Consider the following 57,671-nt stretch of genomic DNA (forward strand, 5'->3'; position numbering starts at 1 on the left):
CTGAAATGCCCAGCAAGTAGACTTTGTTTGGATCCACATTCCATTCGAGAATGGCGTGTTTGATCATGCGGTCAAAAACATCCACATTCAGGTCATGGTACCAACGTCCGAGGCGGTCGTCTGCCATTCTGGGCACAAAGAAGACACCGTGTTTTGGGTAGCGACCTGCAGCCAATGAAATTTGAGTCTGCCACTCGCGGGTGTTTACAGGCCATGCATGAGGGCCCTCAGCTTTGCCGAATTGCCCACCACCGTGGAGGCAGATATAGAGTGGAGATTTCTTGCCCTCTTCAGGAGTTTTATTGAGCACTACAAATGGCATGGTGTGCTCGCCAGTTTTGATCCCTTTAGCCACCAGTTTGAAGTTCTTGTCCGGCTTAGCGGGTAAGGCTGGAGGTAGTTCGCCAAAGGCCTTGTAGTCTGCGGATGACTTATAGTCTTCTGCATATTTCTTCCACAGGGACTCCAGGGTGGTGGCGGCCTCTTGTGTGCTGAGAGATGCTGCCTCCTGCTCCGCAGAGTGAGCCAATGGTGTACTCAGCGATAGAATGAGGGCGCTGGATAAAAGAGAGCGAATCATGGCAATTAGGCAGGCGGCAGTGTGGGGTCGATCAGATCGCGGTAGGCATCAATTCCGCCCTTCACGTTTGTGGTATTATTGATTCCCACCGTGGAGAGGAATTGGCAGGCCTTGGCGGAACGTCCACCCACTTTGCAATGAACGTAGATAGTCTTGTTTGTCGGGATTTCTTGATAGCGCTCGGGAAGTTCCTGCAGTGGAATGTGGTGAGTCACACCAGGGATTTTGGCTGCCGCGTATTCTTCGGGGGTGCGGACATCCAGCAGGATGCCATCCAGGCCAGCATCAAGTTTCGTCTTCAGTTCGGTAATGGTGATTTCGTTCATCGTGTTTGTAGGTGCTAGACCGCAGAATCCCTCATAGTCTATGAGGTCGGTTACGGTCGGGTTGTCGCCGCATAGTGGGCACTGTGGATCTTTTCGGATGTTGAATGATCTGAAACTCGTGCTCAAGGCGTCGTAGTGCACGAGCTTGCCCAATGGTGGGGAGCCAATGCCCAGAATGAGTTTGATCGCTTCCATCGCTTGGAGTGACCCGATGATTCCAGGGAGTACTCCCAGTACGCCTGCTTCGGCGCATGAGGGAACCGAGCCGGGATCGGGAGGCTCCGGTAGCATGCAGCGATAGCAGGGGCCGCCAAGGTGTGGGGCAAACACTGAAATCTGACCTTCAAAGCGGAAGATGGAGCCGTATATGTTTGGCTTATTCAGGAAAAATGCCAGGTCGTTGGAAAGGTAGCGGGTGGGGAAGTTGTCTGTGCCATCAATGATGATATCGTAGCTCTCAGCGATTTGACGGGCATTCTGAGCCGTAAAACGCGCCTCATGGAGCTCGATCTCGATATGGGGATTGGTTTCGTGGAGTCTATGCGCGGCTGACTCCAACTTAGGTTTTCCAATCCAAGATTCCCCGTGCAGGATCTGGCGCTGCAGATTGGAGGATTCCACATGATCAGAATCTACCAGGCCGATGCGCCCCACACCTGCGGCTGCAAGATAGAGAGCTGCGGGGGATCCCAGGCCGCCAGTTCCAATACAGAGTACGGAGGATTGCTTGAGCTTCAATTGACCTTCCTCGCCAACTTCGGGAAGTGTGAAGTGGCGGGCGTAACGTTGTTTCTCGGCTGAAGTAAGTTCTGGCATGGGTGTGCAGAACTCTTAGATCAAGAACTTGTCGATTTCACGGACTAAATCATCAGGGGAATCCAGAAGCATTAGGTTTTTCTGTTCAGGGAGACCACATGCTTTCGTGGCAATGACTTGAATGCCCAGGGATAATGCCCTGAGTAGAGGGCGGGGAGAGTGCTCTACATGAGCTGGAAGTATGACGAGATCGCAGTCTGCCATGTCAGATATGGAGGCTTTTCTCCAGTTGAACTTCCCAAGAGGGCAAGATGATCCCTCATCAGCGTTTCCTAAGATCAGTAGTTCGATGTCTTTATCCTTGAGAGCCTCCACTAGCTCATAGATGCCTTTTCTGCCGAGGGCTGAGGCTGGGAAGAAGATCTTTTTACGTGAGTTGGTTCTCACGGTGACAGGTTGGGGGGCGGGTGCGATCCAATCGAGTTGTTGATGGTTTTCAAATTGTCCACATATGTAGGAATGAGGGGAAATGATACGGTTGGCGTGAAGTAAAGCTTCTTGCTCAAGCTTCAGATACTTCTCGACTGCTCGGAAGTCGGTGAGCGTAGTACTCTGTGGGTGCAAGAGATGAGCTTGATTCAGCTGCTCTTGGATTTTAGAGATTGGAGAGCGGTGTGCGAGTACGTCAAAGGTGCGTCCGCCTAGGACTCCTGCTTCCCAAAGATGTGGGAGTAGATTGATAGAGATGATGAGGTGGCTTACAGAGTAGTCTAGTTTCTTAGCATAGGATTCGGCTAACAGTCGGTCGTATCTGAGCAAGGTTTCTTGTAAGGCTTTACCTTGTTTGGGGATGCGCCTTAGTTGGATAGCTTTTTTTATTGCGGTTAGTGGGCACTGTTTGACCGCGACGTTCTTGGGCGCACTCCACAGATACGAAGGAAAGAATCGAGTTGAAATCGGACTGAGTAGATGATCACCTTGGTTGAGCCGTTGCATTATATACTTCTTGAATTCAGGCGTTACCGCGTCGACCAATGCAGCGGTTTTTCCAAAGCGAATTGCATCCGGAGTTTGTGGAGCATTACGGAAGCATGAGGTAACATTACATGAATAGCAGTTTCCTATCGGTATTTGAGGTGATTCTTGTTTTTCCGGTTTAGATTCTTTGAGCGGTCCCGGAGGAGTGCCGCGGAATGTAATGATGAGTTGATCCTTCGTCAGTTTAGCTTCTATGAGAAGATCGAAGGATGTGGTGAAGCGTAGATCGACGTAATTCCAATAGACCGTGGCATCCCGGTTGAGTTCAGAAAGTGATCCAGGAATTACCTGTGAATGTGCATGTCTCTCAATGATTCGTGAACCAGTTTTCAAGGCTGCGTCATAGAGAGCATTACTGAGTTGGCAGAGGCCTCCTCCTAAAGTGGGGATAATGCAGCCTTCACGTAGTTCTCTCCCCGTTACATAACCCTTGGTCTTGGTGGTGCGGCCAATTTGCTTCCAAAAGCTAAATGTTTCTCCCGCTGGTATATAAGTGAGGTTTAGTGCCCGGCATGCAATACGCAGATTTTGTACCTTGCCAGCCGTTAGCGTGGTTTCGGCAGGATTGTCGTGTGACCATAGCGCACTATGTGAGTGGGAGACAATAGGCAGTTCAAGCGAACTCTGTATACGCTTGTGTCGCTTTAACTGGCTCGAACTCAAATCAACCACTGCCCGCCGCGCTTTGAGTAGGGTGGTTTTGCACGAAAAGATAACGGCACTGAGCCGCGTCGGTTCGGTATGAGTTAACGACATCTGAAAAGCTGGTTTTCCAGCTTTTAGATACTGCGCTTTGAGTGTGGATATTTCGAGAAAAATCTTAGTCCCTGCGAGTGAGCTCGACAAAGACGTCCTCCAGTGTGGCCTGGTGGCGGTGCAAGGTGCGGATAGGCCAGCCGTATTGGGAAGCCATTTCGGCAATACGCTCGCGGGTGTCGGTGCCTGACTCACAAAGGATCGAAAAATGGATCCAGCCATCGTCTGATGGTTCGGTGATCACTTTCTTCACGTGCTCCAGGCGCTCAAGTGCAGCTTGGATAGTATCCCGGTCACCACGGATCTCCAGGCTGACCTTGCCGGCAGCGCGCATGTTCTTGATCAGGTTGACGGGGGTGTCTGAGGCTTTGATCTGACCAGAGTCAATGATGACGACGTGGTCGGCCACCATTTCAACCTCGCTCAGGATGTGAGTAGATACCAGAACGGTGTGTTTTTCCCCGAGGCGCTTGATCAATTTACGGATCGAGCGGATCTGGTTCGGGTCGAGGCCGTTGGTAGGCTCGTCGAGAATGAGAAGTTCAGGTTGGTTAATCAATGCGTCAGCCAGTCCAACACGCTGGCGGTAACCCTTGGAGAGGGTCTTGATCATGCGGCGGCGCATGTGCTGCAGACCGCACATTTCGAGCGCTTCACCTACGTGGTTGCGGACGTCGCGGCCTCGCAGGCCTTTGATTTGGGCCCTGAATCTGAGATACTCGCGCACGCGCATGTCATCATAGAGAGGGACGTTTTCTGGCATGTAGCCGATATTGCGGCGAGCCTTGATGGAATCTTTGAAAATATCGTGACCAGCGATGGTGGCTGTCCCGGAAGTCGGGGGGAGGTAGCCAGTCAGCATGCGCAGGGTCGTTGTTTTTCCCGCACCGTTAGGGCCTAGAAAGCCCACGACCTGGCCTTTTCCAACGTGGAAAGAGAGATCTTTTACGGCTGTGAAGCGGCCGTAGCGTTTTGTCAAATTATGAAGATCTATCATGGTGTTGTGCGGAATTAATAGAATGTATGAACGAGATTGGCAAATAGGGCGAAAATGTCAGATGCGCGATTGACTCTTGCCCGTCGGACTTCTAAGTAAAGTCATCTCTCACATTGACCAAGCAATAAATGAGGTCATTGAGAAAGTTTCAAGCCCACGACATCACAATGAAATCTTCTGTATCTGCCCGCTTAAACGCGGATCTTCTGGATCAAAAATACGAACAATGGTGCGATGATCCTCAATCCGTAGAGCCAACTTGGTCTGCATTCTTCGAGGGATTTGAACTCGGTGCTGCACAAGTCAAGAGCAAGGACGGCAAAGCAGCAGCTGGCGAAGGAGCAAGTTCTGTGCCAGCAGAAGCTCCAGCGGCGAGTGACCACAACCTGAATTTCAGAGGCCGTTGTGTCAGTCTGGTCTATAATTACCGTACACTTGGCCACACTCAGGCCCAGATCAACCCACTTCATGACGCAGCGGTACGTAACCCTCGTCTCGAGCTCAGCCAGTTCGGCCTTTCAGATGCTGACCTGGATCGTGATGCAACCACTCAGTTCTTCCGTGGCGGAAAGCAGATGACTCTGCGCGAGATGCTTGCAGCACTTGAGGAGTCCTACTCCGGCAAGATTGGTTTCGAGTTCATGCACATCCATAATACTGAGGTGCGTAACTGGATCCGTTCCAAAATTGAGCACAGATACAAACTGGATCTCAACAAAGAGACTAAGACCAAGGTTTTGAATTGGGTGCTTGAAGCTGAGCTTTTCGAAGAGTTTCTTGGTAAGAAGTTCCTCGGTGAGAAGCGTTTCTCCCTTGAAGGTGGTGAAGGCCTGATGGTGCTTCTGAATACCATCCTGGAAAATTCTCCACAGAGTGATGTGAAGGAAATCGAACTGGGGATGGCTCACCGTGGCCGTCTGAACGTTCTCCGCAACTTCCTCCACAAGTCACTGACCACCATTCTCTATGAGTTCACTCCAGACTATGTCCCGGCGATCGTGGCTGGTGATGGCGACGTGAAGTACCACCTCGGCTACGAAAAAGTACGTGAAATCAATGGTGGCGAAGTCCGTCTGAGTCTTGCAGCGAACCCGTCTCACCTCGAGGCAGTGAACGCAGTGACTGAAGGTAAGGCCCGTGCACGCCAGCGCATTCTTGGGGATGATGGTGTGAAGACAGACCGTAAGCAGGTTCTCCCGATTCTCATCCACGGTGATGCCGCATTCGCGGGTCAGGGCTCCGTGGCTGAGGTGCTCAACCTTTCTCAGCTTCCAGGTTACCGTACAGGTGGTACGATTCATTTGATCGTCAACAACCAGATCGGTTTCACTACGATGCCTGAAGATGCTCGTTCATCCGCCTACGCCACAGACGTAGCGAAGATGATCGAAGCTCCTATCTTGCACGTCAACGGCGAAGATCCTCAAGAGCTGCTCTGGGCTGCCGAGTTTGCGCTCGAGTTCAGACAGAAGTTTGGCCGCGATGTCGTGATCGACATGTACTGCTACCGTCGTCAGGGACACAACGAGACTGATCAGGCTGCATTCACTGCTCCACACATCTACCGCAAGATCAATAGCCGCAAGCCATTCGGCCAGAGCTACAAGCTTCAGCTTGTTGAAAACGGTTCACTGACCAAGCAGGAAGCAGATGCTGTCCAGGACAACATCTGGAACGAGCTGGAAGACGGATACAAGACCATGCGTGAGCTGGAAGAGCAGGGTGATCGCTCCAAATTCAGTGGTTCTACTGCTGAGCCTCAGCCTCCATACACTCATGCGCCAGCCCAGACTGGAATTTCTCGTGAGAAGTTCGACCACATCGGTAATGTTCTCACCACTGTCCCAGAAGGCTTTAATCTTCACCCGACACTAGCCAAGCGTTTCGTGCCGCGCCGTAAGGAAGCGATCGAAAAAGGTGAGGGGATTGACTGGGCTCTTGCTGAAGCTCTCGCATTTGGCTCTCTCGTGATGGAAGGAAATCCTGTGCGTCTCTCTGGTCAGGACTGCCGCCGCGGTACCTTCTCACATCGTCATGCTGTATTCTATGATGGTGAGACTCGTGAGCGCTACATCCCACTGCAGAACCTCTCTGGTGACCAAGCCAAGTTCTGTGTATACAACTCGCTCCTCTCCGAGGCAGCAGTTCTCGGATTTGACTATGGTTACTCACTTGGGTGCCCGAACATGCTCGTTATGTGGGAAGCTCAGTTCGGTGACTTCTCTAACGGTGCTCAGGTAATCATTGACCAGTTCATTTCCTCCGCTGAATCCAAGTGGCAGACACCGAGTTCCTTGGTCATGCTTCTTCCTCATGGTTACGAGGGTATGGGGCCTGAGCACTCCAGTGCGCGCCTTGAGCGTTTCCTCCAGCTCTGTGCTGAGAAGAACATACAGGTAGGTAACTTTACGACACCAGCTCAGTACTTCCACGCACTTCGCCGCCAGAAGCGCCGTGATTTCCGTAAGCCACTTGTATTGATGACTCCTAAGAGTCTTCTTTCTCGCGCTGAAGCAGTTTCCAAGGTTGAGGACTTCATGGAAGGTTCCTGCTTCCAGGAGATTCTCCCAGACGACAAGGTGTTTGAAAACCCAGAGAAGGTAGATCGTATCATCTTCTGTACTGGTAAGGTTTACTACGATCTCACCGAGCATCGTGATAAAGCGGGCATCGATGATACCGCTATCCTCCGTGTCGAGCAGCTCTATCCATATCATGAGGACATGGTGAAAGCTCTTGTGAGCAACTTCCCGAACGCAGGCAAAATGGTCTGGTGTCAGGAAGAGCCTCAGAACATGGGCGCATGGAGCTATATCGCCCCACGATTGATGCAGACACTGCAGACTAACATCCGTTACTCTGGCCGCCGTGCAGCATCCAGCCCAGCCACAGGTTCCAAGGCGGTTCACAAGCGCGAGCAAAAATCTCTCGTAGAATCAGCATTCAACGTATAACGAATCACTCTATCACATCCATTTCTTACATAACCCAGCATTATGTCCTTTGAAGTAATCATTCCAAACGCAGGGGAGTCTGTTACCTCTGCAAACGTAGCCCAATGGCACAAGTCTAACGGAGACACTGTGGCTAAAGGCGATGTTCTCCTTACTATTGAGACCGACAAGGTTTCTCAAGAGCTTGAGGCCGAAGAAGCCGGTGTGCTTGAAATCCTCGTTCCTGAGGGTGAAGAGGTAGCTATCGGTACTGTGGTGGCTAAGCTTAATGAGGGAGGTGCTGCTCCAGCTCCAGCACCCGCTGAGGAGAAGAAAGAAGAAGCTCCTGCTTCTGCACCTGCAGAAGAAAGCTCTGCCACTGGTGAGGTTATCGACGTGGTCGTTCCTGCTGCTGGTGAGTCCGTGACTTCCGCTAACGTAGCTAACTGGCAGTTCGCTTCCGGTGACAAGGTTGCTAAAGGAGATACTCTCGTAACTCTTGAGACTGACAAAGTAGCTAGCGAACTCGAAGCTGAAGTAAGCGGTACGATTGAAATCATCGTTCCTGAAGGCGAGGAAGTGGACATCGGCACCGTGATTGCTCGTATCACAGAAGGTGATGCTCCAGCCAAGCCTGCTGCAACTCCTGAGAAAAAGGAAGAACCTGCTAAGCCAGCTGAAAAGCCTGCGACACCAGCACCTGCTGCTTCCACTCCTGCACCAGCTCAGAAGCCTGATCTCTCAGTCGTTGCTAACAGCGAGGACCGTGGCGTCAAGGCTGAGCCTAAGACTGAAGGCCGCACCACTCGCAAGAAGATGACTATGCTGCGCCGCAAGATCGCGACTCACCTCGTGAATGCACAGCAGACAGCAGCGATTCTGACTACCTTCAATGAGGTAGACATGTCCGCCATCATGCAGCTCCGTAAGGACGTGCAGGAAGACTTCGTGAAGAAGCACGGCTGCAAGCTTGGTTTCATGTCTCTCTTCGTGAAGGCAGTGGTTCAGGCACTCAAGGACGTACCATCCATCAACGCTCGTATTGACGGCACTGACATCGTTGAGAATAACTTCTACGACATCGGTGTAGCGGTAGGTACCGAAAAAGGTCTCGTGGTTCCAGTGCTTCGCGATTGTGAGCAGAAAGGCTTTGCCCAGATCGAACAGGATCTGATCGGCTACGCTAACAAGGCTCGTGAAGGTAAGATCGAAATGGCTGACCTTCAAGGTGGTGTCTTCACCATCTCTAACGGCGGCGTCTACGGCTCACTACTCAGTACCCCGATCCTCAACCCACCTCAGAGTGGTATCCTCGGCATGCACACCATCCAGCAGCGCCCTGTTGCTGTAAATGGTAAGGTCGAGATCCGTCCAATGATGTATCTTGCCCTCAGCTACGATCACCGTCTTGTGGACGGTAAGGAAGCGGTGACATTCCTGATCCGCATCAAGGAATGCCTTGAGAATCCTACTCGTCTGATGCTGGAAATGTAATCGACTTGTCGATGAATCAAATCTGTTAATGATCACAGCGTGACCTCACCGGTCGCGCTGTTCTTTTTCCCCAAGTCCAATGAATCTGATAGGAGTATTCTTCAAAGGTGCAGCCATGGGTGCTGCGAATGTTGTCCCCGGTGTCTCTGGAGGAACCATCGCGTTTATCACAGGTATCTATGAGAGGTTGATTAACGCTCTGAAGAGCTTTGATGTCCAAGCGGTGAAGCTGCTATTCGGCTTCAAGATCAGAGAGTTCATCAAGCATGTGGATTTCTGGTTTTTGTTTGTTCTGGGTTTAGGGGTGCTAACGAGTGTGGCTACGCTGGCAAAGTTGCTAGAAATCGGCTTTGAGCATTATCCGGTCTATGTGGCCTCACTCTTTTTTGGACTGATTGCCGCTTCAATCTGGTCGGTGGCTAAAATGGTCAAACAGTGGGGTATGGGGCCAGTCATTGGCGTGCTGATCGGGTGTGCGGTTGCAGTGGCATTGGCCTTTGCTCCAGAAGCAAACGAGAATAAGAACATTATGTATCTGTTGCTCTGTGGTGTAGTCGCCACTTGCAGCATGATTATCCCAGGTGTGTCAGGTTCTTTCGTACTTCTTATGATGGGGAACTATCAGCTCATCATGATTAGTTCCGTCAATAATGTGACGGATAGAAAGTTTGGCGAGGCTATATCTGTTCTTATACCGGTAGGTATAGGTGCAGTAGTCGGATTAATTGCACTATCCCATTTCCTGAGCTGGCTGTTTAGGAAGTTTCATGATCTGGCAGTAGGGGTGATCACAGGTTTTGTGGCCGGATCGTTGGTGATTATATGGCCATGGAAGCTGGCTGATCCGGAGAGTATAATTATCAAGAATGGAGAGGAGAAGGTAATGGCGTACGTGCGATACTTCCCGAATATGGATGCCGAATTCTTCATTGCGGTTCCAATCATGCTAGTCGGTGTAGCAATCATGGTTCTTACCGAAAAATTAGGAGCTACCCGTTCCGAGTAGCTCCGTGATGCAGCTTAGAGTATTATTGCGCTTTCTCTAGCTTTGTGCTGATGAGAACGCGAAAACCAGAGTTGCTTCTGGTCTGCTTGGTGACGGATTCATCAGTGATGACCAAGTTTGTTCCTGTAGTAATTACTGTCGACAGTTTCTGCTGAAAGGCTGGATTCAAGTCGAACCAAGCAGTTAGTGGTTTGGAGTGATGGGACTTAGATGAACTGATTGCTGACCAGGTGGATATAGGAGGAGACTCCTTGGATTCCTTGGACCATCCTGAGCAGACAAAAGCGATTGTGCCACGCTCGTGATCCTTAAAAAAGTTTGTTGCCACTCCTGATTCTCCGATGACTTTGCCATTACGTAAGACAAAGAGCATTTTGTCTTTTTCCGAGAAAATGAGAGAGACGGGGCCTTCTTTTGCTTTTTCAGGCTCCCAGACGAAGGGGATATTTGTTTTCTTGTTGCTAGAGCGGACTAGTACTTTGTGGCCGGAAGAATGGTGGATTCCAGGTTTGCTATTGGTAATGACGACAGTGGTCCCTTTGTGAGTGATTCCGAAAAGCTTTTTAGAAAACTCATAGGGCAGGTGGATACAGCCATGTGAGGAAGGGTAGCCGGGTAAGGCCCCTGCATGTAGAGCTACTCCGTCCCATGTGAGTCTCTCGGAAAAAGGCATGCTGGCGTTATTGTAAGTCTTAGAGTGGTGATCCTTGTCTTTGTTCAGTATGTGAAAGACACCAGTAGGGGTTTCGTGTCCTTTCTTGCCGGTACTGACTTCACATCGGCCGATTTCAATCCCGTTGCGGTAAACCGCAGCGGATTGCTCTTGTAGACAGACAGCCACGACGACAGGTCCCTTAGGCGAAAGTTCCGGCTTCCAGGTGAATGTACTAGGGTCGTATTGCTTGTCTTCGGCTGCTGCGCCCATAGGCATGAAGCATGACGCTGCAGCTAGGCAGGCAGCCCTGAGTTTAAGTGGGGATTTTAAGGTGAACATACAAATCAGCACCTTAAGTCAAACTTAAGGTGCTGGATAGAAGAAAAGTGTGATTTTTATTGGTGGATTACCTTACATGTAGTTCACGTACAATGAGCCAGGTGTTTTTCTGTGTCTCTGTCACCAGGAGGCGAATGGCTTTGACCGACTTGCCTTCAGGTAGTTTGTACTCAGCCTTACCAAAGACGATCTCGGCGGCTTTAGTGAAGTTCTTGCCGTCTTCTGAGATCTGAAGTTCACCGGCTACGAGTTGGTCGTGGCCATCGGTCTTGCCTGTCTCTACGGAAACAGTCCCAGTCTGTGGATCTGTGTAAGTGACTGTGATTTGATCGCCAGCCTTCGGCTCGCGGTCCAGCCAGAACCAGGTGCTGTCCTTGTAGTCGGCAGCAAGAGCCGGCTTGTGGTCTTTGTAGGCGGACATGTTGGTGCTGACCGTTCTCTCTGGGCGGATTGGCTCGAAGCTCATAATGACCTCACCGTGGGAATCTGTTCCTCCAGAACCTTGGCACTCCACGCGAAGGACGGATTGCTTGAATTCCGTGATATTTTTAGCGGTAAGAGTGTAGCTGTGGTTGGTGAGCTTGGTGCCTGCGAAACCTTTGTGAGTATCGGTAGCAATAGTCTTGCCGTTCACTAGCAGTGAGACGGATTTGATATCGAGCGCATTTTTACCTTTCTGGTAGATGAAGGAAAAGGTGTAGGTGCCTACTTTGTTAACGACCTTGGAGACATCGAAGTCAACGGTGGTGAAGTTCCTCGGAGTTTGCTTGGGAGACCATTTGGCCACAGGGGGTACACTGTATCCCTCGATGATGCGACTGAGTCTGCCCGTTTCTGTAAATGTCACCATCTTGAGCGGAGTGCCTTGCTCTAGAGTGAAAGGTTGTTCGTAGAGAGGGGACTCGGTGGTTGGCTTGCTGCCATCGGTCGTGTAGCGAACTTGGGCTCCTTCATATGGTGTGGTGATGGTGAGTAGACCTTCGCTGCTCAGTGAGGCGGACGGGAGAGGAATGCGGTAGTGGACGTTTTGTGCATCTAGCTTGGGAAGGTTGAAAACGAAAGCTCTCTTGGAAAAGTCTTCCCACTGTCGCTGGTCCTGAGGTGTCCATGCAATCTCTGAGAGGGCAAACATACGCGGCCATGACATGTAGTCAGCAACTTCTTGCGAGATGAGAGTCTCGCCCCAGAGGCAACCGTTTACGCCGAGAATGTGCTTGTGGGCAAACTCTGGAATGCCGCCAAGCGGGTTGTAGGAGTAGGAGTCTTTCGTGTCGGTAACACCTGCCCAGACAAGGCCTGTTTCTTGAGGGTGTCTGACATGCTTCAAGTCGTAATAGATGTACTGAGCTGGAGCCATAATGGCGTCTCGGCCGGCCTTGGCTGCTTCGATACCAGCCTTCTGGCTTCTCCAGGAAAGGATAGCGGAGTCGTCTCTTTTCAGTTTGTCGCCATGGAGAATTTCCTCCCAGCCCAGGAGCTTGCGGTCATACTTGGCGAGGATCTTTTCCAGACGTTGGAAGAAGTAGCCTTGTACCTCATCGGTGTTCTTGAGGTTTTCTTTCTTCATCAGCTCTTTGACTGATGGGGATTTCTCCCAAGCCCCGTGGGGGCGCTCGTCACCACCGACGTGGATGTAGCTTGCCGGGAATAGCTCGGCGATTTCAGCAAAAACGTTGTCCAGAAATTCGTAGGAGGACTCTAGCCCTGCATCGATGGTGTTGTTTGGTGTGCCTTGAACGGAACGGTACTGGGATTTGTCTTCAGGATGTTGAAGGAGTTCGGGGTAGGCTACGATGGCTGCTTTAGCGTGACCTGGTACATCGATTTCCGGGATGACCGTAATGGAGCGTTCAGCGGCGTAGGCGACAACTTCCTTGATCTCTTCCTGAGTGTAGAAGCCTTCCTGAGGCTTTGATTTATCAGGGACACTGATAGCAGGAAGAATGTTGTACGGGAGTTTTGTGCCGGGTCCTCGCTTGGAGCCTATCTCGGTGAGGAGAGGGTATTTTTTGATTTCCACACGCCAGCCTTCGTCATCAGTAAGGTGCCAGTGGAAGACGTTTAGCTTGTACTGAGCCATGCGGTCGATGAAGAGTTTGACGTACTCTTTCGGGAAGAACTGGCGGGAGCAATCCAGCATCATGCCGCGCCAAGCGAAGCGTGGATAGTCCATGATGGAGCAGCATGGCACAGGGAAGGTGGTGAGCTCTTCTTTATTGAGTGTCTCTCTGGACCAGACCTCGGTTGGCATCAGCTGTAGCAGGGTGATAGCGCCGTAAAAGAAGCCAGACTGGTCAGCTGCCTCGATGGTGACGGATTGGTCTGTAACGGATAGCTTGTAGGTGCCACTGACAGCCTTGCCATTGAGCTGAGCTGCCTTAAATGTGATGGAGTTTGGAGCATTGTCTGCATTTTCCAGATCGATGCCCGCGACTGTCTTCAGTCTTTCAGATAAATAGTTTGCGGCTGATTTAGCCTCCTTTGCCTCGACTTTGAGAGCGGTGTTTTTAGTCAGTGTAAAAGAGCCCTCGGCTGCTTGATAGCTGACTGGTTTAGGGATGAGTGATTCCTGTGCGGTCAGGAATGGACTCAAGAGTAAGCTGAGTGATAGGATAAGGTGCTTAAGCATGAAGTAATACTAGTTCTCTAAGGAGAAACCTAGCAAGGTGATTTGGCGGCATGCACTTACCAAAATCAGCTTATTCACTAGCATTTTGCTTACGGCGCTTGACCCACAGCAAGAAGGCAACGGTGGTCACAAACATGAAGACCAGCAGACCGAAGACCCAGAATGCGCGGTTGGTTTCATAAGTCACGTCTTCTGGCAGGGCGTCTGGCTGTTTGATGTCCGGATCGGAAATGATGACCATTTTCCCAGGCTGGAGTTCCACTTTGGAAAGCTTGTGGAAGACGTCAGCGAGCTTTTCGTCATTGCGGTATTCTGTGAATAGGAAGGTAGGAAATTCTTTGGTGAATTTGGGTGGGACTGGGTTTCCTGTGTCTGGTTTAACCTCGGTGACAATCGGGAAAATAGAGCCCTGGGCGATGACTGGATCCATTTTCATGGTTCCATTCAGGTAGCGAATGCCGTCGAAGCCAGCACGTACAGGGAAGGAGATGTCTGCAACGATAGCTTCGCTGGTGATTTCTTTGATGTGGAGCTCCTTGCGGAAGTTTTCAAGTTTCGGGTAGTGGGCGATCGCTAGGTTGATCTCATCCACTGAAAAGGAGACCTCTGCCTTTTTGTCGTCCTTAACGGCAGCGGCGAATGTATCCATCTTTTTGACGAGGGCGTCGATCTCCTGAGGTTTGTCCGTAGGACTGACTTGGATTTCCTTCTGAGTCTTCTGAGAAATATTGATGATCTCCGCCTTGTACTGTTTGTACTGGTAGGTCGCAAAAATTGCGAGGAAGGCCACCATGCCGAGAATCACGAGAAATATCGTGCAGCCAGCAGCAGGCGTCGGCTTTCCAGTGGCTTCTAGATTGGCGGAATTCTCGGACATGCGGGGGTTGTAGAATTGGTGAGCAAACTTGCAAGTTTCAAGTTTGAGCATGTGGGGTTTGCAAGTTCGGAAAATGTACACTAAGCGTTGGGCATGGCGAAGATTTTAGTAGGTCTCTCCGGAGGAGTGGATTCGAGCGTGGCTGCTGCACTGATGGTGGAGCAAGGCCACGAGGTGGTGGGTGCCTACATGAAAAACTGGATCAATACAGATAACATCCCAGGTGATTGCCCATGGGAGAGCGATGTTGACGATGCTCATGCCGTAGCCAAAAAGCTTGGGATTGAATTCCGCGTCGTCGATTTGATCGACCAGTACCAAGAAAGAATCGTGGATTACCTGCTCGAAGGGTACAGAAGTGGCATTACGCCCAATCCGGATGTCTTCTGCAACCGCGAGATGAAATTCGGTGTGTTTCTCGACTATGCCTTGAGCCAGGGCTTCGAGTATGTGGCGACTGGTCACTATGCCCGTAGACGCGAGCGAGAAGATGGCACTGTCGATATCCTACGAGGAGCTGATACCAATAAAGACCAGAGCTATTTCTTGGCACTCATGGAGCAGCATCAGGCAAAGCATGCTCTTTTCCCATGTGGAGAGATGCTGAAGCCGCAAGTGCGTGAAGTGGCCGAACGTTTCGATCTTCCTACCGCCAAGAAAAAAGACAGCCAAGGCATCTGCTTTATAGGTAACGTGAAGATGAGTGACTTCCTGCGTCACTACGTACCGGACCGCCCCGGAAATATTGTCGATACCAACGGCAAGCGTATGGGGCGCCATAAAGGTCTACACCTGTATACGCTGGGCCAGCGTAAGGGGCACGGTGTGGCTTCACCGCGTGAGGGAATGGCCTATGTGGTCGTGGGCAAGAACATCGAAAAGAATGAACTGGTGGTAGGCTACGATGAGCCGGATACCCGTGGGCTCTACACGCAGCAGTGCGTGGTGGGAACTGTCTCTTGGGTGAATAAGCCGGTCACAAGCAAGCGTAAGATCGAGGCTCAGCCGCGGTACCGTGCCAAGGGAGAGCCGATCTGGGCAACTCCTCGTGAGGATGGAAAGCTGGACGTGAAATTCGTCAGACCTCAGCGCGCCATTACCCCAGGCCAAATCTGCGCCTTCTACGAGAACGGAGTTCTCCTGGGCGGGGGAATCTTTGAGTCGATCGAACATTAAAAAAACACCCTGAGTCCACGAGGATCAGGGTGTTCACTAGATGTTCAAAAGATTTACCTAGACGATCTCATTGATCGCGTTGATCTCCTCGACTGAGAACTCGAGAGTTTTGAGGCACTCCAGGTTTTCCTTTAGCTGTCTCACGCTACTGGCCCCGATGAGGGCTGATGTCACGATAGGGTGGCTGATGACCCATGAGAGAGCCATTTGGGCGAGCGACTGGCCGCGAGCATCAGCAATCACGGCGAGCTTGCGCACTTTCTCGATGTTCTCCTGTACTTGCTCAGTTTTGAGGAAACCATGTTCCTTACCAGCTCTGGAGTCAGAGGGGATGCCTTCGAGGTAACGGTTCGTCAGCTGACCTTGTGCCAGCGGTGAGAAGGCGATGCAGCCGACTCCGTATTCTTCGAGCGTGTGTGTTAGTCCGTCCTCAATCCAGCGGTCTAGCATTGAGTAGCGTGGCTGGTGAATCAGGCACGGGGTGCCCATTTCCTTCAAGATCTTGAATGCCTCTGCAGCTTTATCAGCTGGGTAGTTGGAGATGCCTGCATATAGGGCTTTTCCTTGGCGCACCGCGGTATCCAAAGCTCCCATGGACTCTTCCAGTGGGGTATTAGGGTCAGGGCGATGGTGGTAGAAAATGTCCACGTAATCCAACTGCATGCGCTTCAAAGATTGGTCCAGTGAGTTGAGTAGGTATTTTCTGGATCCCCATTCGCCGTACGGGCCATCCCACATCAGATAACCTGCCTTGGTGGAGATGACGATTTCATGTCTCAGATTTTGGAATGACTCGCGGAAAATTTTGCCAAAGTTGATCTCAGCAGTTCCTGGAGGCGGGCCGTAGTTGTTGGCCAAATCGAAGTGCGTGATTCCACTGTCAAATGCGTGGTGGAGTACTTCACGTGCTGTGATCTGATCATCTACGTCACCGAAGTTGTGCCAGAGTCCTAGGGAGATGGCTGGTAGGAGCAGGCCGCTGTTGCCGCAGCGCTTATAAGGCATGCGGCCATCGTATCTGTTTGAGTCTGGAGTGTAGTGAAGTGACATAGTATAAATCTAATTGAAGTGTGACTTTAGTGATATTCTCCAATCCTGCAACCTCAGTCTAGGTGCGTATATTTTGCAACATAGCAGCAAAGTGTGAAAATTATAGTTGTGAACGAGATCTTGCTATGATAGTGATGAACTAAGAACAAAAACAAGGGCTGACCAAATAGCCCTAGTGAGAAATTAATACGAAACAAGGAGGATTCAGGAAACGAATATGGGACTAAATAAAATGACAATCAAGTTGCAGGAAGCCTTACAGGCTGCGCAGCAAACGGCTTCTCGCTCGGCTCATCCGGAGCTAAAGAGTGCTCATGTCCTGTTGGAATTGTTGCAACAGGATGGAGGCATTGTGGTGCCAATTCTGGAGAAGGCAGGAATCGATGTGACCCAGCTCAAAGCTGGTGTGGCTGCGGCCCTTGCCAAAGAGCCCAGAGTCCAGGGAGCTAGTGGGCAACCCCAGATCAGCTATGGACTCAGAGCCGCTCTGGATGAGGCTGACAAAGAGCGTGAGAAGCTAGGGGATGAGTATCTTAGTGTGGAGCATTTCTTGCTGGGTGCACTGAAATCAGATTCACCGGCAGGCAAGTTGCTCAAAGATGTTGGTTTAGATGAAGCCAAGCTTAACGAGGCTTTGAAGTCGGTGCGCGGTAGCCAAAAGGTGACAGATGAAGACCCCGAGGGTAAATACCAGGCCCTAGAAAAGTATGGAACGGATCTCACCGCTAGAGCCCGTGCCGGTAAGATTGACCCTGTGATTGGGCGAGATGAAGAAATTCGCCGCGTCATGCAGGTTCTGAGCCGCCGCACCAAAAACAATCCGGTTCTCATTGGTGAACCCGGCGTTGGTAAAACGGCCATTGTCGAGGGTCTGGCTCTCCGGATCATTAGTGGTGATGTGCCTGATTCCATGAAAGGGAAGAGGCTGATTGCCATGGACATCGGTGGGATGGTTGCCGGAGCAAAGTACCGCGGTGAGTTCGAGGACCGCTTGAAGGCATTCTTGAAGGAAGTCAGTGAGTCTGAAGGGGAGATTATCCTCTTCATCGATGAGCTGCACACCATCGTGGGGGCTGGTGCCAGCGAGGGGGCTGTGGATGCCTCAAACCTGCTGAAACCTCAGCTTGCCAGAGGTGAGCTGCGTACCATCGGTGCCACGACACTTGATGAGTACCGCAAGTACATCGAGAAGGACGCGGCTCTGGAGCGTCGTTTCCAGCCAGTCAAGGTAGGTGAACCCAGTGTGGAAGACACGATCGCCATCCTCCGTGGCCTCAAAGAGCGCTACGAGGTACACCATGGGGTGCGCATTCAGGATACGGCCATCGTGGCGGCAGCCTCCCTGAGTGACCGATATATCTCTGACCGATTTCTGCCAGACAAGGCGGTCGACTTGGTCGATGAAGCTGCGTCACGACTGAAGATCGAATTGGATTCCATGCCGACTGAAATTGACCAGATTGAACGTCAGGTAATGCAGCTCGAAATGGAGCGCCAGGCTCTGGAGAAGGAGACGGATCCAGCCAGTGCCAAACGCCTTGAAAAGGTGAATGAAGAGATGGCGAACCTCAAAGAGAAGTCCTCTGGCCTCATGGCTCAATGGCGTAATGAGAAGGAGGTCATTGATATCGTGAATAATGCCCAGCAGAAGATCGAAGATCTGAAGACGGAGGCTGAGCAGGCCAAGCGTATTGGCGACCTTAGCAGGGCATCTGAGATTACCTACGGTCAGATTCCTGGAGCAGAAAATGAGCTGAAGGAGGCGCAAGCCAAGCTCGAGGATCTCCAGAAGTCCGGGCGTATTCTTAACGAGGAAGTGACGGAGGAAGACATTGCTCGCGTTGTAGCCAGCTGGACGGGTATTCCTGTGAGCAGGCTGCAAGAAGGCGAACGCTCAAAACTCGTCCACATGGAGGAGCGTATCGGAGAGCGTGTGATTGGACAGCGCAAGGCAATTGATGCTGTTTCCAATGCGGTACGCCGAGCCAGAGCAGGTTTGCAGGATGAGAACAGACCCATTGGTTCCTTCCTTTTCTTGGGGCCCACTGGTGTGGGTAAGACCGAGCTTTCCAAGGCACTGGCTGAGTTCCTCTTCGACGATGAGGGGGCCATGGTGCGAATCGACATGTCTGAATACATGGAGAAGCACAGCGTGGCTCGTCTGATTGGTGCACCTCCCGGCTACGTAGGTTATGACGAGGGTGGCCAGCTCAGTGAGCACGTCAGAAGGAAACCATATAGTGTGGTGCTTTTTGACGAAATCGAAAAAGCGCACCCCGATGTCTTTAACGTCTTGCTGCAAGTGCTCGATGATGGCCGGATTACTGATGGTCAGGGAAGAACGGTGGACTTCAGGAATACCGTGCTCATCATGACTTCTAACATTGGTAGCCAATTCATCATGGATGAGGCCAATGCAGAACAGCGTGAAGCCAAAGTGAATGAAGCTTTGAGAGCACACTTCCGTCCGGAGTTCCTTAACAGGATAGATGAAACCATCATTTTCGATCGTCTTGATAAAGATGAACTGACGAAGATCATCGGTCTGCAACTCGAGAGAGTGCGTCAACGCTTGGCTAAGCAGGGCCTTGGCCTAGCCTTGAGCGAAGAGGTGAAAACCTTCATCGCTGACCATGGTTATGATCCCACCTATGGAGCACGACCTCTAAAGCGGGCTATTCAAAAGTATCTGCTAGATCCTCTCAGTATGGATGTCTTGGATGGCAAGTTCGTAGACGGCGATGTGATCCAAGCGGCGCTGAAGGATGGAAAGGTGACTTTCCGCAAATAGAATTCATGATGTAAAGCGGGAGGCTTAGCCTCCCGCTTTTTGGTGTTTGTTGGTGTAAACAATAAAAGCGCATCTGGAAACAGATGCGCTTTTTAAATAGATAGAAAAGGGAAGGAGAATTACTTCTTCACTTTGAAACCGGATTTCTCAATAGCAGCGACGATGGTTTCACGCTTCACTTTGCTTTCGTCGTACTTGACGATTGCATTGCCAGACTTGTGGCAGACTTTTTTCACCTCAACACCTTCGATCTTGGCGAGCTCAGTGGATACTTTCTTGGTGCAGCCTCCGCATGTCATGCCTGTGACGACGAATTTTACGCCTTCGGTGTCGCAAGCTTCTTTGTCACATTTCTCTTTGTCACACTCAGTTTTGGAAACTTTGGTGGTGTCGCATTTCTTCTTCTTGCAGCTGCCATCCTTGCAGTCAGCAAAAGAGAATCCTGTAAGAGCCATAAAGCCCGTAGCGGCAAGTAGGGTAGTTTTGTAGTTCATCATAGTTCTTAATAAATTGATTTAAAATGTGTGTAGCACACACTCATTATGAGATCAGTACACTAGAATTTATTCCGATAGAATTCAAATATCATTTGAATTGATGAAATGATGTGGAAATTCGATTTCGCACACGGATAATGAGGGTGTAGAGATCATGTCAATGAGTTCACATAACAGTCACAGCAAGCGTTCAAAGAAAGTACTCAGAAAATTGGGAGTACTCAGGCCTCCTATGCCCTGGCACAGGCCGCGTGTTCGGCGCGGCGGTGATGAGACAGTCATTCTGCTACACGGCTTATGGCGCAGTGTGTGGGCGATGGAACCAATGGCTCAATACTTGAACGGGTGTGGTTATCAGACAATCAACTGTCCCTATGCCTCCTTTAAACTCTCGTTGTCCGAGATGGTTGAGCAGTTTTCTCACTTCGTTAGAGAGCAATGCAAGGAGGCGAAGAAAGTACACTTTGTGACTCATTCTTTGGGAGGGGTGGTCGTTCGTCAGCTCTTGCAGCAGTTAGAGAGTGATAAAATAGGTCACGTGGTCATGCTGGCACCGCCTCATCAAGGCAGTGAAATCGTAGACTGGCTGCAATCCTACAATCTACACCGGGTACTAGGACCCGCAGGTAATTTCTTGTCTACAAGTTCTATGGAGGCTCTGGATACAAAGTTGCCGGATGCCATACCTGTCGCTGTGATCATGGGGAAGCAAAGTCTGCTGCCATTTTTCCGCAGTATGCTGGATCAGCAAAATGATGGCATAGTTTCCGTGGAGAGGGGGCAAGTAGCCGGTACCAACCAATTTGAAATCATCGAGGCAGACCACACCTACATCAGCTCAAATGAGGACGCCATGTCGATGACTGAGCATTTCCTGAGAACAGGAAGCTTGCATTAAAAAGATCCGGAAGAGTCCTTTTTCTTGTATTGCTCGTCACGGAGCCGTTTCAGATACTTCATGTACTCTATCTTGGCGATGCGGTCACGGTCCATGCTGGCATTCACAAAGGGGTTGTTGTTGCCAACTTTAGCCCATGGGCCTTGCGGGACGTGCTCGAAATCGACAAATCTCCAGTGTACTTTGCTGCCTGATTGCAGGCGGAGATAGTCGCGGACTGCCGGGGAAACATCGATTCCAGCCCCATTGTTTTCTTTGTTCTTCGGGCGCTGGTTGCCAAAAACATACTGCCAGTCGTCGGTGGTGAATGGGCCACAGTCCTCCCATTGGGCATAGCAAATCCGGCGTCCGTGAATGATCTGGATCCAGCGGCCTTTGCAGACAGATTTTCCAGGTTTAGGGTTGTACTTGCGGAACCATGGAATGACGCGACTCGCCTCAGGTTTGTGCATTCTGTAATTCACACAGTCATTGTAGGGGAGAGCTACATAGAATGGGTTTTGCTTTGGAACAAATGCTCTGGGGTGGTAGCCAGATCTGGCATTGCGGTCAGGATCGTCAAAGCCTCCGTAGCTTTTCTCCCATTTGCTGTCCCAAGAGCTGGCGTGATTGGGGGTGGGATTTTTGGCTGTAGGCTCTTCGCCGATCCAGAAGATGGTGGCCGTGATGTTCTTTTTCCAGGGGTAATAGGTAGGCTTGAAAGGGTCTCTGTGGCCGGTGGGTGTTGAGACCTTGGGACCCTGAGCCTGTAGTGCCATTGAGCACAAGACGAAGAATGTCATCAGAATGACATAAGGTTTTGAGGTCGTTCGAGTCATAACGGAATGGTGATCTTAACTTGCTGAGGCAGAATCATCAAGAAGATATTGGTTCTTCCTGGCTGGTAGACTAGGCGATTCTGTGGCCATCATGCTGAAGATACCAGATTTCAGACCAGCCATAGTCGCTACCATTTGGTTTCGGACGTAAGGAATACTATTTGCCAGCGGAAATGCAAGATCTCGAATGAGTCCCAGAGCTTTCATGTCAGATTGGAAAAAGGGCGTGGTCCATCGTGTAGCGCGTTGATAAAAAGCCAGATGGGCTTTTCTGGTTCTGGAATAGGCCGAGAGTGCTTCATTCAAGGGGAATCGCTCGATGGATTCGACAAGGGTAGCTGCATCCAGCAAGGCTAGGTTGACGCCTTGCCCGAGCTGAGGGCTCAGGGCATGAGCCGCATCTCCCAGAATGACGGTGCGTCCGTCATGCCAGTAGGGCATCACGACATCGTAGTAGGACGCAACTTTGAGGTCGCGGTGATCGTGGATCTGCTTCAGATAATCTTCTGCCTGGGGAGCCATGTAGCACACTTGCTCCTTCCATTGGTTGAGATCTGAAGAAAACCACTTGTCGACACGATCCATCCGGATCGACCAGAACAAACTCAGCAGGTCGTCTCGCGTGCCAGTGGGCAGGAATCCGTTTAGTAGATTGGTCGATTCTACGGCTTGCCATAGGGTGTCTGTCGCAAATCCCTCAGTACGTTGCCCGATGAACCAGAGAGCTCCCCATGGGTACTGCTTGCACTTGGTGGGGATACTGGTCTGTTTACGTAACTCTGACCTCGCACCATCGCCAATGAGGAGAAGGTCGAAATCCTTGTGCGTAGTACCATTCTCCTCGGTGAGGGCGACCTTCTGGGTGGATTGAGTGAATGATGCGATGGGGTGTCCCCAGTGAAGATGGACACCAGAGGTAATCGCATGCTTTTCAAGTAGGGTGAGGAAAGTGCCCCTGTGAGTACCTGCACCGAATAATGATTGGGCGAGGTCATTGTAGTGAAGGTCGAGCATGACCTGATCTCTCGTATTGCGGCAGAACAGTTTCTCGACCCGGGCCGTCTCTGGTAGCAACTCATCGAGGATGCCCATGTCTCTGAGTACTTTCATACCCGATGGCTGAAGGAGAAAGCCAGCTCCTACAGGTTCGTTTTGAGGGGCACGCTCAAATAGATGAACCTCATGACCGCGTGCCGCCAGCATGATTCCGGCACTGGCGCCAGCACTGCCAAAGCCTACGATGGCGATGCGGTATCGAGGTGTGGACGACATACAGGCGTCTTATCCCAGATGACTCAGACTAACCAGCGTTATCACCAAGTTCAGCGAGTAATTTACGCAGGGCCGGGTACTCGATTTTTGCGTTGTGACGCTTGTCCACCGGGATGGTGTCCATCGGAAAGATTAGGTCGATATTCCACTGCGCCTGGAGGGAAGACAGAGACGGGTCACTGGCCTTGCCTTGTATCGCCAGTAATCTTTTTCCCTCGTGATCGACGAGTGCAGCTCTCTCTACACCGGGTAGGTACATGGCCTGGGCTTCCACGCCGAAAGGATAGATCGGAGAGGTTTCACCTGCTTTTGGTGCAAGCTTGGCAGAGCAGCGCCCGAGTAGCCAGATGCGACCATCCTCGTCGAGATAGCCCGCATCTCCAGTGCGGTGCCAGACTGTGTCTTCCACGTGGATTTTGGTTTCATCATCACCGAGACCATTGAGGTAGCCTTTCAGGACATGATCCCCGGTCACCACAATTTCTCCAGGGGATCCTGTGGCTAAGGTGATGGCTTCAAAGCCCTCTGGAGATAGCTTTGGGAGTGGCTTACCGTTGTGATCTTTGATGATGGCAATCTTAGTGTAGGCATTGGGCTTACCCACGAGCAGGCCATGACCGTTTTTCATTGCCTCCAAGTCTTCATCGCGACAATGAGACCAATTGCAATGACTAATCGGCTCAGCCTCGGTTGAACCATAGACCGTCACGAGCTGGGTGCTGGGGTGTTGCTGACTAATGCGCTCCAGCATGGAGGGAAAGACCGGAGCCCCGCCCGTGTAGACAGTCCTAAAATCAGGAAACGCATTCTGATCTAACATAGCTCTAAAGAAAGCAGGTGATGCCGCGCAGCGGGTGATAGGGTAGCGTTGCATCTGCTGCTGGATGCGTGTGGCATTCACACTGGCAGGGGCGGAGAGGTCAGAGTCTGCGATGACCGAGGTCATGCCGGATGCGAGATTGGCGAGGGCGAAAATCGGAAGGGTAGTCAGGTCGACCTGCGTTTCTTGCATGTCCAGCTCTTCGGAGAGTGCTTGATGCTGGGCTGTTAGGAAGCCGTGCGTGCGGCAAGCGGCTTTGGGTTTCCCGGTGCTGCCACTGGTGAAAGTGATCAGCGCCGGAGTGTCTGGTGAGAGTTGAGCAGGAGAGTGGACGGCTGCTCGGTATTTGGGCCAAGCCGTGGTGAAGGGGGCCCATTTGCTGGAAAAATGGCGAGGAATCTTCCTTAAGGAAGCCGAGTGAAAACGTAGTAGATGTGCTTTAGGTGAAGCGAAATAAGCTTGGGCTGGATGAAGATGGAGACTGTGATCGATGAGGTGGTCTCCTGCAGCTAGATCCACAAACATGGCTGTCATTCCCGCGTGGAAAGTGGCCAGAAGAGCCGCATAAAGCTGAATGTTGATGTGATGGAGGAAGAGGATGGTATCGCCTTGTTTCAGCCCAGCTTTGCGGAAACTCTCAGCACCAGCGCACACCTCCTCATAGAGTTTGTCATAGGTGATGCTCACAGATTTGCTACCTTGCTCCTGGATGAAAGCGAGACGCTCGGGGTGGGCTTGGGCAAGTTCGGCCAGACGGTCTACTAGGTTCATGGACGTGCAGCATAGAGGGTGTAACGGCGAAAGACTGTGGGTTTGAATCGTTCGCTTAATCTTTGAGATTTGTTAGATTCGTGCTGGAGGGCGTGGTAGGCCTGCAGGATGCCTTTCCGGCTGGCCGCTTCATGCACGCGGTTCACGAGCAGAGATCCTAGTCCAGAGTATTTACGGTCGAGTTTAGTGGCCAGAGTCTTCATGATGACGGCTGGAGGATCGCCTGATTTAAGGGCAATCGGATCAGGGAAGGCGAACATAAAGCCTACGGTTTCCTCGCCATCGATGGCTAGCTGGACAAGATCGGGGTTGACCATTTGCTTGGCTTCCAGATACTTGCTCATGAATTCCGCCTCGGTAATCGGCGTGTAGAGTACATTATGCTGAAAGCTTTGGAGGCTGAGCTGGAAAATGGATCTGAGCTCATCCTCGAAATTTTCCATATTGATGCAGCGCAGCTGAACATCAGCGTCCTCCAGGCGTTTCTCCAATTTAGAGAAGTCAGGTTGCTCTGCTGTCAGATCTACGGTGGAAGAGGAGTATGCAGAGTAGGGGGAAAAGCCTGCTGCTTCGAAAATAGCTGGCCAGCTTGCTGGGGTATTTGGCTCCATCAGGAAAGGTGGGCGCTGATCTGAGTAGGTGACGGCACGGTGAGAACGCCAGGTATTCCCGTCCATGGGACCGAAGATCACTGTAGATCCATTGTGTGCCTTGCTCCAGCTGAGGAGCTTTCTCAAGAAATCAGGTGCGCTTTCCTCGCAGCCAAGCTGACAGTTTCCGATAGTGGCCACTGTTTCTCCGGCTACCTCAGGGACGGCAGACCACCAGAGGGAAGCGCTGTTGTCTCCTTCTTCGAAGTGTGCATCAGCACTTAGGTTTTCAGGATGGCTTATGAGCATAAGAGTTGGGTCAGGGATACGGTCAGGGCACTGGCTGCCAGACTGAGGATGGCTACCTTCCACCAGGTGTCTGGTGCATCGTCGTGGGGATGGCCACGCCAGCAATAAAAGACTCTAGCAGATATCAGGCTCATGACCAGAGTGCTTGTGCACCAGGAGATCAGATAGCTTGGAGGAAGATCTCGTATCAGGAGTGCGGGAGCAGCCACGAAGAGAGTTTTTACCAAGCACATTCCCGGAGCGTGACCCTCTCTTCCCGTGAAGAGCATCGTTCCTGCATGCAGCATCGCTACACTGGCGCAAAGGCTACTGATGAAACCAAGTTGGCATACGGCGAGTGGCAGATGCAATCCATCACTGACTGCCAGCCAGAAGAGGGAAGGTAAGGCAAAGGCAAAAATGATATCGATGGAGTATTTGACGCAGCGCTCCTTTGGGATGGTGCGCTGTACCAGAAGGTGAACGATGAAGAGTGCCAGTCCTGAGAGCAGAGAGGCTGGACCGCCCAGCATGAAGGCTGCAAAGCCAAATAGCATGGCTGTTAGAATGGCGGCTCCATTGAGTGCGTGCCTTTTGTGGAGAACCAGAAGAAGCACGAGTAAAACGACGAGAGCGATGACCCTCAACCACAAGGCGCTATGTTCGAGCCCTAAGTAGTAGTCGATGAGGAAGTAGGAGCCCACAGGCAGCAGGATGTTGTCCGCTCCGTGGCCAGTGGCGCCCTCAACCGCCATGGTGAAGATGGCTATCGCAGTAGAGAGCGACAGAATAGTGACCGCTGAAAGTGTGCTGAAAAGAAAGAGCGGGGCGGCCACACTGAGAAAACCGGCGATGGCGAACGCGGATGAGCCTTCGATGCTCTTGACGGAACCAGCTGCGTTGAAGTGGTGCTTTCCCCAGCGGGTACCAGCGATCGCGCCTGCAGTGTCTGCAATGGTCAGGAGCAGAATAGGGGGGATGTAGGTGACCGGGTTGCCTTTCGACATGGAGAAGACCCAAGCCACACCGATGGGAAAGAGAATTTCCCCCAGCGAGTGTCTGCTGACCGCAAAGAGCCCACTACCGATACTGTTTCTTAGGCGGGAGTAGCGAATGGCAATCAGCCCGGTGATTGCCATGCCTCCCAGTACCAGCACTGGCCAGACGTCTGAAAAGATCCAAGGGAAAGTCAGGCAGATCAGACCCATGCCGACATGGACCATCTTACGTGCAGTCTCTGGGGCGACTTTGTTCGATTTAGACGCGCGGGCGGTGATGGCCAACAGAGCGCCTAGCAGAAGCGTACAGACTAGAATCGCCAGCCAGGGGTTCATAAGACTTCCTCCACAATGAAGCGCGAGTAGAAGAAGGCCTTGTCCTGTAGGTGGAGTTGTTCCGAGAGCTCGGGCAGAGACTGGAGCTTGTCGGCCATGTCTTCTGGACGGCTCCGCGGTGCGAGCATGTTCCAGTAGGCAAGACGTGCTCCGGGATTGGAGGCGGAACAGATTTGCTCCAGCAAGGCGCGGAAGTTCTGCTCGGACATGTATTCGAAGATGTCGCTCAAGTTGAAGGCGTCGAATTTTTCCTGTCCATTGGTAAGGAGACTTTCCAGCGGGCGGGATTCGATGGTGAATTTGTCGATGTTGGCTTTGATCGTTTCAAAGTTCTCCTCACGCAGGGCATGCGGCAGGGACTCTCCATAGCAGCCGTTGAGAATCCAGCGCAGGTAGGGATTGTCATGTGGAGAGAGCTCTGTGAGAGCGTGCTTGGTCCGGCCTAGGATGCGGTCGGCCACAGAGCCTTCCACATAGTCGAAGAAGGAAGGGTCACGGCCTAAGCGCCCCATGACGGTGCGGGAAAAGAAGAGATTGAAGAGAAGCCGCCAGCGCCAGGAATTCCAGACCTTGTCGTAAAAGGCTTTGCGCTCAGGAAGTGACTTTTCCTGCAAAAGAGCTGCGACTCGTTTGCGGCTGTGAATCAGCGGAATGATCCTGTTACGGAAGAGCTTGAAGTAGTTCTCGAACTTGCCGTGACGGTAGAAGCCTGTTTCGATCTCCTCCATCCGGCTGCTCCAGAACGCCAGAGAGTCTTGCGTGAGATGAGAGCTGCATCGCTCGAACAAGGGGAGGCGTTCACCGTCTCGTTCGCCTAACAAGATGAGAAACTCATCATAAGTTAGCTCGCTGTAGGCCGCTTTCCTGAGTTCGATACAGGCCACTTGGGTGGGATTCAGCTCCACAGCAATGACCTGGGCCGCGCCTTCCGCTAGTAGAGAAAAGGAATTGTCGCCAGCAGAGCCAATGCTCACACAGAACCTGCCAGCCGGTTGGAGTGCTTCCACGAGAATGTCCGCATCTTCCCAGCAGTTGGCGTATCGAACTTGGTCGAATTTCGCACGTTGCTGGATCTCGCTATGCTGACTCACTGTCTTAGGCTTTGATTTTCTGCAGGGCGATGGTTTTCATCTGCTCATGGATGGCATCCAGCGAGGGGGTGGAATCGATCACCTCTGCATAGGGCTCGTCTTTGACGCTGAGAAAGACGTCGCGGCAAAACTGCAGCGCGTCCCGTTGTTCGAATTCATTTGCCGTGTCGCCGCGTGCACCGATCCGGTCCAGAGCCTTGTCGACGGGGAGATCGAGAATGAACAGGAGATCCGGGGCGGGGGCAAATGCTTCGTTGGTGGCTCTTAGCTCGGCTACATCAAAACCACGAGCCCCCTGATACGCCATGGTAGAGAAGTAGTAGCGATCCAGGATAACGTGCTCGCCACGCGCCAAGGCTGGCTGAATGACGTCCTCGACGTGTTGTTTCCTGTCCTTGTGGAAGAGTTCCAGCTCCTCATCAGGAGAGAGCCGGCCAGCCGTCATGGACTCACGGAGGATTTTGCCAAAAGGTCCGTCAGATGGCTCACGGTCCAGCAGGACGGTTTCACCCTGCTCACGCAGACTCTCGGCGAGCCGCTTGGCTTGGGTTGATTTCCCGGTGCCATCGATTCCCTCGATGACGATGAAGAGTCCTTTCTTGTCAGCTGATCCCATACTGCCCGCTAGTTAAAAAGCCAGCGGGCTGTGTGGAAAGTGAAAATGTTAGCCAGCTGCAATTAGTCGGCTTTTTGTGCGCGCAAGTTGGCGACTGTGTAGTCTGGATCGTCAGGGGCGACTTCGATGTCCACGAGCGTGCCGGCCTTCTCGATCATGTGGCGGCAGTCCGGGGAAAGGTGGCGCAGGCGTAGCTCTTTGCCAGCCTTGCGGTAGCGCTCGGACATGGCGTGGATGGCCTCGATGCCTGAAAGGTCGCAGATGCGTGCTTTTTCGAAATCGATGACAATTTTTGGAGTGTCGCTCTTGGCCTGAAAGTGCTCGGCAAAGTCGCTGACTGAGGCGAAGTAAATCATTCCCTCGACTGCGTAGATGCGTTCCTCGTCAGTATCCTTGAGGACTTCAACGGTGACGTGCTTGGAGCTTTTGGCAGCGAAAACGAGTGCAGATACCAGGATACCTACGAATACCGCGAGAGCGAGGTTGTGGGAGATAATGGTGACTGCAGTCACCACCACAATGACCAAGATGTCTGTCTTAGGCACCTTGCCAAAGGTCTTGAAGCTGGACCACTCGAAGGTGGCGATCACGATCATGAACATCACACCCACGAGGGCGGCAATAGGAATGCTGATGATGAGATCATAGCCGAAGAGGATCAGTGCGCAGAGGGAGAGGGCTCCGACGATACCTGAGGTGCGGCCTCGTCCACCGGATTTCATGTTCAGCAGGGACTGGCCAATCGTAGCACAGCCTCCCATGCCGCCAAAGAGGCCAGACATCATGTTCGCCGCGCCCTGGGCCAGACATTCACGGTTTGATTTACCGCGGGAATCGGTGATCTCGTCGATCAGCTGAAGGGTCAGCAGGGATTCGATCAGACCGACGATGGCGATGGTCAGAGAGATAGGTAGGATAGCCGCCCAGAAGGACCATTCACCCCATGGGATGCCGTCGAGACTGACCAGGGCCGGGTTGAATTGGTTGTCCATCGCGGACGAACCGGAGTTGGCTTCGAGAACGTCACCGACTGTGCGTCCGTCCACGAGACCGAAGTAAGTGACCAGTCCCACGCCCACGATGGCCACGAGAGAGGGAGGAACCGCCTTGGTGAGCTTGGGAAGGAAGGTCACAATCCCCATAGTGACGAGGACCAAGGCAATCATCATTCCCAGTTGGCTGCCGTCGATCCATTCGAACACGCGGTTGTTTTCATCGTCGAAGTTCCCTTTGAAGGTCTTGAAGAACTCAAGCTGGCCCATGGCGATCAGAACCGCGAGACCATTGACGAATCCCATCATGACCGGGTGGGGGACCAGACGCACCAATCGACCCATCTTGAGTAGACCAATCGTGGTCTGGATCACACCTGCCAGAATCAAGGCAATGAAGAGATATTTGTAGTCCATGCCCTCGATGCCTGTGGCGCCACCAAGTTGGAATGCTTTAGCAGCCACTACGGCAATAGCACCAGTAGCACCGCAGATCATGCCCGGGCGGCCACCAAATGCAGCGGTGATGAAGCCCACGAAAACGGCGGACCAGAGGCCAACGAGTGGGTTCACTCCGGCGATGAAGGAGAACGCAATGGCCTCAGGCACAAGGACCAGAGAGACCGTCAGTCCCGATAGGGTATCGTCCCTCAAATTGCCGCGTTTCTTTTTGAACATAAACATAGGAAAGTGTGTGGATTGTGCTCGTGGCTAGAGGCAAATGGCCGCGCATGCAACAGCTATCTGGTTTAAATCCTGACAGAACGCTGAAAAATACTTGCCAATTCTGCCTCTGATGCCTACCTAATCCCTCGCCGAGTAAAGCTCCCGTAGCTCAGCTGGATAGAGCAACGGATTTCTAATCCGTGGGTCACAGGTTCGAATCCTGTCGGGAGTGCTCGGCCATTACCTCGCCATTCGGCGAGGTTTTTTTGTGTCCACGCATTGAGACAAAGAAGCCGCACCTGTCACGGTACGGCTCGTTTGGTTTTCTATGCTTTATCAATCGTCCTAATTCCGAAGCGTCCATTGAACATTCGGACCATTCCATTTTGGTTCAACCAAATTGAGATCTCCTCCATTATAATGGAGTTTCATGCCGCTAGATTGATGGATGATGTAGTACCAGCCGTAGTTATTTACGGGGACCAGTTGCCACTGCGTATTAGGTCCACTCCAGATATTATCGGCTATATTGACTAGGTCGCCAGTAGGGGTGGCATGTAAACGGTCTCCACTAAAATAGACGTTGTCGAAGTGCACATTTGATGAATTGCTATGGTTGATCAATTTCCAGGCGTGTCCCGCTTGTTTGGCTGAACTCATAAATAGGCCTGGTTCATCGTCTGTGATGGCCTTGCCAGTTGAATTATGTTCAAACGTGAAAGTCGTGGAATTTACTGCTGGATTACTTGGCTCTAGAGCAGGAGATTTGACCATGAAGTCATAGAAGTAGGGGACTGTTTTGTTATCTACATTTCCTCTTTGAGTGCTGAGATAGACAAATCTACTGTCTTGTGAGATTGTGCTTTTATGAAGTGTGTCTGGATCATTTGCCGTCCATTTCAGGCTATCACCAGAGGTCCAGCCGTCATTATTTTTAAGCCAGGCCACACTGCAACCTGAGGTGTGAGCCAAGTCTCTTTCAGCGCTTCCTCCATTGAAGAGTTCCAAAAAGAAAGTCGTGGAGCCGACATACTTTGTGACATTGGCCTTACGGATGGCGCCGCACTTGTACCAGTCTAGGCTACCGACACGGCCAACCCAACCACGGTAAATCGTGTCATTTCCTGAGTGTTCGACTGAGACGAAGAGTTTGTATCTGACATTGGTTTGCCACCCGTAATGTAATTGTGTTTTATATCCAGTTCCCTCGTTGCCGAATGACTGATGAGTTCCTCCTAACCTTGAGTCTGGCCCCTCGACCAAGCTGGCGGCGGACCCCGTGCTATCCCAAATGGAGAAGTTGATATAACCTTCGGCTGTGAATCCTAGGTATCCGCCATTGAACTGGAAAGCTGAGTACATGTTTCCTGTTTGATTCTGGGCTTCAAACTCTTGATAGACAGCTGTGATATTAGGTTTTGAGCTAATCGTATGGAGATAATTACCCGCCTCGGCTATGGGTGTCATCAGTAGCACTCCTGTGAGTAGGAGTGTTTTAGGGATAGAGAGTAGTTTTTTCATAATGATGTCGAGTTTCTATTTATGCGTGTAGCATAGTAGAAGTGATACTTCTGCAGGGTGTTTAACATCAATATGTTTGGAGGGTTTTTGTTTGGGTTTCTAGATGGATTCCGTGAACTAAATGTTCATAGTTGAATTTAGGTGAAGTTTGGTAACAAAAGAAGCCTAACTTGTTAGGTTACGGCTCAAGATGGACCTTAGGCATTTTAGCTAGTATGTGGAGCATTTCTCGTAAATGATTCTCAAGTCCGTGTGATTTCCGTATGGACCAAATTGAAGGATAACGGGATTATGGCGGGCAGGACGAAAATCGTTCTATATCTAGAATAGACTTGGCCACTCTCTGAGAGAAAGTGGCCAAGCAGGTGAGTTTAAGTTGTGAAAAGAATCAAGCAGGGGGGAATCAGAAGCGATAGGTGACTCCTACGCCGCCGCTCCAGCCGGAGAGATTCACATCAAAGGCTGTGGTGCTGACTCGTTCCTCCAGTGACTCGGTCCAGTCATAGCGGAAGAAGCCTTCGAGGCTCCAGTTTTCGTCTAATTGGTAGCCAATGTTTGCTTTGGAGTAGAAGCCATAGAGGATATCGTCGCCGTCGTCGCCAAAGCTTGCTTGAGATGCTGAAGATCCGGAGAATGTGGGCGCTGACCAGCTAGCTGACCAGTCGACATAGTTGATCACTAGGCCGCTGGAAAAGCCCACATAGACAGAACCTTTGGGCTGCCACTGTAGCTCGGCTCCAAGGGCAAGGCTGTAGACGTCAGTGTCGGCTTCGAATTGATACGCGTAACTCTGTATCGGTGTGGATACTGCTGTGCGAGAGTCAGGCTGATTGTTAATCAGTGGTCCGGGACCTGGAAACGTACCGACATAACCCGGAGATGGGAAAATGAAGCCTGATGGCACGTTATAGGTATCTGAAACCACAACGGAAGCTTCATCCAGTGTGCTGTTGATACTTGAGCTAAGGCCATTGAAGGCGAACTGAAGAGAGACGCCGGCTTCTAACTGGTCATTGACCGGCACGAGATAGGCGAGCTCGATATAGGGAACCGCTGAGGTGCTGTCCCCGGTTTTGGCTGCTTCTGCACTAGTGAGTGTAGTGATCGGAGTCGAGTTGAAGGTAATGCTGTCTCCTACAACTTGGCTGGAATTGTCGTATCCCCAGTAAGAGGTCAATCCAGTGTTAGGAGTGGCGGCACCGATGTTAACAAAGCCGTCAGCGTAGGTGCGGTCGGCATCTTGGTCAGCTTCACCAACATGACTGGTGAAGGCGGGGAGCCCGGCCGTGTAGGCGCCGAAAGCATCTGGGCTGATGCTTAGTGCTCCGGTTTTTCTCCACATGACACCAGAGCGAAGGCGCCACGGACTGGATGGTTCCTCGGCGGTATCCAATGGTAGAGAGACCGCGGTGCCTGCAAAGGTATAGACTGAGCAAGAGGAGAGTAGCAGCCCAGTGATGAGGGAGGTACGTGTAAACATGGTATTCAAGGGGTGAAGAGGTTTGGTTAGAGTGATTACTCCTCAATAGGAAGCTTGTAGGCGCGGTAGAAGCGTCTGGATTTGGTAGATGGGTGGCTGCTGGTGTCAGGTAGTCCGTTATCCGTCCAGAAGGTCCGGTTTGTAGTGGCTGGAACCACGGTAGGAACGCCAACCCAGTTGATTAGATCATCACTGTACTCAATGCGGTAGCGCTCACCTGGCTCGGTATCGAGCTCGATCATATAGGCATTTCCCGGGCGTTTGATGATGCGGAAGACTCCTGCAGGTGAGCCTACTCCTACAGGTACGACCTCTGGAGTGGATAGTAGCTCTATGTTGAAGTCAGGACTAAACGCTGTGTCGAGATCTGCACGGTAGAAGACCACAGGTACTTGTACGCTGGTGCCTGCTGGGATGGAGATGTTGTAGAGCAGGTATTCTGTGGCGACGGCTGGATTGCCATATGAGCGGATTCCTGTACCGTTATACAGCGTCGTGTTGCTAGGGTATCCACTCACATAGATGCGTGCTCCATCAATGGTGCTCGCATTGGTATTGTTGATAGTTACCAGAACCTCGATGAGACCTGTCTGAGGGTTAATGGTGGGTGTACCACTGGTGATGGTGACTTCTGTCGCTTTGACAACGGAAGCAGTGACCGCAGAGAGGTTGTTCTCTGGTGTTTCATCCACCTCTTTCAGACTAGCGAGGCTAGTGGACAGGCTAATCACATCAGCACCAGCTGTGGCTGAGTCTGCTGCTTGTAGTCTGATCACGACCGTGGCGCTTTGACCGTTGAGTAGGTCGAGTGACCAGGTGTCGTCCGTGATTGTCCCGGATGAAGGCACTGCACTCACAGTGGCTACACCTGATGGGAGTGAGAGTAGCTGAGCTAGCTTGATCGTTGTGGCGTGATCCGGGCCATTGTTCGTCACGGTGACACGGAAGGTGTCGCGAGCTTCGCCACCAGCTACCAGTGAACTCTGAAGAACTTCGGAGCTGATCGCGATGTCCGCTACATTGAGCTCGTTGATGGTAATGCTGACATTTCCAACAGCTGTGTTGGTGCCATCACTGACACGGTAGCTGAAAGTATCTGGACCGAAGTAGTCGGCTGTTGGAGTGAAGGTGAATCCACCGTCTGGCTGGAGCTGGATGACACCATGGGCAGGGTTATCTACGATTTCTACAGCAGTGAGGTTGGCAAAGCCATTGCCGTCATCCTCATCGGTATCATTCGCCAGAAGGCCTGTAGCCGCAGGGACGGTCACGGAGCGATTTTCATCAACTTCATAGCCTGAGTCTGCGACCGCAACTGGCTTGGCATCGTCATCATTGATCGTAGCCAGAGCAGACGTGTTGGTGAAGATCACGTTACGTGAACCTGCAGCGATGTTGGACAGCAATCCCGTGACTGTTTCATTTGTTTCAGCGAGGTTGTCAGGAAGAACGTCCACAGTGACGGTCGTGGCAGCACTTGAACTCAGGGTAATGGAAGAGTTTTTGGCTGTGTAGTCATCACCTGCGCTGGCTCCGCCGTCCTGAGTCGCAAAGTCGACAGATACCGCAGTATCAACCTCTCCAGTGAGAGTGACGCTATAGGTAAGTTTAGGAGTCCCAGAGTCACCTTCAGTCACGCTGCCGGCTGAGATGGCAATGCTGGCCTGATCATCATTTTGGATGGTGCCTTGGGCACTTTTCGCTGAAGGGTTAATCAAAGCTCCACTAGGTAGGGCCTGGCTGAGTTCCACGGTGAACTGTTCATCCAGTTCTACCACTTGATCGCCTTGAGCCAGGATCGTGAGAACCTGTGAAGTTTGGTCGGCAGCAAAGTTAAGAGTCCCTGAGGTAGCCAGGAAGTCGCTGCTGTTGAGATGAGTTCCCAAGTTGGTGATCGCCCAGTTCACGGAGCCTGAGCGGTCGGTTGCGCCGGTACGGGATACGGTGAAGGTTAGCTCTGTCGTGCCAGAATTTCCTTCGAGTTTTGAAGAGTTGAGTGCAACAATGGAGTACTGTGGAGGGGCAACCACATTTACCGTACGTGTGATTTGAGCGTTGTTTGATCTGCTGTCCTCTGCGTAGTAGCTCACGGTATAGACTCCGACCGCGTTAGGATTCACGGTATCGCCTCCAATAACGACATTGACTGAGCCGTCAATGATGTCGACTGCGGTGGCTCCTTGCTCAGAGTAGCTGTCTACTCCAGCTTGTAGGGTGATGCTGGCATCCCCGATGAGCGTGATAACCGGCGGGGTGGTGTCCTGCACGGTTACGGTACGAGTTACCTCAGTTGCTGCATTATCAAGTGAGTCTTTTGCATTGTAAGTGACGGTATAGGTGCCAGGCACGTTTGTGTCCACTACATCACCGCCAATGGTCACGCTGACTGAACTATCGACATTGTCTGTCGCTGTAGCACCTTGTTCGGAGTAGCTGTCCACACCGGCTTCAAGCGTGAGAGTGCTCGGTCCTGTGAGTGAAATCACAGGTCCAGTGGTGTCCTGCACGGTGACTACGCGTGTGACCTGAACAGCGTTGTTATTAGCTGCATCTTTAGCATTATAGGTGATGGTGTAGTTGCCTGGGACACTGGTGTTTACAGTATCTCCGCCTACGGTGACAGAGACGTTTCCGTCTACTGAATCTGTCGCGGTAGCGCCTTGGTCAGTGTAGCTACTTCCTGCTTCCACCGTGAGGGTAGCCGCACCGATGCGAGAGATGACTGGTGGTGTGGTATCTCGAACAGTGACGACTCGTATGACTGTGGTAGCATTGTTGTTGGAGGAATCTTTGGTGTTGTAGGTAACAATGTAAGTCCCCGGGACATTGGTATTTACCGTGTCGCCACCAATCGTTACTGGTAAAGAGCCGTCAATGTTGTCCGTAGCTGTCGCACCTTGTTCTGTGTAAGTATCAACAGTGGCTTCCAAGGTCAGAACGGATGGGCCTATGATGGTGATGACAGGCTGTGTCGTATCTCGGACCGTGACGACGCGTGTGACTTGGATAGCGCTGTTATTGGCTGCATCCTTGGCATTGTAGGTGACGGTGTAAACTCCGGGAACGTTGGTGTTCACCGTGTCGCCACCGATGGTTACGCCTACTGAACCATCGACGATATCCGTAGCGGTGGCTCCTTGTTCTGTGTAGCTATCTACTCCGGCCTCAAGTGTTAGAGTGGCTACTCCATTGCGAGTGATCGTTGGGGGAGTGGTGTCACGCACAGTTACGGTACGGGTTACTTGTGTAGCGACGTTGGAAGAGGCATCCGTGGCATTGTAGGTGATCACATAATTACCTGCCACGTTAGGGTTTACTGTCGCACCCCCAGTGACGACAGACACAGTGGAATCACAGGCATCCGTGACCGTGGCTCCCTGATCGGTGTAGCTGTCGACCTTTTGTTCGAGGTAGATAAGGGCTGCTCCAGTCCGGGTAATGACTGGCTTAGTGGTATCGCGGACGGTGACTGTTCTGGTGATAGGGGTGGCTGCTGCGTTGCCACTATCGCTGACGTTATAGGTGATCGTGTAGCTACCTAATACTGCGGTGTTGACTGTTCCGGAACTGGTCACAGTGAGAGTAGAGTCATCATCCTCTGCGTCTGTGGCTGTGGCACCAGGGTCGGTGAAGCTATCAATATTACACTCGACATAAAACGGGTTTGCTCCTGTCAACGAAAGTGTTGGAGGTGTATTCACTACGACCTCAGGAGACTCAAAGAAGCGGATGAAGTAATCGTCCTTGTTGTTCGTATCTTCGTTGTCGTCTTTGATGACAACCGCGTAGCTGCCCTGGGCTTCAATCACCTCGACAGCTGCTTGGTCGTCATTGGTGCCAGTTGGCTCTGCAACGTGTGCTTGTTTGGTGCCGCTGGCAGCGGTGCCATCGTTATTGTAGAGGCGGGTGTAGACATCTCCACCTGTTGTCGGATTTGTGGATCCTGAGGCAGCCACATCTCCCGGTCCGCCGACTGATGTCCAGATCGCCGCGAAGCCTCCAGCTGCGATAGGGGCAAGTTGCATACTCGACTGGCCACCTGTGCCATTCGGGTTGATGTCAAAGTAGGGGAAGGTCACCGTAGAGCGGGCGGTACCGTTTGCATTGAAGACTTGGAAAGAAGATGCGTATCCAGAGTTCGTGCCATCCACACTGGCTCCTGAGCCACTGCTGCCTTCACTACGAGTTCTCCAAGAAGCGGCGTAACCTCCATCGCTGAGTGCAATGAGTGAGCCAAAGTCCTGAAACTTGGCATCGTGGTTCGCATCGCCGAGTTGAACACTGGCACCTTGAGCTACACCCGCAGCTGTGAAGGCGCGCACATAGTAGTCGTCTTTGTTGACTCCACCTACTTCGTCGTCGTCACGCCAGACTACTGCGTAGCCTCCTCCGGTCAGAGCCACGATGGCTGTTGGTGTTTCCTCGTCGGAGGTTTGCAGGTCATTGACTTTTACAGTGCCAGTGGCATTTGGCACGCCAGCATTGTTGAATACTCGGGTATAGGTGTCGCCTCCATTGCTGGTGTTACCTGGATTATAGACATCTCCTGGGCCGCCAGTAGAGTGCCAGGTGATCGCAAATCCACCACTCAAAGCTGCCAGCTTGGGTGTGTTTTGTCCACCAGTGCCATTTGGGTTGATGTCATTGTATGGGAAAAGCACGGCACTTTCTGCTGTGCCGTCCGCATTAAATACTTGGTAGAATGCTCCGTAGCCAGAATTCGTGCCATCAGCGCTTGTACCAGTGCCGCTGCTGCCTGAAGTCCGTGTACGCCATGAAACCACAAATCCTCCATCATCAAGAGCTACAGCATCACTGAAATCCTGAAATAGTGGCCCATGAAGAGTATTGGAGCCGAGCTGTACACTTGCCCCCTTGGCGGTTCCGTTGGCATTGAATGCTCGAACATAAAGGTCGTCTTTATTGCCGCTGTTGTCATTGTCATCGCGCCAGACCACTGCATAGCCACCGCCGGAAAGGGCGACGACTGCCATTTCCCGCTGCTCGTCAGCGACACCCGATGGATCATTCTCATTGACTCGGATGGTGCTAGAAACAGCCACGCCACTTGCATTGTAGACTCGGGTGTAGACATCTCCATCGTCCGTGTCTCCGGGACCACCTCTTGATTGCCACACTGCGGCAAAGCCTCCACCAGTCAATGCCTGCACCACTGGGCCTCTCTGTCTGCCGGTGCCTGAGGCATTGATGTCAGAGTAGGGTGATATGGGCGCTGAGCCGATCACGACCCCATCCTTGGTATACATGCGGAAGTAGCCACCATAGTCATCACCATCGGGAGATTGAGGTGAAGCCGCGCTGTTGTGACGTGAGTTGAAGCCAACAACAATTGTACCGTTGGTGAGAGCCGTGGTGCTACGGTAATCCATGAAATAGTCGTCATGGTTTCCAGTGCCGCCTTGGGCCAGGCGCAGCTCAGTTCCGAGCGGGTCACCAGTCGCAGCATAGGTTGCAATCGTTGATAGGGATAGGAGGGTACAGGCTAGGGTAGCCGATTTTGATGTAGCCATAGTGAGGGAGAGGGTGGTTGGAGGTGTTGTCCAAAAGGGACGGACTGCCAGTAACATGCGGAATGTATGAATGTCCATGGCAAACTAGTAACATTTTCTGATAGAATAGAGGCTGGGGGGCAAATGGTGCCATTGGTGCTTCTGTCTAAGATACAGTCTGGTTGGGATCATGAAGGTTTGCTGTAATGAGAGCGCCCGGTATGGCTGTTCTAGGGTAAGAAAAAAGCCGCACCTGTGAGGGTGCGGCTCGCGATTGTAGGTATATAGGTTGGAGGGTATTTCGCTTTACTCCCAATCTAGAACGATCTTGCCGGATTGGCCGGAGAGCATCGTCTCGAATCCTTTGGCGAAATCGGTGTAATGGAATTTGTGGGTGATGACGGCTGAGGTGTCCATGCCAGCACGGATCATGGAGGTCATCTTGTACCAGGTCTCAAACATTTCACGGCCGTAGATGCCCTTGAGGATGAGTCCTTTAAAAATCACTTTGTCCCAGTCGATGGCAACATTCTCAGGGAAGATGCCTAAAAGGGAAACTTTAGCGCCGTTGGAGGTGTGCTCGAGGATGTCATTCAGGCCGCTTGGGTGACCGGACATTTCCAGTGCGACGTCAAAGCCTTCTTTGATGCCGAGCTCTTTTTTGACGTCGTTGAGGTTCTCGTTAGCCACGTTGACCACGCGGGTGGCGCCGAGTTTTTCAGCGAGCTCAAGGCGGTACGGGTTAACGTCTGTGACAACAACGTGACGGGCACCTGCGAACTTGGCTACAGAGGCTGCCATGCAACCGATTGGACCAGCTCCTGTGATGAGAACGTCCTCAGCCACCAGATCCCATGAGAGCGCTGTGTGAACAGCGTTACCGAGTGGGTCGAAAGTGGAGATGAGATCTTCAGGGATGGATGGGTCTACCTTGTAGGCGTTGACTGCCGGGATGGAGAGGTACTCGGCAAAAGCTCCTGTACGGTTGACTCCTACACCGAGAGTATTCGGGCAGAGATGGCGGCGGCCAGCAAGACAGTTGCGGCAGTGACCACAGACGATGTGGCCTTCACCGGAGACGAGTTCGCCAACCTTGAAATCTCTGACGCCGTCACCGACAGCTGCGATTTCACCACAGAATTCGTGACCGACTGTCATAGGGACGGGGATGGTCTTCTGGGCCCACTTGTCCCACTTCCAGATATGTACGTCAGTACCACAGATGGATGTCTTTTTGATCTTAATCAAAACATCCATAGGACCTACTTCTGGTTCTGGTACGTCTTCGAGCCAGAGACCTTCTTCCGCTTTAGATTTAACAAGAGCTTTCACTGCTGGGTTACATAGTAGTGAGCTGTCATTATTGCACGTCATTTTTTGCACGAATTAGCGCAGATTTTCTACTAGGGAGGGGCGTTTGCTGACTGCTGTCTTACAGCGAGATGTGCTCTTTTGCGTGTGTTGTCAGGCAATGTTGAGTAAGATTGATGTTGATTTTACGGACAGAATGTTGTGATACTTTAGTTGACTTGAATAATTTTTTCCAATGGCCATCTGTCATGGATGGTACTGCAGGTCCCCCAGCGGCGAGGGGTGCACTTGCTCCTCCTTTAACGCCGCATTTGTGTGAAAACTAAGCATGAGCCAAACAACCCAACTGAAGTCGGCTGCAGCCAAGCAGGGCACCCAGAATGAAACCTCAAAATTGGGAGGCAAAAGGCGACTACAGGAATTCGGAATCAAAGCCCCGAACCAGACCGCCAAGAACTTCGTGTTGGACACCAATGTTCTACTGCATGATCCCGCATGTCTTGGCAGGTTTGCTGAACACCATATCTGTATTCCTACCGATGTGCTTTCTGAGCTGGATAAGTTCAAGAATGAGCAATCCGAGCGTGGCGCCAATGCGCGAAGAGTGCACCGCAGGCTGACTGAGATGTTTAATAGCGGGGAATCAGTGACTACTGGTGTCCCTACCGAAGGTGGAGGGACGGTGCGATTGGTCATCTATGATCCCACATTTTGCATGGATAACTCGGAAATGCTCGCACAGTTCCTCAGGGTTTTTCCAGACCGGGAACGTGTCGATCATCGGATCTTGGCGGCTACGTTGCTACTTGCGGAGCATAACGATAGTAAGGTGATTTTAGTGACCAAGGACTTGAACATGCAGCTCAAGGCCAAGGCTGTTCATATCCAATGCGAGGACTATCTGAATGACAAAGTAGATCCTCGAGAGGTATCTAACTACGAGCTGATGTCTGTGGATGTCGATCCAAACGAGCTTCAGCGTTTTGCGAGCTCTGGTGAGCTTTCTTTGGAGCATGAGCGGCGCAATGGCGTGGTTCTGAACCAGTATGTCTTGCTGAAAGCCAGCGAGAAGCAGACCATGCCCGCTAGGCTGGATGCCGATGGGACCTTTGTCCGCTTGCAAATTCCAGAGGTGCTTAGAATACCAGATGGGCATCACCTCAAGCCATTGAACTTGGGGCAGAAGTGCCTGATCGATGCCTTGCTGAATCCGGATATTTCACTGGTGACTTGCTACGGTCAGGCGGGTACGGGTAAGACACTGGTGGCGATTGCGGCAGGTCTGCATGAAATGTTTAACCGTGAGTACAACGGTATTACGATCAGCCGGCCGGTTGTCGCAATGGGTGAGCAGCTCGGTTTCTTACCTGGCGACTTGGATGAGAAAATGAGGCCATGGCTACAGCCGATCTACGATGCTTTGGAGCTTCTGATGGGGCCACCTAATCCTCATCAGCAGGGACCACGACGCAAGCAAGCGAAGAAAGAGGCCGCCAATGCAGCCTTGCAGCCTACGAAAGCCTATGAGCATCTGCTGGAGCAGGGGGTCATTGAGATCGAAGCTCTCTGCTACATCAGGGGGCGTTCCATCCCGAACCGCTTCTTTGTGCTGGATGAAGCACAGCAGTTGACACCACAAGAGGCGAAGACCGTTGTGACTCGTATGTCACGTGGTTCCAAGCTCGTGATGGTAGGGGATCCTGCACAGATTGATAACCCTTATGTGGATAGTCGTAGTAACGGTCTGGTCTATACGAGAAACCGACTGAAAGGGCAGCCATTCACGGCGCATATATCACTCTCTAGAGGTGAGCGCAGTCCGCTAGCAGAAGCTGGCGCCCAGCTGATGTAACTCAGAGAATTGCGAGTCATGATTTAGGGCGTTTCCAGAAAACGAACAAGCCTGACCCGATCAATAAGACAAAAAGCGCAACCCAAGGCCATTGAGGCCGAGTTGCGCTTTTTTCTGTTTTTGAACTGCTAGCTGAGCTTGAGCTTATTTTTTTTTAGCCTGAGCTTTGGCTTTTTTCTGCTCTTCTTCTGCGTCGAGAGGCAGGAAATTATTTTCAGCAACCTCTTTGCGGACAGCAGGGATGATGTCTTTCTTGACGGACGGAGCTTCATTGTCCCAAGAGTTGCGGATGTAGTTCATGACATCGGCATAGTCTTGGTCACTGATCGAAGTGTTTTGATGGAAGCCTGGCATGATGGGCATGATGTTAGGGGCCTTGTAGAGCTGACCGTTGACCATGATGGGGCCTTGGATACCAACGAGGAGGATTTTGGCGAGGCGGTTAGCATCACCCGTGACCCACTCAGAGTTGTTTAACGGAGGCCCCATGTTAGGTGCTCCCTGACCTTTCAGTCCATGGCAGCCTGCACAGGCGGCTTTCACTACATAGATGTCAGCTCCGCGCTTGATGCTCTCGTGCGCCCACTTTTCAAGTTTACGCTGCTTTTCCTGATGAGGCCCTGCAGCTTTCTTGGCGGCTGCGATGAGTTTCACCAAGGAGCCGGATTTGACGGTGCTCACATCAAAGGTGCTGATGTCAGGGCCAAGGCCGCTGACGAAGGCTTCATTGAGTCCACGGAGCTTTGGATTCATCTCGATAATTTTGAGGGCTTCTGCTGATTGACCAAGGGCTACAAGTGTTTTGACCACACCGTGAATGTTCTGTGGAGTGCTAGCAAGTTTAGCGACTTCTGATGCCAGAACCTCGTCAGTCCAGCGATGCTTAGCAGCGATCTCCAGAGCGCTGTTAGCAACATCATGGTCTTTGTGCTTCAGGGCCTTGATAATGACGGCAGGGGTGGCTGCATCGATGCCATCTAGAGTCCAGAGGGCGTGAATGGCCACGTAGCCTGGTTGTTTGGAGTCGTAAACTTTGTCGTTAGAGAGAGCTGCTATTACGGAGCGGTCCTGACGTTCTACGATGAGGCGCTGCGCTGTATCGCGGTAATGGCCGTTCTTGTGAGTCAGGTAGCTAAGCAGTTCTTCGCCTTTGAGTTCGGAAAGTTTTTCTACTTTGGCTGCTGGATTCTTCGCGTAGCGGATACGGTAGATGCGACCGGTGGATGGCTTAGCTCGGTCCATGTTTCGGTGCTCGTACTGCTTGCGCAGGTAGGTGGTCATGTATGTCTTGTGCTGTAAAAGACCGAAGTACATATCGACCATGTACAGGGTGCCGTCTGGCGCGGTATAAAGACTTACTGGGCAGAACCATTCGTCATTAGAGGCCAGGAATTCTTTTTTGTCGAAAGCCTGGGAGCCGGAAGCGATGTTGTGCTGGTTGCGCTTGATCTTGATGGCTTTGATCAGATCGCCGGCAGGTTCACAGGAAAAGCCCATTTCCTGATACTCTTCTGGGAAATTGTCGCCGCGGTATATGGTGATTCCACAGGAGGCGGTAGGCTTGGCTAATGTTCCGTGGAGAGGCCCTTTGTCTAAGCGTAGCACGCCTTTCATGTAGCCACGGTTGACGCCCGGGGTCTTGTGGATCGGGTAGGTGTCGTAACATCCTAGGTTCTTAGACATCGGGTATTTCGGCTCAAAGCCTTTGACTCCGTGCAGGAAGTTGGGAAGGAATTGCTCAGCCTGGAAGTAGCATGAGTTATGGTTGTGGTAGATGCGTCCGGCATTGTCTTTGGCGAGACCCCACTGGCCGCGGCCATAGGTGTCCTCCTTGATCCACTTGCCGTTGATGCGGCGGTAGCGCTTGTCGTGTTTGGCGTTGTAATACCAGTTGTCGATACCCAGCAGTAGAGCATTGGCAGCATGTTCAGGATTGCCTCCCTGAGCATATTTGGGGTCCACGACTTCTGGTTCGCCTACAGGCTTGATACCGTCACGTTTGATGAACAGGAGCGCATCGCCATTGGTGTAGAGGCAGCCATCTGATGTCACAGCTACGGCTCGAGGTACGACTAGTTTGTCGAGGAAGGTTGTCGCTTTATCGACTTTGCCGTCACCGTCAGTGTCCTCGAGTACGCGGATCTTACCTTTCGGTGCGCGCTCGGCTGTCGCGTCAAAGTCATTCATGTACTCCGTCATTTCGCAGGACCAGATGCGACCATCTGCATCGAACGAGAGTGCGACGGATTTGTTGACGTAGTCGCCGGTAGCCACAGGCTCGAGTGTGAAACCGTCAGCTAATTTGAATGATTTGAGAGCTGCCTCAAGATCAAGATACGGTGATGGAGGGATCGTATCGATAGGGATAGGATCTTCCATTACATGTCCTTTTCTGTCGCCGGCTTGGCCGAAACAGAGGGAGGATGCTGCGATCGCGATGCTTGAGGTGAGTAGGAAGTTACGCATAGTCATGTTTACACTGAATGTTACATACTCATTGAAGAAGATATATCCCCATGAATACGTCAGATGATTTTCGATTCCACGCCAAAAAATCTCTGAAAATTAGCGTTTATGTGGGAAGCTAGCGTAGCTGTAGATGTTTGCAAATAATAGGATAATCCAGATGCAATGGAGGGGAGGTTTGCAGGGTGATTGGTATTTTCCGACATGGGGTAGGGTCTGAACTTGTCTGGTGGTGTCATGTCCGGGGCGTCAGTCTCCAGTAAGAGTCTATTTAGAGGGAGTTGAGCGAAGACTTCGCGTACTCCGGCTTTGCGTTCGGAGAGGAAGTAGCCAGAAAATGAAAAGTAGGCGCCAAGCTTGAGAAGCTCTTTGGCTGTTTCAAGTGAGCCTCCGTAAGAGTGGAGCAAAAATCCTCTTTGAGGAAGAGCATGGTTCTCAAGTAGATTCATGAGCCAGCCCCAGGCTTTCAGTACGTGAATGGAGAGGGGGAGGTTACGCTCAGCGGCCAAGGCTAGATGAAAGAGAAAGGCTTCTTCCTGAGCCTGGCGGTCAGGGTTTTTCATCCAGCGATCCAGGCCGCATTCCCCTAGGCAGGCGTCTGGATGTTTATCCAGATACTGGAGCAAGGTTTCTTTCCAGCGATCATCATGGCAGGGTGTTTTCCATGGATGAAGACCGAAAGAGGGGGTGATTAAGTCTGGGTGACGATTGGCTAGCTCGGACACTTTCGGCCAATCGTCTGGACTGGTCCCGTTAACCACACATCGAGTTATGCCAGCCTCTCGCATCGTCGTAATGATATCATCGATTTGGCCGGAGAATCTTGGGTCCTGAAGATGCAGGTGAGCGTCGGTATAGATCACATAGATGAGTGTATGTGGTTTTGGATGATATTCGAAGCCAAAGATTGATAGGAGGCTGTGCTGGAATCCTCCAAAGTGTAGGAATGGGATGGCGCGGGGTAGTTGGAGTTATCCTCACCAGGCATCCTGTATGCCAAGTCGTAGTGATTCTCTAGAATGGAACGGGTGAACTCACTCCACTGACCGTTCTTGATCAGCTCCTGCCAATGGGTGACTTGCTCACGCCCGCGAAGTCTGACTAGGTGCTCCAAGAGGGTGCTCAGTCCCTCAGGATCATCACAGAAGTGAGGATAGTCCTTAAGAAGGAGCTTTACGCGCTCATCCAGATCAAGTGCTAGGTTGATGACTTCAGATTCTGAGAGCTTCTTCCATAGTGCGGGTGGGCAGTGGACGCAGCCGATCCGGTTACTCTCGGACTCAGTAAAGATGGCTTTTTTGGGGTCGTAGTCCTTGAGGCAATGCCAGAGGCGAGTCTCAAAGTTTTTCTGGCTGGGTTGCTCGGAAGACTTGGGGGCTCCTAATAAGGATCCTTTATGGTTGGCGAGACCCTCCAGATCCAGTACTTGAGCACCTTGGTCACTCAGTTGATGGAGGAGTTTGGTTTTGCCGACTCCGGTGACACCCGAAAACACACGGAATTGAAGTTGTGGGTGGCTCAGGATCCGTTCCAGCTCAGCGATGACAAATTTTCTGTAGGCGCGGTAGCCGCCAGATACGATATGGGTGTTCCACCCAATGGACTGGAGGATGAACGAAAAGGAGCGAGACCGCATGCCCCCTCTCCAGCAATAGAGGAGTGGGTGATATCCAGAATCTTTGTCAGCCAAGTAGGTGGACAGGTGGTGAGCGACGTTCTTGGAGATGTAGCCAGCTCCCAGCTTGCGTGCTTCGAAGGGGTTCTTTTTGTAGATAGTGCCTACTTCCGCCCTTTCTTTACTATTCAGAGAAGGGAGGTTGATTGCACCAGGTATGTGATCGTGCGCATATTCGTCAGGTGAACGAACATCGATAATCTCCGAGAAGCCTGATAAATCATGCGGAAAGTGGATAGACTTTAGCTGATGCACGATAATAAAAATAAGTTAGATAAAATGCGATTCTGATAGAGGGTGATGATACTACACCAATCTGACTGAATCTGGAAATGAAAAAGGGAGGCATGTGCCCCCCTTTGAATAAAAAATCTGCTAGAGAGCTTAGTCCTCTATTTCAACGACCATGTTGATTTCAACAGAGACATTGAGAGGGAGGGCGGCAGCTCCCATGGCTGTGCGGGAGTGCTTGCCCTTGTCCCCAAAGATCTGAACCAATAGGTCGGAGCAGCCATTGATGACTGTTGGGTGGCCGTAGAAGTCAGGTGCTGAGTTTACAAATCCGTTTACGGTCACGATCTGTTTTACCTTGTCGAGAGAGCCGATGGCGTCTTTGACAACTGCGAGGCGATTCAGGGTGATGAGGCGAGCAGCTTCCTGGGCTGTTTCAACATCGGTGTCACTTGGCACTTTGCCAGTAAAAGTCTCTTCTACTGGAGGAATGCCTCCTGCAAGGAAAAGGAGGTTTCCGGAACGTGTGTAGTTCAGGTAGGAGCCAGCTGGTGCTGGAACTTCAGGCAGCTTGTAACCGAGTTCTTCGATGCGTGCTTCGATAGACATAAAAATAGGTGGTGAGTGATTAGAAGGGAGTGGATTACTTCTGGGCTTGCTCAAGCGCTGCTTTTACGAAGCCTGCAAAAATCGGGTGAGGATTGTTAGGGCGTGACTGGAATTCCGGATGGAACTGGGCTCCGATGTAGAATGGGTGATCCGGGATTTCCACGATTTCCACCAAACCTTGGTCTGCTGAGACGGAGCTGATTTTGAGACCAGCAGTCTCGATTTGCTCACGGTACGCAGGGTTAAACTCATAGCGGTGGCGGTGACGCTCAGTGATGAGTTCAGAGCCGTACAGCTCGTGTGCCTTGGTGCCTGGGAAGACTTTGGAGTCACTGGCGCCTAGACGCATGGTAGCCCCCATGTCCTTGACTCCTTGTTGCTCCTCTTGGAGGGAGATAACAGGGTGAGTCGTGTCCTTGTCAAATTCAGTGGAGTTCGCATCTGAGAGTTCACAAACGTTGCGGGCAAACTCGATGGTCGCGATTTGCATGCCGAGGCAGATACCGAAATAAGGGATCTTGTTCTCACGAGCAAACTTGGCAGCGATGATCTTGCCTTCAGTGCCTCGGTCGCCGAAACCACCCGGAATAAGGATGCCATCGATGTCCTTCAGCTGATTGGCTGGGCCTTCTTCTTCGATTTTCTCTGCATCCACACGGATAATGTTCACGCGGGTGTCGTGCTGAGCGCCTGCGTGGACGAGTGATTCGTAGATAGACTTATAGGCGTCTTGCAGTTCGATGTACTTACCGACGACGGCAATCCTGACCTCGTGAGTCGGGTTAATCACTCGATCAACGAAGTGGCGCCATTGCTCAAGATCCGGAGTTTCGGATTCGAGGCCGAGGCGGTCACTAACAAGGCGATCGAGCTTGTCACGACGAAGGTCGAGAGGGCACTCATAGATGGTGTGTGCCACGTCACGGAAGGCCACTACGTTCTTGGCTTCCACGTTACAGAACATCGCGATCTTCGCGCGATTGTCCTCGTCGAGATCGTGCTCGGTACGGCAGACGATGATGTCTGGCTGGATACCGATTTCGCGAAGCTTGGCCACGGACTGCTGGGTCGGCTTGGTCTTGATCTCGCCAGCGGCTGCGATGAAGGGAAGAAGGGTGACGTGAATGAAGCAGACGTTGTCGCGACCAACTTCCAGGGAGAACTGACGCAGCGCCTCGAGGAAAAGGTGCCCCTCAATATCTCCAGTAGTACCACCGATCTCAGTGATGATCACGTCAGCGTCGCTGGCCAGAGTGACTTGGCGGATACGCTCTTTGATTTCATCAGTACAGTGAGGAATGAACTGAACGGTCTTACCGAGATATTTGCCCTTACGCTCGTTACGGATGACGTTCTCAAAGACCTGGCCGGATGTCAGGTTGTTGAGGCGGGAGCACTCACAGTTGGTAAAGCGTTCGTAGTGGCCCAAGTCGAGATCGGTCTCAGCACCGTCTGCAAGTACATAGACCTCGCCATGCTGGAATGGAGACATGGTGCCCGGATCGACGTTCAGGTATGGGTCAAACTTCTGAATTAGAACGTCGAGGCCGCGGTGCTCAAGAAGAGTACCGAGGGAGGCTGCTGCAAGTCCCTTGCCCAGGGATGAGACAACGCCACCGGTGACGAAGATGTATTTGGTTGGATGGGCCATATGGTGAGAAGTTAGATAGTTGATTTGAGAATGTTTTCGATTTGGACGGCTTGTTCCGGAGTGTCCACTCCGCCTGAGGTATCATCGGTGATGATGACTTTGATGCGGGCACCGTGCTCCAGTGCGCGCAATTGTTCGAGGGATTCAGCGACTTCAAGCGGGCTAGGAGGCCAGCTGATGAACTGCTGCAGAAAGTCTTTGCGGTAAGCGTAGATGCCTTTGTGTCTGTAGAGGGTGAGCTCAGGGCTAGCGCTCCTCTGGTAGGGTAGTGGGCTGCGGGAGAAGTAGAGGGCGTCTCCATCTTTCCTCAGGACTACTTTGACTACATTGGGATCGTGGCTCAGAGCTTCATCATCGAAGGCATTGGCGGCTGTCGCCATAGCGAGGTCTGAGTCATCAAGCAAGGCTTGAGCCAGCTCATCGATCAGTTTTGGGCAGATGAGTGGCTCATCGCCTTGAATGTTAATGAGATGAGTTGCCTGAGGAAAATGTTCCGCTGCCTCTGCAATGCGGTCAGTTCCTGTAGGATGGTGATCCGATGTCATGACCGCCTCAGCTCCGAAAGCTTTGCAGGCCTCTAAAATACGGTCGTCATCAGTAGCGACAATGATGCTATCCAGTTTTGAGCATTCCTTACAACGTTCCCAGACATGCTGAACCAGCGGTTTTCCCGCAATTTCATGCAATGGTTTACCCGGGAAGCGGGTGGATGCCCAACGAGCTGGAATGATCCCTAAAACGAAGGTTGGAGAATCAGTTAAAGTTTCCACGGCGCGAGCTGCGGCAGAATAGAAAGCAGCTGCTGCCCGCGCAAGATTCTTTTAGCTTATTTTCGAAATGATTTTTTGCGTCGCTCTTATGAGTAAGTAACTACATCCCTTGCTCAATGAAATCCAGTGCTTTACTGAGGCTACTCTGGGTCAGGAAATGGTTGAGCTGGGCGGGGAGGTGGCCGCGGTGTTCCTTATGGAATGCGGTAATCGATTCACTGACTTGCTGCAATTGGCGGAGTTGCTCCTCAGGGTTTTGCTCCCTCAGTTCCTTGTTGCCGATGATGGAGAGGCGCGTTCTTAAAAGATCTGCAAGCTGCTGAAGGTCTGGTGTGGAACTCATTGTATAGTTAAGGAAAGTAAAGTAATTCTATCGACTTGAGTGTAAGCCCTTGCTAGGGTTCGCGGCAAGATGGATAAGGCAATTCACGAGTATTTTACGCTTATCGACTGGGCCGTCATTTTTGGCTACTTGATTCTGACGACAGTTGTGGGTCATATAATGAGGGGAAAGCAAGGCACGATACGTGATTTCTTCCTTGGAGGAAGGTCATTGCCTTGGCAGGCCGTTTGCGGTTCTATTATCGCTACTGAGATTTCGGGAGTAACCTTTATTGGTGTTGCGGGAACACTCTTTGCACTGAAGGGGGACTTTACCTATTTATTATGGGGGATTGGTTCGGTGATCGGAAGGGTAGTCGTGGCGTTGTATTTTGTACCCAAGTACTACGAAGATGAGATTTATAGCCCGTATGACTATATGGGTAAGCGACTTGGTGTCGGCGTTAAGAAGTTGGCGACCATTGTCTTTACGGTAGGAAGTATTCTTGGACAGAGTGTTCGAGTCTTTGTTGCTGCCATTCCCCTGGAGGTTGTTACTGGGTTGCCTATTTGGATATGTATTATCATCATAGGGCTATTTGCCATCGGCTGGACTTTGATGGGAGGCATGAGGACGGTGATCTGGACCGATGTCATGCAGTTTGGCTTGTTTACATTAGGGGGACTAACCGCACTGTTTTGGGTGGTCAGTTCACTGGATGGTGGATGGGCTGAATATTGGAAAGTCGCTGAACACTACGGCCGAACCAATGTTTGGGATGGTCGTTGGGGATTTGACGCGACTATGAAGTTTACATTCTGGGTGGCAATCCTTGCTGTACCGTTCCAGAACCTCACAGCCTTTGGTGTAGATCAACTGAATGCACAGAGGATGTTCTGCTGCAAAGACGCCAAAGCTGCAGCCAAAGCTTTGATCTGGAGCTCAGCGGGACAGCTTCTAACTTTGTTGATGCTTCTGGTGGGAGCTGCATTGTTTGTGCACTATGATAAACACCCATTCGAAGCCTACGAGGGTAGGGAGGTGATGGGGATTACCAAAACATTGGATGCTGAGGCGGATGCTTTGATTGCGCAGAAAGCTTTGGATGAGGCGCCCCGTATTGGGCACCCCAGTGTGCCGCTTGAACATTTAAAACCTGGAAATGAAGGCGAGTATGCAGATTTGGTGTCCAATGTAGCTAAGCCATCCAAGCCAGATAATGTCTTTCCGATGTGGATTGTCACTCAACTGCCAGTCGGGCTCTCAGGCCTAATTCTAGCCGGGATCTTTGCTGCTGCGATTTCGAGTCTAGACTCTATATTGGCGGCCTTGAGTCAAACTACCTTGTCCTTCATTTACCATCCTGAGGATCGAACTGATGAAGAGTTGGAGGAGCTAAATTTGGTACATAAGTCACGCATGCTCGTGGTTATGTGGGGAATCTTACTCACCGCGTTTACACTCTTATTGGTGATTGCAGCGCAAGGTATACCTGTAGTGCCTCTGGCGTTCGGAATGACTGCTTATACTATGGGGCCTTTACTTGCATTGTTCCTCTGTTCTCTGATGGGCAAAGGCAGTCTCCGTGGCCTGATCATTGGTGCAGTTGTTTCCTTCATGGTTACGATGTTTGGGCGCATGGATATTTGGGTTCTCGTCAAGAAAGCTGGAGTGAGTATTGATTGGTTACTCTCCTTGCCGACATACAGAATGACCTCAGGAGGAGAGCTGGAAGCAGCGTTCTGTTTCGCCTGGTTTTGGCCTCTCACGACTGTGATCACCATTACCTTTGGGTTACTTGTTCCGCGTAAACAAAAGATAAGCTACTAAGCCCACTTACCCATCCGGTAAACTTGTGTAAAATTATAAACTTTTTGGAAGCCCCTTTTTTAAAAGAAAGGGGCTTTTTTGTAGATGTTTTTAACTGGGGAATAAGTGGTGAAAAGCTTGTGGTTAGTTGTTTCAAGGGGTTACGGCGTCGATGGAAATAATACTTTAGAGAAGTTAACTATCGGGGGGGTCAAGTATTAAAAAAAAATGGGCGTGGAACCCCCGTGGAAACGTTAAATTTTTTTTGGCATGCGGAGATCTTTTTAAAAAGTTTTCACCGCGCAAAAGATGTTAGTGTAAAACTTCCTCCGCTTCGCAAGGAGCAGCAGAGAGAGGCCAAGTCTCCGGACTCGAAGTAGGCGACTACGATAAGAGCGAAATGCTGTTCCCCAGGAAGCAACATATTGCAGGGAAAAACCCCTGAGGAAAGGAACATCACAAGAGCGGAAAGAAACACACCCAATGCAAGAAAGTACACCTCAATTAAATGGAACACTTGAAACAACCCCTACCTATGCCCCCAATGGATCACACGTCACAATCTGGAACGCCGTCGCCGAAAAATTAAAGACCCTCGTTAGCACGGATGCATTTGCCCGCTGGTTTGCCGGTGCCCAATGCTTCTCTCTCAACCAAACTGAAATCTGTATTTCCGTACCGAGTGACATTCACCAGGTGTGGATCGAGACAAACTTCATGCCCGAGCTGCAGTCTGCTGTGAGTGCTGTGCTCGAAGCCACAGTCGTAGCCCGTGTTGCTGTAGCAGGTCAGGAAGAGCTCTTTGAAGAGCGTGTCGAGAAAGTGCAGCTTCCAGGTACACAGCCAGCTCGAAAGCAGCAGCGTGAGCTTAATGATGGTCAACTCGAGAAGAAACTGAAGACGATTGGCCTCAACCCTCTGTTTAGCTTCAAGAGGTTTGTGGTCGGTCAGAACAGTGAGTTTGCGCATGCCGCGTGTACCGCTGTCGCTTCAGGAAGTGGAGTGGCCTACAATCCACTTTTCATTCATGGTGGATCCGGACTTGGTAAGACCCACCTGATGCAGGCGATCGGCCAGCGCATCGTGGATGAGAATCCTGATGCCAAGGTGGTTTACCTTACTAGTGAGAAATTCACGAATCAGTTCATTGATGCGGTGAAGAAGGGGGACTTGGAGAAATTCCGCCGCAAATACCGTAAGGCTGATGTTCTGCTCATCGATGACATCCAGTTTTTAGCCGGCAAGGAACGCTCTCAGGAGGAGTTCTTCCACACCTTCAATACTTTGTTAGATCTGCAGAGTCAGATCGTTCTCACCAGTGACCGCCCAGCGTGCGAGATCAAAAACTTTGAGCCTCGTCTCATCTCTCGTTTTGAGAGTGGACTCACTGTAGAGCTCCAGTCTCCTCGCATGGAGACACGCGTGGCTATTCTCCGTCGCAAGATGGAGGACTGGGATGTGAAGCTTTCAGATGAAGTTATCCGCTTCCTTGCTGAGAGAATTCGCAGTAACGTTCGTCGTCTCGAGGGTGCCCTCGTTAGATTGGCAACCTTTGCCTCTCTCGGTGGAAATGCTGTCGACGTTGAGCGTGCAGAGAGTCTTCTACGTGACATCCTTCGTGAAGAGGGTGCCAAGACCGTCACGATTGATTCTATCCAGAAGGTTGTTTCCGAGCACTTCGATGTACGCCTGGCTGACATGAGCAGTCGTCGTAGACCTGCGAATATCGCATTCGCTCGTCAGGTGGCTATGTACCTCAGCCGTAAGCTGACTCCTAGCTCGCTGATGGAGATCGGTGATGCCTTCGGAGGTCGTGACCACGGTACCGTGATTCACGCTGTGAAGAAAGTTGAGCAGCGCATCGATAAAGAGGGGACTGTCCGTGATACAGTCGACCTGTTAGATGCCATGCTGCAGCGCTAGTTGCTGGCCTCTTTATCTTGCTAAACCGCAATATGTTCCGCGCCCTTGTCAGATGACGAGGGCGCATTTTTTTTGTCAGCCTCAAAAAATTAAGGAAAACGGCACAAACTGTGTACGGGTGAACTCTTCCATATATTGTGGTTGTGACGATAAAATGTGCCATATACGGCAAAAATTGGGGGTGAAGGCAAAGAATGCTTGCGTTTATAGGGCAAGAGTTCAATTTAGCTCCCGAACATCCCTCGACTTCAATCCGGGTCGATACAATGCCCATTTCTTATGAAATTCACGATATCCAAGCAGTCTTTTTTAGATGCGCTTCAACAAGTACAACACGTTGTAAGTAATCGTACTACCTTGCCGATTCTTTCCAACGTTTTGATCGAGGCCGCTGACGGCAAGCTCAAGCTGACTACCACTGACTTGGACGTCGGTGTGAGTGGCTCTGTGGAGGCGAACATTGAGAAGGAGGGCTCTACCACTCTTCCTGTAAAACGCCTTGTCAGTATTGTTCGTGAGCTTCCGGCTGAAAACGTTGAGGTATCTGTAGATGCTAAGAATCATGCCAGCATCAAGTCTGGTCCATCATTCTTCAAAATCATCGGTCTTGGTGAAGATGAGTTCCCACCGCTGCCAAAATTTGAAGATGCCAAGGAATACAAGATTGCCCAGGCGGTCATGAAGGATTCCTTGAAGAAGACCTCCTACGCCATCTCCACAGATGAGACACGTTATGTACTCAATGGTATCTTTACTTCCTTCAAGGATGGTAAGATGACACTCGTAGCCACAGATGGTCGCCGTCTTGCGATGGTAGAAAACGATCTTGAGTTCCCAAGCAGCAACGAGGCAGATGTGATTATTCCATCCAAGGCTGTTCAAGAGCTTCAGCGCTTGCTCAGTGATGAAGGTGACGTGGTGGTCAAGCTAACTGACTCACAGATTGCTTTTGAGATCAATGGCAGCTTACTAGTATCCAAACTCATCGAAGGTAACTATCCTAACTACCGTCAGGTAATTCCAGGCAACACCACCGAGCGGGTACAGGTTGGGCGTGAAGCTTTCTTAGAAACCATTCGCCGAGTCTCACTCTTGGCCTCAGACAAGTCTAATTCCGTGAAGCTTGCATTTGGTCCTAACTATGTGGATCTGATGGCAAATTCTCAGGATATCGGTGAAGCGAGTGAGAAGATTGACATCTCCTACGATGGCAAGGAATTCGCGATTGCCTTCAACCCTGAGTTCCTCATGGCTCCACTGAAGAACCTCACGACTGAGGATGTCTACCTTGATCTCATTGATGAAATGAGCCCAGGCGTTGTCCGTATCGATGGTTCTTTCCTTTATGTGATCATGCCAATGCGCGTGACTAACTAAGCTGAATTCAGCAAGAGATTTGATCAATGCCGTCATGGTTTTCCGTGGCGGCATTTTCTTTTATTTATTGTCGGATCAGCTTATAGAAGCGGGATGGAACTTCTTCTGATTAGACACGGAAAGGCTGAGGATCATGGGCATCCTGGAGGAGATGGTCAAAGAGCTCTCACAGAGAAAGGCTGGAAACAGGCTCGCTCTGTCGGCATGTTTTTGAAGAAGAATGATCTGGTGCCAGAGCTAAACCTAACGAGCCCCTTGCTAAGAGCTCGTGAGACTGCAGAAGGTGTGGCCGAGATGAGTAACTCTCCGGAACCTATTGTTCAGCCATGGTTAGCTTGCGGCATGAGGCCAGAGGAGGCATTGCAGGAGCTCGTAGCTTACCAAGAGTTTCAGCGGGTAGCTATCTACGGGCATGAACCAGATTTCTCGTACTTGGCTAATTCTCTGTTAGGCAGCAGAGGGGAGGGAGTGGAGGTCAAGAAAGCGAGTATTCTCTGGTTTGATGGAGTCTATCCTCCACGTCTAGGCGCTTGCTTGCGCTTACTCTTGCCGCCACAGTTTATTTGAGCCACTGAGTGATAAGCTCATTCATTTCTGAGAGCAATTGTTTCCTGTTAGGAATATCACGGGGGATATCATAGCCGACCCAAATCACGGCTGTCTGTGCTTTGTTTGTAGCCATGACCCATAAGGATCTCTTGGATGTTGAAGAAGATGTGTAGCGGTAGACCTTGCCTTGCTTACTGAGAAGCTTCAGGCACTCCGCCGAATTACCAGCTTCGACGACCTGTACGGACTCTGGACTATTCTTGAAAATAGTAAGATCCTTAGCAGTCTTGATGTCTTTAATGAAGTGAGTCTGCGGTCTTGAGCCTTCGTTTCCAATCACGGAGAAGGCTGTCACCGCTTGAAGCGGGGAGACGAGTACGCTGCCATTGTAGATGTCTGACTCTAGGAAGATCCCGTTGAGTCCTAGCCTTTTAGCAATGCTGATGGTTTCCTTCTTGCCGATTTGCTTCCCTGTCTTAACTGGTTGATTCTTGATAGGTAACTGTCGTCGTTCAAGTGCGGCCAAATAGATGAAAGGGGTGAAGGCGTCTCCCAGTTCAGTTTTGCCTTTCAGAGCGATATTGAACTGATGTGTCCGGTAGTCGCGTCCACCAACGATGCTGAGGATGGCACCGGTCTTGTTATCGATGATGATGGAGGCGGCTTGTAGATCCGGAGTCTCGGCGACCAGCGAAGTGATGCTCTTCTCGCAGGAAGTCTGAAGCTTTGCATCAATAGTCGTAGCCACTTTCAGCCCACCTTCGGTGATCTTTTGCTCGTCGATGATGGTGCTCAGGTGACTGATGATGGCGCCTTGAGCGTAGTTTCGGGCACTAATTTCATCGTTTTTTTTTGAAATTTTTAAGGGCGCTTTCATCGCCGCCTCAGCTTGATCCTGAGTGATTTTCCCAATGTCCACCATGCGGGCCAATACCTGGTTTCGTTGCTCAATGGCAGCCTGCAGGTTGTTGTGAGGATTAAAAATATGCGGCCCGCGTATGATGCCAACAATCATAGCGCACTGACCCAAATCCAGTTCGCTGGTGGGGACGCCGAAATAGTGCTGCGCTGCTTCTTCAATGCTGTAGCAACCTTCACCGAAATAAATCCGGTTGAGGTAGTAGGACATGATCTCGTCCTTGTCGTATTTTGCTTCGATTCGTAGAGTCAGGGCAATCTCTAGCAGCTTCCGTTGAAGGGATTTTTCCCTGATTTCATAAGTGTTTCGGGCGAGCTGCATGGTCAGGGTTGAAGCACCCTGGGTAAAAGAGAGGTCTTTGATATTCCTTACCGTTGCTCTTCCCAACCCGTAGAAATCGACCCCACAGTGCTCGAAGAAGCGGCTGTCCTCACGGGCGAGCAGGGCGTTCTTGAGATCCTCCGGTAAATCCTCATAGGTTGCGATTTTGTTTGAGGCGTTGCCGAGTACTGCCAGTTCCTCACCATGGGCATCGAGTAGCACGCTGTGTTGATCTAGATTGGCTACTTCATCGAGATCAAATTGAGACGCCTTGTAGTAGAAATAGGAAGCGATTGCCAAAAAAGCAACCAGACCAACGAGGAAGAGTCTGAAGCATACGTTGATGCATACTTTCAGCCATTCGGGTATCCAGCGAGGGAGGCGTGATTTCTTCTTTGTTGGTTTCCAGGACATGGATTAATGGGAGATTCATCGAACTGGAATAGCTCGCGAAGGTCTCTGACCTTCTTGGACAGGAACCGCCCGGGAGGGGGGAGCTGGTACAGCGCTTTCTTGGATGATTTGTGCGCGTACGGGGTGGTTATCGCAAGTATGTTTTGGAATTAAATCAACGGGGATTGCTGCATTGTAGGCTGAGTGATGTGCCTCGCACCCTTGGGTGGCCAATTGCGAGGTGAAGCGGCACAGTCGCACACTTTGCATGGGGATGTTTGGTTTGAGGCTCTCAGCGGGGTATCCCAAGTCCTTGGCTTTCTTCATGACCTTTGCCCAGATGGGAAGCGCCAGAGTGGAGCCATAGCCACGGTTGATGGTTTTGGTGTTGTCATCCATCCCCACCCATACAGCACAGGTAAGAGAGGAGGTGTATCCGGCAAACCATGCGTCACGGTAATTATCAGTCGTTCCAGTCTTGCCACCACATACCTCTTTGTAATCTAGAGCTGAACGCAGTCTGCTGGCAGTTCCGCGGCTGGTCACTTCCTGCAGAGTATTGGACACAGAGGTAGCTGCTCCTTGTTTTGCTGCAGACCATGATATAGTTCCAGATCCAGGATAGACGACATTACCTTCACTATCCTTGATTTCTGAGATGATAAACGGGCGGACGACTTTTCCTTGGTTCGGAAATACCGTGTAGGCTTTGGCTACCTCCCAAGGTGAAGCTTCAAAGGTGCCTAAATACGTGGCAGGGCTGGGGGGAATCTTTCCTGTGAAGCCTACAGATCGGGCTGTCTCGATGACTTGGTCAATACCACAATAGTCCCCAATACGCACTGAGGAGGTGTTCCTGGAGCGGGCTAAGGCCTCCTGTACCATCATGAGCGTTTTGTAAGTTCCGTCAGAGTTGTTAGGGGACC

At 51.4% G+C, this 57,671-nt stretch carries 41 protein-coding genes and 1 tRNA gene (2 of these 42 running past the window's edge); 12 read left to right on the top strand and 30 right to left on the bottom strand.

Features of this window, described 5'->3' with window-relative positions; translation table 11 throughout:
• The 4 genes from BUB27_RS07355 to BUB27_RS07370 all read right to left on the bottom strand — a co-directional run.
• Positions 1–580, bottom strand: the 5' end (the start) of a protein-coding gene (locus BUB27_RS07355) for a hypothetical protein (RefSeq protein WP_143183173.1). It extends 716 nt beyond the left edge of the window; 580 of the gene's 1,296 nt are visible here — the first part of the coding sequence; it begins with the start codon at positions 578–580; its stop codon lies off the left edge, out of view.
• Positions 581–585: 5 nt separating this feature from the next.
• Positions 586–1,722, bottom strand: coding sequence for a molybdopterin-synthase adenylyltransferase MoeB (gene moeB, locus BUB27_RS07360; protein WP_143183174.1), 1,137 nt, complete (start codon positions 1,720–1,722; stop codon positions 586–588).
• 15 nt (positions 1,723–1,737) lie between these two features.
• Complete coding sequence (locus BUB27_RS07365) at positions 1,738–3,456, bottom strand: VanW family protein (protein WP_143183175.1); 1,719 nt, start codon at positions 3,454–3,456, stop codon at positions 1,738–1,740.
• Between the two features lie 64 nt (positions 3,457–3,520).
• Positions 3,521–4,453 (bottom strand): ABC transporter ATP-binding protein, encoded by a 933-nt coding sequence (locus tag BUB27_RS07370; protein ID WP_143183176.1) that lies wholly within the window; start codon positions 4,451–4,453, stop codon positions 3,521–3,523.
• 167 nt (positions 4,454–4,620) lie between these two features.
• Between BUB27_RS07370 and BUB27_RS07375 the strand changes: the two genes are divergently transcribed.
• The 3 genes from BUB27_RS07375 to BUB27_RS07385 all read left to right on the top strand — a co-directional run bounded on the left by BUB27_RS07375 (position 4,621) and on the right by BUB27_RS07385 (position 9,886).
• Positions 4,621–7,407, top strand: a complete 2,787-nt coding sequence (locus BUB27_RS07375; RefSeq protein ID WP_143183177.1) for a 2-oxoglutarate dehydrogenase E1 component — start codon at positions 4,621–4,623, stop codon at positions 7,405–7,407.
• A gap of 42 nt (positions 7,408–7,449) precedes the next feature.
• Complete coding sequence (gene sucB, locus BUB27_RS07380) at positions 7,450–8,880, top strand: dihydrolipoyllysine-residue succinyltransferase (RefSeq protein ID WP_143183178.1); 1,431 nt, start codon at positions 7,450–7,452, stop codon at positions 8,878–8,880.
• Positions 8,881–8,959: 79 nt separating this feature from the next.
• Positions 8,960–9,886, top strand: a complete 927-nt coding sequence (locus BUB27_RS07385) for a DUF368 domain-containing protein (RefSeq protein WP_234991701.1) — start codon at positions 8,960–8,962, stop codon at positions 9,884–9,886.
• Between the two features lie 22 nt (positions 9,887–9,908).
• On the opposite strand, the gene BUB27_RS07390 is transcribed toward BUB27_RS07385, so the two are convergent.
• The 3 genes from BUB27_RS07390 to BUB27_RS07400 all read right to left on the bottom strand — a co-directional run bounded on the left by BUB27_RS07390 (position 9,909) and on the right by BUB27_RS07400 (position 14,386).
• On the bottom strand, positions 9,909–10,880 hold the full coding sequence (locus BUB27_RS07390; RefSeq protein WP_143183179.1) for a L,D-transpeptidase family protein: 972 nt from the start codon (positions 10,878–10,880) through the stop codon (positions 9,909–9,911).
• Between the two features lie 67 nt (positions 10,881–10,947).
• Complete coding sequence (locus tag BUB27_RS07395; protein WP_143183180.1) at positions 10,948–13,509, bottom strand: beta-N-acetylhexosaminidase; 2,562 nt, start codon at positions 13,507–13,509, stop codon at positions 10,948–10,950.
• A 70-nt stretch (positions 13,510–13,579) separates the two neighbouring features.
• Positions 13,580–14,386: a hypothetical protein gene (locus BUB27_RS07400; RefSeq protein ID WP_143183181.1), complete on the bottom strand. Its 807-nt coding sequence runs from the start codon at positions 14,384–14,386 to the stop codon at positions 13,580–13,582.
• A 93-nt stretch (positions 14,387–14,479) separates the two neighbouring features.
• Here BUB27_RS07400 and mnmA point away from each other — a divergent pair, with 93 nt between their 5' ends.
• The gene (gene mnmA, locus BUB27_RS07405) at positions 14,480–15,562 is read left to right on the top strand and encodes a tRNA 2-thiouridine(34) synthase MnmA (protein WP_143183182.1); all 1,083 of its coding nucleotides are present in this window, start codon (positions 14,480–14,482) and stop codon (positions 15,560–15,562) included.
• 57 nt (positions 15,563–15,619) lie between these two features.
• On the opposite strand, the gene BUB27_RS07410 is transcribed toward mnmA, so the two are convergent.
• Positions 15,620–16,612, bottom strand: coding sequence for an aldo/keto reductase (locus BUB27_RS07410; protein ID WP_143183183.1), 993 nt, complete (start codon positions 16,610–16,612; stop codon positions 15,620–15,622).
• A 217-nt stretch (positions 16,613–16,829) separates the two neighbouring features.
• On the opposite strand from BUB27_RS07410, the gene clpB reads away from it, so the two are divergent.
• Positions 16,830–19,403 carry an ATP-dependent chaperone ClpB gene (gene clpB, locus BUB27_RS07415; protein WP_143183184.1) on the top strand — a complete coding sequence of 858 codons (2,574 nt, stop codon included), beginning with the start codon at positions 16,830–16,832 and terminating at the stop codon, positions 19,401–19,403.
• 119 nt (positions 19,404–19,522) lie between these two features.
• Here the strand turns inward: clpB and BUB27_RS07420 are convergent, their stop codons facing one another.
• Positions 19,523–19,900, bottom strand: coding sequence for a heavy-metal-associated domain-containing protein (locus tag BUB27_RS07420; RefSeq protein ID WP_143183185.1), 378 nt, complete (start codon positions 19,898–19,900; stop codon positions 19,523–19,525).
• Positions 19,901–20,060: 160 nt separating this feature from the next.
• Here BUB27_RS07420 and BUB27_RS07425 point away from each other — a divergent pair, with 160 nt between their 5' ends.
• The gene (locus BUB27_RS07425; protein ID WP_159434856.1) at positions 20,061–20,798 is read left to right on the top strand and encodes an esterase/lipase family protein; all 738 of its coding nucleotides are present in this window, start codon (positions 20,061–20,063) and stop codon (positions 20,796–20,798) included.
• Here BUB27_RS07425 and BUB27_RS07430 read toward each other — a convergent pair.
• The 8 genes from BUB27_RS07430 to BUB27_RS07465 form a co-directional block, all read right to left on the bottom strand.
• Positions 20,795–21,616: a hypothetical protein gene (locus BUB27_RS07430; RefSeq protein WP_234991703.1), complete on the bottom strand. Its 822-nt coding sequence runs from the start codon at positions 21,614–21,616 to the stop codon at positions 20,795–20,797. The genes BUB27_RS07425 and BUB27_RS07430 overlap by 4 nt on opposite strands.
• 15 nt (positions 21,617–21,631) lie before the next feature.
• Positions 21,632–22,888, bottom strand: coding sequence for an FAD-dependent oxidoreductase (locus tag BUB27_RS07435; RefSeq protein ID WP_143183187.1), 1,257 nt, complete (start codon positions 22,886–22,888; stop codon positions 21,632–21,634).
• A 28-nt stretch (positions 22,889–22,916) separates the two neighbouring features.
• Complete coding sequence (locus BUB27_RS07440) at positions 22,917–24,479, bottom strand: AMP-binding protein (RefSeq protein ID WP_143183188.1); 1,563 nt, start codon at positions 24,477–24,479, stop codon at positions 22,917–22,919.
• Entirely contained in the window at positions 24,476–25,378 is a 903-nt protein-coding gene (locus BUB27_RS07445) for a hypothetical protein (protein WP_143183189.1), read from the bottom strand. Before BUB27_RS07445 ends, BUB27_RS07440 begins: the two co-directional genes overlap by 4 nt.
• Positions 25,369–26,691, bottom strand: a complete 1,323-nt coding sequence (locus tag BUB27_RS07450; RefSeq protein ID WP_143183190.1) for a diacylglycerol/polyprenol kinase family protein — start codon at positions 26,689–26,691, stop codon at positions 25,369–25,371. The genes BUB27_RS07445 and BUB27_RS07450 overlap by 10 nt, the downstream gene beginning before the upstream one ends.
• A complete protein-coding gene (locus BUB27_RS07455; RefSeq protein WP_143183191.1) occupies positions 26,688–27,782 on the bottom strand; it encodes a BtaA family protein in 1,095 nt (364 codons plus the stop codon). Before BUB27_RS07455 ends, BUB27_RS07450 begins: the two co-directional genes overlap by 4 nt.
• Before the next feature lie 4 nt (positions 27,783–27,786).
• Positions 27,787–28,398 (bottom strand): dTMP kinase, encoded by a 612-nt coding sequence (gene tmk / locus BUB27_RS07460; protein ID WP_143183192.1) that lies wholly within the window; start codon positions 28,396–28,398, stop codon positions 27,787–27,789.
• 62 nt (positions 28,399–28,460) lie between these two features.
• Entirely contained in the window at positions 28,461–30,074 is a 1,614-nt protein-coding gene (locus tag BUB27_RS07465) for a SulP family inorganic anion transporter (protein WP_143183193.1), read from the bottom strand.
• A gap of 140 nt (positions 30,075–30,214) precedes the next feature.
• On the opposite strand from BUB27_RS07465, the gene BUB27_RS07470 reads away from it, so the two are divergent.
• A tRNA-Arg gene (locus tag BUB27_RS07470) sits at positions 30,215–30,288 on the top strand.
• 113 nt (positions 30,289–30,401) lie between these two features.
• Here BUB27_RS07470 and BUB27_RS07475 read toward each other — a convergent pair.
• The 4 genes from BUB27_RS07475 to tdh all read right to left on the bottom strand — a co-directional run bounded on the left by BUB27_RS07475 (position 30,402) and on the right by tdh (position 39,899).
• A complete protein-coding gene (locus BUB27_RS07475; RefSeq protein ID WP_143183194.1) occupies positions 30,402–31,577 on the bottom strand; it encodes a DUF3472 domain-containing protein in 1,176 nt (391 codons plus the stop codon).
• A 403-nt stretch (positions 31,578–31,980) separates the two neighbouring features.
• Positions 31,981–33,057 (bottom strand): TonB-dependent receptor, encoded by a 1,077-nt coding sequence (locus BUB27_RS07480; RefSeq protein ID WP_143183195.1) that lies wholly within the window; start codon positions 33,055–33,057, stop codon positions 31,981–31,983.
• A 35-nt stretch (positions 33,058–33,092) separates the two neighbouring features.
• Entirely contained in the window at positions 33,093–38,588 is a 5,496-nt protein-coding gene (locus tag BUB27_RS07485) for a beta strand repeat-containing protein (protein ID WP_159434857.1), read from the bottom strand.
• A 285-nt stretch (positions 38,589–38,873) separates the two neighbouring features.
• Positions 38,874–39,899 (bottom strand): L-threonine 3-dehydrogenase, encoded by a 1,026-nt coding sequence (tdh, locus tag BUB27_RS07490; RefSeq protein WP_143183718.1) that lies wholly within the window; start codon positions 39,897–39,899, stop codon positions 38,874–38,876.
• Between the two features lie 307 nt (positions 39,900–40,206).
• Between tdh and BUB27_RS07495 the strand changes: the two genes are divergently transcribed.
• The gene (locus BUB27_RS07495) at positions 40,207–41,730 is read left to right on the top strand and encodes a PhoH family protein (RefSeq protein ID WP_143183197.1); all 1,524 of its coding nucleotides are present in this window, start codon (positions 40,207–40,209) and stop codon (positions 41,728–41,730) included.
• 144 nt (positions 41,731–41,874) lie between these two features.
• Here BUB27_RS07495 and BUB27_RS07500 read toward each other — a convergent pair whose 3' ends face one another.
• From BUB27_RS07500 to BUB27_RS07530, 7 genes are all read right to left on the bottom strand, one after another.
• Positions 41,875–44,202 carry a DUF7133 domain-containing protein gene (locus BUB27_RS07500; protein WP_143183198.1) on the bottom strand — a complete coding sequence of 776 codons (2,328 nt, stop codon included), beginning with the start codon at positions 44,200–44,202 and terminating at the stop codon, positions 41,875–41,877.
• Between the two features lie 53 nt (positions 44,203–44,255).
• Positions 44,256–45,059, bottom strand: a complete 804-nt coding sequence (locus tag BUB27_RS07505) for a TatD family hydrolase (RefSeq protein WP_159434858.1) — start codon at positions 45,057–45,059, stop codon at positions 44,256–44,258.
• Entirely contained in the window at positions 45,056–46,126 is a 1,071-nt protein-coding gene (mnmH, locus tag BUB27_RS07510) for a tRNA 2-selenouridine(34) synthase MnmH (RefSeq protein WP_143183200.1), read from the bottom strand. The genes BUB27_RS07505 and mnmH overlap by 4 nt, the downstream gene beginning before the upstream one ends.
• A 129-nt stretch (positions 46,127–46,255) precedes the next feature.
• Positions 46,256–46,711 (bottom strand): RidA family protein, encoded by a 456-nt coding sequence (locus BUB27_RS07515; RefSeq protein ID WP_143183201.1) that lies wholly within the window; start codon positions 46,709–46,711, stop codon positions 46,256–46,258.
• Between the two features lie 34 nt (positions 46,712–46,745).
• Positions 46,746–48,362: a CTP synthase gene (gene pyrG / locus BUB27_RS07520; protein ID WP_143183202.1), complete on the bottom strand. Its 1,617-nt coding sequence runs from the start codon at positions 48,360–48,362 to the stop codon at positions 46,746–46,748.
• A gap of 11 nt (positions 48,363–48,373) precedes the next feature.
• Complete coding sequence (gene kdsB / locus BUB27_RS07525) at positions 48,374–49,132, bottom strand: 3-deoxy-manno-octulosonate cytidylyltransferase (RefSeq protein WP_143183203.1); 759 nt, start codon at positions 49,130–49,132, stop codon at positions 48,374–48,376.
• Positions 49,133–49,232: 100 nt separating this feature from the next.
• Positions 49,233–49,475: a hypothetical protein gene (locus tag BUB27_RS07530; protein ID WP_143183204.1), complete on the bottom strand. Its 243-nt coding sequence runs from the start codon at positions 49,473–49,475 to the stop codon at positions 49,233–49,235.
• Between the two features lie 69 nt (positions 49,476–49,544).
• On the opposite strand from BUB27_RS07530, the gene BUB27_RS18895 reads away from it, so the two are divergent.
• The 4 genes from BUB27_RS18895 (at position 49,545) to BUB27_RS07550 (ending at position 55,130) form a co-directional block, all read left to right on the top strand.
• The gene (locus tag BUB27_RS18895; protein WP_159434859.1) at positions 49,545–51,284 is read left to right on the top strand and encodes a sodium:solute symporter family transporter; all 1,740 of its coding nucleotides are present in this window, start codon (positions 49,545–49,547) and stop codon (positions 51,282–51,284) included.
• Between the two features lie 462 nt (positions 51,285–51,746).
• Positions 51,747–53,186 carry a chromosomal replication initiator protein DnaA gene (dnaA, locus tag BUB27_RS07540; protein WP_143183205.1) on the top strand — a complete coding sequence of 480 codons (1,440 nt, stop codon included), beginning with the start codon at positions 51,747–51,749 and terminating at the stop codon, positions 53,184–53,186.
• Positions 53,187–53,465: 279 nt separating this feature from the next.
• Positions 53,466–54,563, top strand: a complete 1,098-nt coding sequence (gene dnaN / locus BUB27_RS07545) for a DNA polymerase III subunit beta (RefSeq protein ID WP_143183206.1) — start codon at positions 53,466–53,468, stop codon at positions 54,561–54,563.
• A gap of 93 nt (positions 54,564–54,656) precedes the next feature.
• Positions 54,657–55,130, top strand: coding sequence for a SixA phosphatase family protein (locus tag BUB27_RS07550; RefSeq protein ID WP_143183207.1), 474 nt, complete (start codon positions 54,657–54,659; stop codon positions 55,128–55,130).
• Here the strand turns inward: BUB27_RS07550 and BUB27_RS07555 are convergent.
• Both BUB27_RS07555 and BUB27_RS07560 read right to left on the bottom strand, forming a co-directional pair.
• The gene (locus BUB27_RS07555; protein WP_143183208.1) at positions 55,123–56,766 is read right to left on the bottom strand and encodes a transglycosylase domain-containing protein; all 1,644 of its coding nucleotides are present in this window, start codon (positions 56,764–56,766) and stop codon (positions 55,123–55,125) included. The two genes, BUB27_RS07550 and BUB27_RS07555, sit on opposite strands and share 8 nt — an antisense overlap.
• 15 nt (positions 56,767–56,781) lie before the next feature.
• Positions 56,782–57,671: the 3' end of a transglycosylase domain-containing protein gene (locus tag BUB27_RS07560; RefSeq protein ID WP_143183209.1), read on the bottom strand. Its footprint extends 1,426 nt past the window's final position; 890 of the gene's 2,316 nt are visible here — the last part of the coding sequence; its start codon lies beyond the right edge, outside the window — the gene reads right to left on this strand; it ends in the stop codon at positions 56,782–56,784.

It is taken from the genome of Rubritalea squalenifaciens DSM 18772, from assembly GCF_900141815.1.
In the GTDB taxonomy this organism is placed as follows: domain Bacteria; phylum Verrucomicrobiota; class Verrucomicrobiia; order Verrucomicrobiales; family Akkermansiaceae; genus Rubritalea; species Rubritalea squalenifaciens.

Bases quoted from the DNA above. Each gene is read 5' to 3' on its own strand.
- BUB27_RS07410 (WP_143183183.1), bottom strand. From the start codon at position 16,612: ATGTCACTTCACTACACTCCAGACTCAAACAGATACGATGGCCGCATG.
- BUB27_RS07435 (WP_143183187.1), bottom strand. From the start codon at position 22,888: ATGTCGTCCACACCTCGATACCGCATCGCCATCGTAGGCTTTGGCAGT.
- BUB27_RS07395 (WP_143183180.1), bottom strand. From the start codon at position 13,509: ATGCTTAAGCACCTTATCCTATCACTCAGCTTACTCTTGAGTCCATTC.
- BUB27_RS07480 (WP_143183195.1), bottom strand. From the start codon at position 33,057: ATGTTTACACGTACCTCCCTCATCACTGGGCTGCTACTCTCCTCTTGC.
- BUB27_RS07370 (WP_143183176.1), bottom strand. From the start codon at position 4,453: ATGATAGATCTTCATAATTTGACAAAACGCTACGGCCGCTTCACAGCC.
- BUB27_RS07375 (WP_143183177.1), top strand. From the start codon at position 4,621: ATGAAATCTTCTGTATCTGCCCGCTTAAACGCGGATCTTCTGGATCAA.
- BUB27_RS07475 (WP_143183194.1), bottom strand. From the start codon at position 31,577: ATGAAAAAACTACTCTCTATCCCTAAAACACTCCTACTCACAGGAGTG.
- moeB (WP_143183174.1), bottom strand. From the start codon at position 1,722: ATGCCAGAACTTACTTCAGCCGAGAAACAACGTTACGCCCGCCACTTC.
- BUB27_RS07365 (WP_143183175.1), bottom strand. From the start codon at position 3,456: ATGTCGTTAACTCATACCGAACCGACGCGGCTCAGTGCCGTTATCTTT.
- dnaA (WP_143183205.1), top strand. From the start codon at position 51,747: ATGCAAGAAAGTACACCTCAATTAAATGGAACACTTGAAACAACCCCT.
- BUB27_RS18895 (WP_159434859.1), top strand. From the start codon at position 49,545: ATGGATAAGGCAATTCACGAGTATTTTACGCTTATCGACTGGGCCGTC.
- BUB27_RS07400 (WP_143183181.1), bottom strand. From the start codon at position 14,386: ATGTCCGAGAATTCCGCCAATCTAGAAGCCACTGGAAAGCCGACGCCT.
- mnmA (WP_143183182.1), top strand. From the start codon at position 14,480: ATGGCGAAGATTTTAGTAGGTCTCTCCGGAGGAGTGGATTCGAGCGTG.
- BUB27_RS07495 (WP_143183197.1), top strand. From the start codon at position 40,207: ATGAGCCAAACAACCCAACTGAAGTCGGCTGCAGCCAAGCAGGGCACC.
- pyrG (WP_143183202.1), bottom strand. From the start codon at position 48,362: ATGGCCCATCCAACCAAATACATCTTCGTCACCGGTGGCGTTGTCTCA.
- BUB27_RS07445 (WP_143183189.1), bottom strand. From the start codon at position 25,378: ATGCTCATAAGCCATCCTGAAAACCTAAGTGCTGATGCACACTTCGAA.
- BUB27_RS07385 (WP_234991701.1), top strand. From the start codon at position 8,960: ATGAATCTGATAGGAGTATTCTTCAAAGGTGCAGCCATGGGTGCTGCG.
- BUB27_RS07515 (WP_143183201.1), bottom strand. From the start codon at position 46,711: ATGTCTATCGAAGCACGCATCGAAGAACTCGGTTACAAGCTGCCTGAA.
- sucB (WP_143183178.1), top strand. From the start codon at position 7,450: ATGTCCTTTGAAGTAATCATTCCAAACGCAGGGGAGTCTGTTACCTCT.
- BUB27_RS07425 (WP_159434856.1), top strand. From the start codon at position 20,061: ATGAGTTCACATAACAGTCACAGCAAGCGTTCAAAGAAAGTACTCAGA.
- dnaN (WP_143183206.1), top strand. From the start codon at position 53,466: ATGAAATTCACGATATCCAAGCAGTCTTTTTTAGATGCGCTTCAACAA.
- BUB27_RS07500 (WP_143183198.1), bottom strand. From the start codon at position 44,202: ATGACTATGCGTAACTTCCTACTCACCTCAAGCATCGCGATCGCAGCA.
- tmk (WP_143183192.1), bottom strand. From the start codon at position 28,398: ATGGGATCAGCTGACAAGAAAGGACTCTTCATCGTCATCGAGGGAATC.
- BUB27_RS07440 (WP_143183188.1), bottom strand. From the start codon at position 24,479: ATGAACCTAGTAGACCGTCTGGCCGAACTTGCCCAAGCCCACCCCGAG.
- BUB27_RS07465 (WP_143183193.1), bottom strand. From the start codon at position 30,074: ATGTTTATGTTCAAAAAGAAACGCGGCAATTTGAGGGACGATACCCTA.
- BUB27_RS07430 (WP_234991703.1), bottom strand. From the start codon at position 21,616: ATGACTCGAACGACCTCAAAACCTTATGTCATTCTGATGACATTCTTC.
- BUB27_RS07390 (WP_143183179.1), bottom strand. From the start codon at position 10,880: ATGTTCACCTTAAAATCCCCACTTAAACTCAGGGCTGCCTGCCTAGCT.
- BUB27_RS07555 (WP_143183208.1), bottom strand. From the start codon at position 56,766: ATGTCCTGGAAACCAACAAAGAAGAAATCACGCCTCCCTCGCTGGATA.
- BUB27_RS07485 (WP_159434857.1), bottom strand. From the start codon at position 38,588: ATGGCTACATCAAAATCGGCTACCCTAGCCTGTACCCTCCTATCCCTA.
- clpB (WP_143183184.1), top strand. From the start codon at position 16,830: ATGGGACTAAATAAAATGACAATCAAGTTGCAGGAAGCCTTACAGGCT.
- BUB27_RS07550 (WP_143183207.1), top strand. From the start codon at position 54,657: ATGGAACTTCTTCTGATTAGACACGGAAAGGCTGAGGATCATGGGCAT.
- BUB27_RS07420 (WP_143183185.1), bottom strand. From the start codon at position 19,900: ATGATGAACTACAAAACTACCCTACTTGCCGCTACGGGCTTTATGGCT.
- BUB27_RS07450 (WP_143183190.1), bottom strand. From the start codon at position 26,691: ATGAACCCCTGGCTGGCGATTCTAGTCTGTACGCTTCTGCTAGGCGCT.
- BUB27_RS07530 (WP_143183204.1), bottom strand. From the start codon at position 49,475: ATGAGTTCCACACCAGACCTTCAGCAGCTTGCAGATCTTTTAAGAACG.